We start from the raw sequence: 54,357 nt of genomic DNA on the forward strand, positions 1-54,357 counted from the left end.
GGTGTGGCGGCCTCGATCAGGTGGAAATGCGTTCCGGTGTAGCCCAGGCCCGTGAGCAGCGCCTGTGCAACGGCCATCTGCTTCTTCAGCGCATCGAGGTATTGCGGCGCTTCTTCACCGGTGGAAAGCACCACCACCTGCGCAGCGCCGAAGGCAATGGCGCTGAGCCAAAGGTCGATGCCGGTGCTGGCAACATGCATCAGCGCCACCGGCAGCACATGCGCCGGCACGCCGGCCAGGCCGTCGCGCTTGCCGCGCCCGAGCTGCGCCGCGCGGCCGAGCTGCTCGACGAGCGCCTGCCCGCCCTCTTCGTTGTGCAGCAGCACCGCGGCATCGCGGCCACCGGCTCCGGTGTAAGTGGACAGCAGCGTGCGCAGCTTGCGGCCCTGGTCGGGCGTGCGCGGGTAGGTGTAGCCCAGCGCGCCGGTCGGGCACACGGTGGTGCAGGCGCCGCAGCCCACGCAAAGCTGCGGATTGACGACGATGCGCTGGCGCTCCTTGTCGCTGGAGATGGCATGCGCCGAGCACACTTCGACGCAGGCGTTGCAGCCCACCACCTCGTTGCGGCTGTGCGCGCAGAGCTTCTGCTTGTAGTCGAAGAACTTGGGCTTCTCGAACTCGCCCACCATTTCGCGCAGGCGAAGCAGGGTCGACAAGCCTTCGGCATGCGCGAGCCCACCCGCCAGGTGGAAATAGCCTTGCGGCGGCGCATGCCAGTCGATCAGCGCGTTGACGCCCAGGTCGAGCACCAGGTCGAAATCCGCATCGAGCGCCTCGGGCGCGCGGCTGAAGTTGATGGCGCCAGCCACGGTGCAGGCCTTTTCGCAGTCGCGGTGCGAACCGCATTTCGCCAGGTCGATCTGGTAGTCGAGGCCGATCGCCTGGTCGGGGCAGGCGCTCAAGCAGGCGTTGCAGCGCGTGCACAGGTCGAGGTCGATGGGGTTGTCGCGCGTCCAGCGCAGCGAGAACTTGCCCAGCCAGCCGGTGAGCGAGCCCACGCGCCCCGCCATCACGGGCCAGCGGCGCTCCTGCGCGCCGCCGGTGGCACCCGGGCCGGTGGAAAAGATGGAAACCTGCAGCGAATCCGCCACCAGCGCTGCGGCCTTCTCGGCCTGGTCGAGCGGGCCGACGATGAGCAGGCGGCCCTGGCTCACGTAGCTCACGGTGGAAACGGGCTCGGGTTCGGGCAGACGGGCCAGCGCCAGCAGCGCGGCAATCTTGGGGCTGGCGTTCTTCGCGTCGCGGCTCCAGCCGCCGGTCTCGCGGATGTTCACGAAGCGGATCGGCGAGGTCGCGCCTTCGGTCTGTTCGGCCAGCTCGGTGAACAGCTTGCGCTCCTGCGTGCAAGCGACCACCACGTCGTCGCCCGAACGGATGGCGCGCTGGAAAGCGGGCGCCTCGCGGCGGCACAGGGTGGAGTGAAGGGGCAGCGACTCAGCCAGCGCCGCGCCGAGCGTCTTCGGCTCGAGCGGCATCGTCTGGTTGCAGTCGCAGATCAGCGTTGTGGTCATCGGTCTTCTGGCTTGCGGGCTGCGCGTCGGCAACCTGCTGGCTGGGGAGGGAGTCTCCCGGGTGCTCTGACTGTGCCACGTCCGTGGGCGCAGCGTCTTGCGGGGTTTCCGCTGATTTTCCGGCAGTTTCCTGCGCTTTTCTTTCTTCTTCCTCCTCGTCGTCGAACAGCTTGAGGAACTTGGCGCTCGCCATCTGGCGCAGCACGCTGTCCGGAATCGGCGTCGACTCGGAGTAGTCGTCTATATAAGTGTCCATGCCGTCCATCACGTTGAACTGCGGGTCGGCAAAGAGCTTCTTGAAGGCGGTGTTCTTCACCTCGGGTGCGACGTTCCTGCCGACGAAGGGGCGGAAGTCGGACTCGGGCGTGAGGGCCTGGGCGTCGGCCAGCGTGGGCTGGGGAACTTCGGACGGGTTTTCGGCGGGAAGGGCTGCTGCTGCCTCGGGCGCAGCGGGCACGGGCATGGCGGTTCCAGCGACCGCATCGGCGGGCTTTTCGGCCTCTTGCGCAATAGCGGGGGGCACCTCTTCGCGCGCTTCCTTTTTGCGCCGCGACCACCGGTCGAAGAAATTCTCAGGCATCGCCTGCTCCGCGTCCGCGCTTTTTCTCGGTCGACACGCTGGCCGCGTTGCCGAAGCGGTCGACCAGCGGGCGGAAACTCTCGGGCCGCTTGCGGCGCTTGGGCTCAATCACGTAGTGCGCCTGCACGAAATCGCGCATCCACTCGATCACCTCTTCGGGCGCGGGCACCTGCTCGACCGTTTCCTGCGCATCGAGCCAGCGGCCGGCCTCGTTGTAGCTGAGGCTCACCACCACCGGCCTTGCCAGCGGCTCGTCGGCGATGGTGGGCTCTTCGTCCATGCGCCACAGCACGAACCAGCAGGGTGCGGGTGTGGTGGCATTCAGGTGATAACCCTCGACGTCGTCGCGGAACAGTTCGGTCTTGAAGCCCGGGTGCAGCCAGCGCTGCGCGCTCTCGCTCGCTTCGAGCAGGCGCGGCTCGGTGCCGAAACCGGGCTGGTCAGGGCCGACGCTTTCAAGAATCCAGCGCCAGGATTGCCAACGGCTGTCGACGCGCTCGCGGCGCATCACGACGGCAACGTCAATGGAAGGATTCATCCGCCAATCGTAGCGCCGCGGCATGCCGCTTTCGCGCCGAGGGTCATCCTCGCCGAATGGATCAGGCGCCGGATGTGCCGTGCAGCAACAGGCTGCGGAGTTTTCGGTGCAGCGGCGTGGCCTCCGCGGCCGGCACGCCGCCCACTTCGCGCAGCGCGAAATCGCGGCTTTCGGCGTTGTGCAGGTCGATCTCGCGCACCACCTGGCCGTTGTTGTAGACGAAGGCCACGTCGGCCAGCGCCAGTACGTCCTCGATGTCGTGCGTGATCATCAGCACCGGAATCCCCCACTGGCGGCGAACCTGGGCCAGCTCGTCGCGCAATTCGCTGCGCAGCATGGGGTTGAGCGCGGCAAAGGGCTCGTCGAGCAGCAGCACCTGCGGCTGGCAGGCCAGCGCGCGGGCCAGCGCGACGCGCTGCTGCTGGCCGCCCGAGAGCTTTTGCGGCCGGCTGTCGGCGAGCGCCGCGAGGCCAAAGCCTTCGAGCAGCGACTGCACCATGTCAGCCTCGCGCGGCGGCAGCTTGCGCCGGTGCCATGCGGTCAGGCCGAAAGCCACGTTCTCCCGCACCGACAGGTGTGGAAACAGCGCGTAGTTCTGGAACAGGTAGCCGATGCGCCGCGCCGGCGCCGCCACGTCGATGCCGCGGGCCGAGTCGTAGAGCGTGCGGCCGTCGAGCCGCACATGGCCTTCGGAAGGCCGCAGCAGCCCCGCGATGGCCTGCAGCGTGAGCGTCTTGCCGGCGCCCGAAGGGCCGTACAGCACGGCAAAAGGCACATCGGTCGCGAAGCGCGCCGCCAGGTCGAAGCGGCGCGCGCCGTCGGTGACGGTGAGCTTCAGGTCGACGTCGATCATGGCCTGGTGAACCCGTAGCGCGCGAAGACTTCGCGCCCGGCGTCGCCCGAAAGAAAGGCGATGAAGTCCGCGCTCAATGCCTTCTGCCTGCTGTCGGCCACCACGGCGGCAGGGTAGGTCACGGGCATGTGGCCTGCGGGCGCGAACGCAACCTTGACCTTGTCGCCCGCCGTGGCCGCATCGGTGCGGTAGACGAACCCGGCCTCGACCTCGCCGCGGGCGACGTAGTCGAGCACCTGGCGCACGCTGTCGGCCTGCACGAACTTCGGCTCGAGCACGCTCCAGAGCCCTGCCCCTTCCAGCACCTGCCGCGTGTAGCGGCCGACCGGCACGGTCGCCGTCTTGCCGATTGCGATTTTTCGGACACCCGCGCCGGCAAGGTCCTGCAGCGATTTCACGCCGGCCGCATCCCTGAGCGGCTCGACCAGCACGAGGCTGTTGCCGGCGAAGTTGCGGCGCGTGTCCGCGTCGACGAGCTTCTGCACAGAAGCGCGGTCCATGGTTTCCTGGTCGGCACTCGCGAACACGTCGACCGGCGCGCCCTGCGCGATTTGCTGCAGCAGCACGCCGGAGGCCGCAAAGTTGAAGCGCACCCTGGCGCCCGGCTTCGCGGCTTCGAACCTGGGGCCCAGCTCCTTGAATGCGTCCGTCAGGCTGGCCGCCGCGGACACGGTGATCTGCTGCGCCGCCGCGGCCGGCGGCAGTGCCATGGCCAAAAGAAGAGAAAGAAGGCGGAGCGGGCGCATGTGGTTTTCGGGTTGGAAATGGTCCGCTCAGCGCAGCGAGAAGAACCGGTTCGACAGCACCAGCACGGTGATCGACAACAGCGAGGTCACCGCCACCAGCAGCAATGCCAGGTCGTCGTTGCCGGATTGCGCGGCGTCGTAGATCGCCATCGAGAGCGTCTGGGTCTGCTTGGGAATGGAGCCCGCCACCATGAGCGACGCGCCGAATTCACCCATGGCCCGCGCAAATGCGAGCAGCGTGCCGGCCAGGATGCCCGGCCAGGCCAGCGGCAGCGTGACCCGCACGAACACCGAGAACGGCGACTGGCGCAGCGTGCTGGCCGCCGCTTCGAGCGAGCGGTCCACGCCCGCGAAGGCGGCGCTGGCGGACTTGAGCACCAGCGGCAGCGCCACCACGGCCGACGCGACGACGGCGCCATGCCAGCTGAAGATGATGCTGTAGTCGAAATGCTCGCGCAGCCAGCTGCCGAGCGGGCTGTGCCGCCCCGCCGCCACCAGGATGGCGTAGCCGATGACCGTGGGCGGCAGCACCAGCGGCAGCATGCACACGGCTTCGAGCACCGAGCGGCCCGGGAAACGCTTGCGCGCGAACACCCAGCCGAGCCCCACGCCGGCAACCAGCGCCAGCAGGGTCGCGACCGAGGCCACCTTGAGCGACAGCACCAGTGGAAACCAGTCGGTCGAGGCGATGAGGGCGTTCGTCGTATTCATGAAGATACAACGCAATTGTTGCACGAACGCCCTTTCCCCTCGGCGAGGCCTCAGTGGAAGGTACGGGAAGACGGCGCCGATATCCTTACGGATACAGCGCGCGGGAACGAATCAGGGCGCGAGCAGGCGCGTCAGCGCGCGGACGTCTGCCGCCGTGGCCAGGCGCGCGGCATTCTCGATGGCGCGGTAGTGCTTGACGATTTCCTCACCCACGGGCGTGAGCGCGGTGCCGCCGCCGCGCGAGCCGCCGGCCGCGGTGTTCACGGCCGGGGAACTGAGGGCGTTGTTCATCTCGTCGATGAGCATCCAGGCGCGCCGGTACGACATGCCCAGCTTGCGCGCCGCGGCCGAGATCGAGCCGGTCTCCGCCACGGCTTCCAGCACGTCGATCTTGCCGGGGCCGAAGGCGATGCTGTCGTCCCTGTAGATGCGAAGGCGGAACTGGACTCTGGTTTTCATGCCGGTGATGGTGAGCGGTGCGGGAGAGATGAGCGCAAAGGTTAAACCATGCCCGCACCCACGCCCGCGCCCTCACCGCCGCACCGCGTCAGTCCACCTTCGCCAGCACGCCCGAGCCGGTTCCGTACCCAGCCGCCGCCACCGGCTGGCCGCCGCGCGCAATGCGCACCGCGCAGTACTTGAACTCCGGAATCTTGCCCATTGGGTCGAGCGCGGCGTTAGTCATCAGGTTGGCGGCCGCCTCGTAGTAGGCGAAGGGCACGAACACTGCGCCGTTCGGCGTGCCGTCGTCGCGCCGCACGTGGATAGCCACCTCGCCTCGCCGCGACTGCACCGTAATCACGTCGCCGGCCTGGAGCCCCAGCTTCAGCAGGTCGGCCTGGTTCATCGAGGCGGTCGCCATGGGCTCCAGCGCGTCGAGCACGGTGGCGCGGCGCGTCATGCTGCCGGTGTGCCAATGCTCGAGTTGCCGCCCGGTGATCAGCACGAACGGGTACTCGGCATCGGGCCGCTCGTTGGCCGGAATGATGTCGGCCGGCACCAGCTTCACGCGGCCGTCGGCCGTCGGGAAGTCGTCGATGAACACGGTCGGCTGGCCCGGGTCTTCCTCGCTCAGGCAAGGGTAGGTCACGCTCGAATCGCGCTGCAGCCGCTCCCAGCTGATGCCGCTGATCACCGCATGCATGGCCTGGCGCATTTCCTCGTAGACCGCAGCCACGCCGGACTCTTCACCCTCGTAGTTCCACTGCAGGCCCATGCCCTTGGCGATCTGCTGGATGATCCAGAGATCGGGCCGCGCATCGCCCGGCGGGTTGAGCGCGCGCTTGCCCAGCTGCACCATGCGGTCGGTGTTGCTCACCGTGCCGGTCTTCTCGGGCCAGGCGCTCGCGGGCAGCACCACGTCGGCGAGCCACGCGGTCTCGGTCATGAAGATGTCCTGCACCACCAGGTGCTCCAGGCTCGCGAGCGCATGGCGTGCATGGTTCAGGTCGGGGTCGCTCATGGCGGGGTTCTCGCCCATGATGTACATGCCGCGCACTTTGTGCGGATCGGTGTCGGGCGCGAGCGCCTTGTGCATGATCTCGACCACGGTGTAGCCCGGCGTTGCGTCCAGCGGCGTACCCCAGAAGTTCTCGAACCACGCATGCACCGCCGGGTTGTCGACGCGCTGGTAGTTGGGGAACATCATCGGGATCAGCCCCGCATCGCTCGCACCCTGCACGTTGTTCTGGCCGCGCAGCGGATGCAGGCCCGAGCCCGGCTTGCCGATCTGCCCGGTCACGGTGGCCAGCGCGATGAGGCAGCGTGCGTTGTCGGTGCCATGCACGTGCTGGCTCACGCCCATGCCCCAGAGAATCATCGAGCCCTTGGCGGTGGCGAAGGCGCGCGCCACTTCGCGCAGCGTTTCGGCCGGCACGCCGCAGATGGGTGCCATCGCCTCGGGGCTGTAGCCCTTCACGTTCTCGCGCAGCGCCTCGTAGTTGCTGGCCCGCGTGCGCACGAACTCCTGGTCGACCAAGCCCTCGTCGATCACCGCATGGATGAGCGCGTTGAGCATGGCCACGTCGGTGTCGGCCTTGAACTGCAGCGTGCGCCAGGCATGGCGGCTGATGTCGGTGCGGCGCGGGTCGGCCAGCACGATCTTCGCGCCGCGCTGCGCGGCGTTCTTCATCCAGGTGGCGGCCACCGGGTGGTTGGCCGTGGGGTTGGAGCCGATGACGAAGATCAGCCCCGCATGCTCCACGTCGTTGACCTGGTTGCTCACCGCACCCGAGCCCACGCCTTCGAGCAGCGCGGCCACGCTCGATGCGTGGCACAGGCGCGTGCAGTGGTCGATGTTGTTGCTGCCGAAGCCCGTGCGCACCAGCTTCTGGAACAGGTAGGCCTCTTCATTGCTGCCCTTGGCCGAGCCAAAGCCCGCGAGCGACTTGGCACCGTAGGTGTCGCGCAGGCCCGAGAGCTTGCCGGTGGTGAGCGCGAGCGCTTCTTCCCAGGTGGCCTCGCGGAAACACTCGCTCCAGTCGTCCGGACGCGGCGTATCGCCGAAGTCCTTCGGCGCACCGGCCTTGCGGATCAGCGGCTTGGTCAGGCGCTGCGGGTGGTGCGCGTAGTCGAAGCCGAAGCGGCCCTTCACGCACAGGCGGTTGTGGTTGGCCGGGCCGTCGCGGCCGTCGACGCTGACGATCTTCTCGTCCTTCACGTTGTAGGTCACCAGGCAGCCCACGCCGCAGAACGGGCACACCGAGTCGACCTTGCGATCGACCTCCTGCGAGCCGATGTGGCTCTTGGGCATGAGCGCGCCCGTGGGGCAGGCTTGCACGCATTCGCCGCAGGCCACGCAGGTGCTGTCGCCCATCGGGTCGTCCAGGTCGAACACGATCTTGCTGTCCGCGCCGCGCATGGCATAGCCGATGACGTCGTTGACCTGCTCTTCGCGGCAGGCCCGCACGCAGCGGTTGCACTGGATGCAGGCGTCGAGGTTGACGGCCATCGCCGGGTGCGAGATGTCGGTCTTGGGCTGCTCGCGGCGCAGCGCCTTGAGTTCGGGCCGCACCGCGATGTCGAGCTTTTTTGCCCAGGCGCTGAGCTCGCCGTGCTGCTGGGTGGCGTCGTCGCCGATCCACTTGTAGCCCTGGTCGGGCATGTCGGACAGCAGCATCTCCACCACCATCTTCTGGCTCTTGAGTGCGCGCTCGCTGGTGGCCTTTACTTCCATGCCGGCCGTCACGTTGCGGCAGCAGCTGGGCGCGAGCGTGCGCTCGCCCTTCACCTCGACCACGCAGGCGCGGCAATTGCCGTCGGGGCGGTAGCCGTCCTTGAAGCACAGGTGGGGAATCTCCACGCCGTGGCGCTCGGCCGCCTTGTAGATGGTCTCGCCGTCGAAGGCCTGGATGGGCTGGCCGTCGAGCGTGAATTCGATGGTTTGCGGCATGAGCTCCGCGAGCTTGGACGGGGCGTTCATGCCACCTCCTCCGGAAAATATTGCTGGATGCAGCGAATCGGGTTGGGGGCCGCCTGTCCAAGTCCGCAGATGGATGCGTCGCCCATCACCTGCGCCAGGTCTTCAAGCGTGGTGTTGTCCCACGTGGAGGCCTGCATCAACGCCGCGGCCTTGGCGGTGCCGACGCGGCATGGCGTGCACTGGCCGCAGCTTTCATGCTCGAAGAAGCGCATCACGTTGAGCGCGGCGTCGCGTGCGCGGTCGTGCTGGCTCAGCACCATCACGGCGGCCGAGCCGATGAAGCAGCCGTAGGGCTGCAGCGTGTCGAAGTCGAGCGGAATGTCGTTCATTCGCGCCGGCAGAATGCCGCCCGACGCGCCGCCGGGCAAGTAGGCGTACAGCGAGTGGCCGTCGAGCATGCCGCCGCAATATTCGTCGATGAGTTCCTGCACCGTGATGCCCGCCGGCGCGAGCTTGACGCCCGGGTGCTTCACCCGGCCGCTCACGCTGAAGCTGCGCAGCCCCTTGCGGCCGTTGCGCCCGAAACCGCTGAACCAGGCCGCACCCTTTTCGACGATGTCGCGCACCCAATAGAGGGTTTCGAAGTTGTGCTCCAGCGTCGGACGGCCGAAGAGGCCCACCTGCGCGATGTACGGCGGGCGCATGCGCGGTTCGCCGCGCTTGCCCTCGATGCTTTCGATCATGGCCGACTCTTCACCGCAGATGTAGGCACCCGCGCCGCGCCGCAGTTCGATGCGCGGCAGTGCGCACGGCGGATCGGCCTGCAGCCGGGCCAGCTCCCGCTCCAGTAGCGCGCGGCAGTCGTGGTACTCGTCGCGCAGGTAGATGTAGCACTGCTCGATGCCGACGATCTGCGCCGCCACCACCAGGCCTTCGAGAAAGCGGTGCGGATCGCGCTCGAGATACGTGCGGTCCTTGAAGGTGCCGGGCTCGCCTTCGTCGATGTTCACCGCCATGAGCCGGGGCGCGGGCTGGTCGCGCACGATGCGCCACTTGCGCCCGGCCGGAAAGCCCGCGCCGCCCAGGCCGCGCAGGCCCGAGTCTTCCATCGTCTTGATGATGGCCTCGGCGTCTTCCTCGCCGTTGACCAGCGCTGAAGCGAGGGCATAGCCGCCGTTCGCGCGGTAGGTGGCATAGTCGGTGAATGCCGGCATGCGCTCGATGGCGCCGGGCAGCGGCGAGACGCTTTTCAGCGCGAACTCGGCCGCATCGAAATACGCGACCGTGGCTTCATCGGGGTCGGACTTCAGCGCCTGCAGCACCTTCGCCGTGGTCGCGAGCGGTACGGCCTGCCGGTCGACGACCACCGCGGGCGCCTGTTCGCAGCGGCCGATACAGGGCGCCGCAATCACGCGCACATCGTCGCCGTCGACACCCAGCAGTTCGGGCAGCCGCGCCAGCAGATCCTTGGCACCGGCCAGCTCGCAGGCCAGGCCGTCGCACACGCGCACGGTGAGGCCCGGAGCTTCGTCGCCGCCGCGAACCACCTCGAAGTGGTGATAGAAGGTCGCAACCTCGTACACCTCGGCCATCGGAATGTTCATTTCCTTCGCCAACGCCACCAGGTGGCGGTCGTGCAGGCAGCGGAAAGCGTCGTTCAGCTTGTGCAGGTGCTCGATGAGCAGGTCGCGCCGGTGGCCCTCAGTCGGGGGCGCACCGATGAGCGTGCGCACTTCGAGCAGCGCCGCCTCCTCGGGCTGCCGGCCCTTGAGCTTGCTCTTGCGGCGGATGCGCTCGCGCATTTCGTCGGCTGTGGCTAGCGGCACGATGGTGTGCGTGCGGGCTGTCGCTGTCTCGCGGGTCGTGGCTGGGTGGTTGTTCACTGCCTGGGCCTTTTCTCGATGTCTCGGAACTGCCCCCAATGCTTGAGGGCTGACCGAGTGTGTGGGGCGGCCCTGGGCCCGTCAAATTCGATCGGAGCATCGATCGATTCAATAACTAAATGGTGCGCCGGGCCCGAGTCGGCCGCGCCCGCCGGCCAGTTACTCGCCGAGCGCGCCGCTGTGCAGCCGCACCTGCTCGCGCCAGGCCGGCGTTTGCAGGAAAACCAGGGCGGCATCGAGCGCCCGCGAGGGGCGCACGCCGGTCTGGGTCATGAAGCCGAGCGGCGTCTTGACCTCCGGCCCCACGAGCGGCAGCGCCTCCAGCTCGCGGTAGCTGCGCACGGCCGCGACCATGGCGCCGGGCAGCACGCTGCTCACCGTGCCCGCGAGCACGGCCAAGGCAAGGGTAAGTACCGAGTTGGTCTCGATGGCCGGCGCCACGGCCGTGTCGGCTTCACGCAACGCCTGGTCGATGATGGAGCGGTTGTGCATGTCGGGCGTGAGCAGGCACAGCGGCAGCTTGCCGGCATCGGCCCACGACATCGGCTGGCCGATGCGCAGCCGGTCGGCCGAGGGCCGCTCGGCACGCCTCAAAAGATAGTAGTGCTCCACGCTCTGCGGCCAGGCCGTGAGCTTGATGCCCGGGAGGTGCATGCGCTCGGTGTAGCCGAGCGCCAGGTCGACCGAAAGGCTCTCGAGCCCTGTTTCCAGCTCTTGCGAACTCATCGACAGCACGGCCGGCACGATGCCCGGGTGCAGTTCGTGCAGCATGGCCGCAAAGCGCGACAGCATCGGAATGGCGGTGGGCACCGCCGCCATGCGCAGCCGCCCGCGCGGCTGGCCCTCTTCGCTGCGCAGCTCCTGCAGCAGCACCTCGTTGTCGCGCAGCATGCGCTGCGCCGTGGCCAGCACCCGCTCGCCCTCGTGCGTGAGGCCCACGTACACGCGCCCCCGCTTCACGATGACCACGCCGAACTCGCTTTCGAGCGAGCGCAGCGCGTTGGAGAGCGCCGGTTGCGTGATGTGGCAGGCCTGCGCCGCGCGCCCGAAATGCTTGTGCTCGCTCAGCGCCACCAGATAGCGCATCGAAGCAAGCAGATTCACTTCGCCTGCTCCGGCACGCGTTCACTGAAGCTGGGCGGGCGCACCATGCGTCAGGTGTTCTTGCTGATCGAGATGGTCGGGAACTTCGACGAGAAGTCCTTGGCCTTCTCGGCGATGCCCACGGCCACTTGCCGCGCAACGGCTTTGTAGATGCCGGCCACTTCGCCGTCGGGGTCGGCCACCACGGTGGGCTTGCCGCTGTCGGCCTGCAGCCGGATGTTGATGTCCAGCGGCAGCGCGCCGAGGTATTCCATCTCGTACTGCGCGGCCATCTTCTTGCCGCCTTCGGAGCCGAAGATGTGCTCGACATGGCCGCAGTTCGAGCAGATGTGCACCGCCATGTTCTCCACGATGCCCAGGATGGGCACGCCCACCTTCTCGAACATCTTGATGCCCTTCTTGGCGTCGAGCAGCGCGATGTCCTGCGGCGTGGTGACGATCACGGCGCCGGTCATCGGCACGCGCTGGCTCAGCGTGAGCTGGATGTCGCCGGTGCCGGGCGGCATGTCGACGATCAGGTAGTCGAGGTCTTTCCAGTTGGTCTGGCGCAGCAACTGCTCCAGCGCCTGGGTGGCCATCGGGCCGCGCCAGATCATGGCCTCGTCCTGGTCGACCAGGAAGCCGATCGACATGACCTGCACGCCGTGGTTCTCCAGCGGCTCCATGGTCTTGCCGTCTTCGCTCTCGGGCCGGCCTTCGATGCCCAGCATCATGGGCTGACTCGGGCCGTAGATGTCGGCGTCGAGCAGGCCCACGGCGGCGCCTTCGGCCGCCAGCGCCAGCGCCAGGTTGGCGGCCGTGGTGCTCTTGCCCACGCCGCCCTTGCCCGACGCCACCGCGATGATGTTCTTGACGTTGGGCATCAGCTGCACGCCGCGCTGCACCGCGTGGCTGATGACCTTGGTGACGATGTTGACGGAGACGTTGCTCACGCCCGGCACCGTCTTGGCGGCCGCGACCAGCGCCTTGCGCATGGCCGCATGCTGGCTCTTGGCCGGATAGCCGAGCTCCAGGTCGAACGACACGTCGCCGTCTGATATCTGCAGGTTCTTGAGCGACCGCGTCGCCACGAAATCCTTGCCGGTGTTCGGGTCCTGGACGGCCTTGAGCGCGTCCATGAGCCCTTCTGGGGTGAGTGCCATTGATCTAACTCCTGAATGGCGGGTAGTCTAGTGGCTCGCCCGGCGCCTCCGCGCACTTCGTGCGGCTTCGCCTTCCTGCACCTGGGGGCAACGCCGGCGGCCCGGCAAGGCAAAGTTTCCCGAGAACCCCGGGGCGCAAGCCCCTTTTCAACAGACAACAGCAACAAGAAGATGCCCGAGACACCCCCCGCCACCGGTCTCCTGCTCACCGGCGGCGGCGCCCGGGCCGCCTACCAGGTCGGCGTGCTCGAGGCCATTTCCGAAATTCGGCGAACCGCCGGTTTCGCAGGCCAGCCTAACCCCTTTCCTGTGATCACCGGCACCTCGGCCGGCGCCATCAACGCCGCCGCACTGGCTTGCGGCGCCGACGATTTCGACGGAGTGGTTGCGCACATTGCCCAGGTCTGGCGCAACTTCCGCGCCGGGCAGGTCTACCGCGCCGATTCGCTCTCGGTGCTCGGCAGCGGCACGCGCTGGCGCATGCTGCTCGGGCTGGGGCGCTTTGCCGCCAACTGGATGCGCATCAAGCCTCGCTCCCTGCTCGACAACGCGCCGCTGGCCGATCTGCTGGCGCGCATGGTGCCGCTCGGCCGGCTGCCGCAGCTCATGCAGGAAGGCCACCTGCGTGCACTGGCAGTGACCGCGTCGAGCTACAGCTCGGGCGAGCACGTCACCTTCTTCGAAGCCGCCACCCCGATGGAACCCTGGGTGCGTTCGCAGCGGCTTTCCGTGCGCGACCGCATCAGCCATGCGCACCTGCTGGCCTCGTCGGCCATTCCCTTCGTGTTTCCGGCCACGGCGCTGCCGATGCAGGGACATACCGAGTATTTCGGCGACGGCTCGATGCGGCAGTCGGCACCCATTGCGGCGGCAATTCACCTGGGCGCCCAGCGCATCCTGGTGATTGGCGCGGGCCGCATGCACGAGCCGCGCGAAACCGACGCGCCCAACACCTACAGCGGCTATCCCACCATGGCGCAGATCGCGGGCCATGCGCTGTCGAGCATCTTTCTGGATGCGCTGGCGGTGGACATCGAGCGGCTGCGGCGCATCAACCACACGCTCGGCCTCATTCCCGAAGAAGCCCGCAAGTCGAGCTCGCTGCGGCCTTTGGACCTGCTGGTGATTTCTCCGTCGGAGCGGCTCGACGTGATTGCTGCGCGCCATGTCGACGCGCTGCCCGGCGCGGTGCGGCACCTGCTCGGTGGCTCGAAAGTCGCGGCCGACGTGAAGGGCGGCGCGCTTGCGAGCTACCTGCTGTTCGAGTCGGGCTACACGCGCGAGCTGATGGCGCTCGGGCGGGCCGACGCGATGCGGCAGAAGGATGAAGTGCTGCGGTTCTTCGGGTGGAACGCCGCCGCCTGAGGCAGGTCAGCGCCCGCCGCCGTTCGCGGAAAGACCCGCCAAAAGCAGGTCCAGGCTCGCATGGAATTCGCTGTCGGCCGTGCTGCCTAAGGCGGCATTCGCAATGTCGATCAGGTGCGCGAAACGGTCCTGTGGCAAGGCCCTGAAGCGCGCGATGGTGAGCTCCGCCGATTCCGTGGCCTGCAGCGCCAGCGGGCCCGCCAGCTCGGCTTGCGCAAGCCCCGTGATCAGCGCCGACACCGCGCGGAACGCAATAAGCAACCCCTCCCCCGAGCGCCCGCTGCGGGCCAACGCGCGCAGCATCGCCTCGGTCACCTCGAACACCGCCGGCGACCGGCTTCGGCGCGTGAGGATCAGCGGAATGGCATGCGGATGCGCCCGCACAGCCTGCCACAACGCCGTGGCAATCGCCCGGACCTCGTCCTGCCATTGCGCATAGCTGACAAGCGGCCAGCGCGCCTCGCCGATCACCGCTTCCACCACCAGCAGATCGATGTCCTCGCGCTGCGACACGTAGTTGTAGAGCGTCATGGCGCCGGTGCCGAGCTCGGCGGCAAGCGCACGCATGGAAAGCCCTGCGAGCCCTTCCCTGTCGACAAGGGCCAATGCGGCGGCCTGGAGCTGCGAATGCGTGAATTTGGCGGGTCGTCCCATGGAGGCGGATGTTGACGCAGTTTGAAAGAGGCGAGTATATTTGAATACGTACATTGTACGTTTAAGGAATTTCAAATTAAACTCGCACCCGGGGATGTGGCCCCCCTCATTGCCGCAAGCACCATCCATGGCAAACCGGTCGAAATTCCGGACCCGACGTCGCGCTACGTGCACCTGCAGTTCCGCCGGTTCGCGGGCTGCCCCGTGTGCAACTTCCATCTGCTCACCATGGGCAGGCGCCAGGCGGAAATTGCCGCCGCTGGAATTCGCCAGGTTGTCTTCTTTCATTCGTCGCGCGAAGAAATGCTCAAGTACCAGGCGCAGCTGCCGTTCGACTGCGTTGCGGACGCTGGCAAGAAGCACTTCAAGGCGTTCGGGGTCGAGACGTCCGTGCGGGCGCTGCTGAGCCCCCGCGTCTTCTGGAGCGGGCTGCGGTGGGTCCTCGCGGCCAGGCGCTTCTACACAAAGGCCGAGAACGGCATCTTCGGCCTGCCTGCGGACTTTCTGGTGGATGCGGAAGGCCGCGTCGTGGACTGCAAGTACGGCGCGCATGCGGACGACCATTGGGAGGTCGACGAATTGCTGCAGCTGGCCAGCAAGGAGCAGCAGCCTGCTCGGGCGGCGCCGGTCATGGCGCCTGCATTGCCCGTCTAGCCGCCCACCGCCCGCACGATCGCTTCTTCTACAGGGCAGCGCGCCTGCGGCGGCGCATCGAGATTGAACGGTTGTGCCGGCAGCAGCGGCGGCTGGGCCATGAAGCGTGGCTGCGTGCCGCGGTGCGGCTGGGCCGAATGCACCAGGAACGGATGGCACAGGTACACGGTGCCCGCCGCCCCCGTCGCCAGCACCTCGGGCCGCGAGGCGGACTCGGCAAAGCCGTTGCGCGCCAGTTCACCGAGCGACAGGCCATCTTCGCCCGCCGGCGCCAGCACGCGGGCGATGTCGGCATGCGAACCGGCTCGAATGCGCGTGGGCGCGTCGTCCTCGCCCACATCCGAAAACAGGAAGAGCATCAGCAGCGCCCGCCCCTTGGAGCGAAGGTTCGCGCGCCATGACATGAAGTCCGGGTTCTCCAACCCGAAGCTCACGTCGATGTGCCAGCCGGCGTCGCCCGGATCTTCGGCAGAAGGAAAGCGCACGGGAAAGGTGCCCATGCTGCGGCACGGCTGCCACCGGCCGGGGCCGACGAGCAGGTTGAAGGCCTCGTGCAGGAGCGGTGTATTGGCGGCCTCGACGAAAGGCCTCTGCGGGTACATGCCGAGCCTGACAACAGGCTTGGTCCAGGTCGAAGGATCGTCCGGATTGCATCCGGTATCCCGCCAGAGAATCGTGCGGGCCTCTTCTGCGAGTTCGCGTGAAAAGGCGTTGTCGATGCGCAGGAATCCGTCGCGGATGAAGGCTACGGAGCGCGGGTCGTCCGTCGAATGAGTTGGATGCCCTGGCACTTGAGTCAATTGAGTCAATTGAGTCCGAAGAGAACGATGATGCCCGTGACGAACCAGTTCGCGGTCGTCGCACGGGCCGCACTTTCCTTCGAGATCGGCACCAGCTTTGCACGCTTCCATGCCCACAGGTTGCAAGCAATGGCGAGCACCAGTCCACTGAAGAAGAACGGGGAAGAATGCAGGCCGAGCGCCCCGATCAGCGACACCACGAGAATCACGACGCCCGCGGCCCAAATGCCGCTCGAAGTGCTTGCCAGCACATGGCTGAAAGCGCCGCAGGCCTCGCAAGTGGCGGGGCCGCCGCGGCTCGACCAACGCTTGGCCAACTCGCCAATTCCCGGCTCGCGGCAACTCGGGCATGTATGTTTCATGTGCTGCGCAAGATACCGCAGTTCAGGTGCAACGCACAACCGGCTGCTGCTGGCGGCGCACCCGCTACCCCGCCTCGGAGATCCCGAGTTCGGAACACACCCGCCCCACCAGTGCCTTCAGCGACGCAAGCTCGGCTTCGAGCCGCGCCACGTTGGCCTTGAGCGCAGCAACCTCGCCGAGCGATGCGTCGTGCGACGCGTAGGCACCATCGGCCGAAGCGCCGCCAGGTCCGGCGACCTCTTCCGCCGGCGCACCGCTCAGCAGATGCGCCCAGCGGCTTTCGCGCGCACCGGGCAGGCGCGCGAGCTTGACGACCAGCGCGCCGGCCGGACGTTCAGCGAGTTCGTCGAGAAAGCCCTCGACCGACGAGATGTCGGCAAAGCTGTGCATGCGGTCGCAGGCAATGCGCAGCTCGCCGGCCGTTTGCGGGCCGCGCAGCATCAGCACGGTGAGCAAGATGACCGACTGCGAGGGAATGCGCAGCACGCGGTCGATGTTGTGCTCGTAGCGAAAGGCGCGGCCGCCGCTGGTTTCCGCCACCAGGCTGTAGCCCTTCAGGCTGTCGATGGCGGCCTGCACCTGTGCCTCGCTCAGGTCGAGCACGGGGTTGCGGCTGGTCTTCTGGTTGCAGCCCGATACCAGCGAATTGAGCGTGAGCGGATAGCTGTCGGGCACGGTGCGCTGCTTTTCGGCCAGCACGCCGAGCACGCGGGTTTCGACAAGCGAAAGAATGGGTAAGGCCTGGGTCATGACTCGGAAATTCTGAATGAAAACATTGGCGGCAAAGGCCGGCTCAGGGTGCGGTCACGCCGAGTATCGGACCCAGCTCCCTCGTGAGATCGCTGCGCCGCAAGGCAAGCGAGTACAGCGCCGAAACGGTGCCGTCGAGGTAGAGCGCATCGCGGCAATGCAGCACGTCGCGAAAGTAGAGGGCGAACTCGTAGAAGTTCACCGGCTGCTCGCTGATCACGAAAATTGCCGTGTGGCCCGATACGCCCACGCCGTTGCGGATCTTGCGCGAGTCCGAATGTGGAATGAAGGCCGGATGCACCACGCCATGGCGCAGCAGCAGGGGGCCCGATTGGGTCGCCAGCCGAACACCGCTCTTCGAAAGCGCCGGATATTCCGACGATTCGACCACGCGCGGCCCGGCATCGGACACCAGGAAAACGCCGTTCGGCTTGAGAAAGAAGTTGCCCGCGCCCCCCGACAGGTTGAGCGGCGAAATCTCGCGTCCCTCCTGCACCAGCAGGCCGACCGGCGAAAAGTCGGCGTGGTACATGCCGGCATTCATCGCGAACAGCAGTTGCCGGTTGCGCCCCGCTAGCCAGGCTTCGAGGCGTTCGAGGCTCTTGAACTCGACGCCCGTGTCGTCGCGCAGGAACAGCTCGAGCCGTTCCGTGCGCAGGTCGACCCTGACGACGGTGTAGCGCGGCGGATCTTCCACGGCGGCTGCCGCGCTGGCCATGCCGGCGGCGCTGGCCACGCCGGCCGCGCAGAGCGCCAGCAGGAGCAGCAGCTTTCTCATGAAGTAATGGAAAGCCGCCTCCGCCTCAGCCGTTCTGGATGCGGCTGACCAGCGCCTTAGTGAACCCCGCCGTGTTGGCGGTGCCGCCGAGGTCGCCGGTGCGCACCTTGTCGATGTTGAGCGTGTCGTCGATGGCCTTGCGCAGGCGCGTGGCCAGGTCGGGCAGCTTGACGTGCTCGAGCATCAGCGCGGCGGCCAGCAGCAGCGCGGTCGGATTGGCAATGCCCTTGCCGGCGATGTCGGGGGCGGAGCCGTGCACGGCCTCGAAGATCGCGGCATCGGCGCCGATGTTGGCCCCCGGTGCCATGCCCAGGCCGCCGACCAGACCGGCCACCAGGTCGGAGAGGATGTCCCCGAACAGGTTGGTGGTCACCAGCATGTCGAACTGCCACGGGTTCAGCACCAGCTTCATGGCGCAGGCGTCGACGATGATCGAGTCGAGCTCGAACTTGCCCTTGTACTTTCTCTCGTACAGGTCGAGGCCCGTCTCCAGGAAGAGGCCGGTCAGCACCTTCATGATGTTGGCCTTGTGGACCAGCGTGACCTTCTTGCGGCCCGTGGCAATGGCGGTCTCGAAGGCGTATTCGAGCAGGCGAAGGCAGCCCTGGCGCGTGTTGATGCCGGTGGCCATGCCCACGGCGTGCGGGTCTCCGTCGATGCGCACATAGTGCTCGTGGCCGATGTAGAGGCCTTCGAGGTTTTCGCGCACGACCATCAGGTCGATCTTGTCGAAGCGGCCGCCCGGAACGATGGTGCGGGCGGGGCGCAGGTTGGCGTACAGCTGGAATTCTTCGCGCAGGCGCACGTTCGACGAGCGGTAGCCGCCGCCCGACGGGGTTTCGAGCGGGCCCTTGAGCGCCAGGCGGGTGCGGCGGATGCTGTCCAGCGTGGCCTGGGGCAGCGGATCGCCCGAGGCCTTGACGCCGCCGAGGCCGGCAATCTGGCGGTCCCACTCGAACGGGGCCTTCAGCGCATCGAAAGCCGCCAGCGTGGCGTCGACGATTTCGGGGCCGATGCCATCGCCGGGAATCAGGGTTGCGGGAATGGGGCTGGTCATCGGAAAACTCGCTTTCTGTGTATCTATCTTGTATATCTCTTCGCCATATCAGGAGGGAGCGTTGGCGAAATGCGCGGCATGGAGCATACGTCGCGCCGGAGACACCCCGCCGGCTTTCGGGTCACTCGGGGTCCGGCAGCTCGTATTTGCGGCGCGGCGGCGAAGCCATAATCCCGGCAATCGGGCGGTGAGATCGGCGGCATTGGGCAGGGTGCGGTGCAGCCACCTAAAATGCCCGGTTCCCGGAAGCGGCCGCTGGCCGCCTCCGAAGCCAGTCAGCCACTCCCCGAAAGCGCCCTCCCCGATGTCCGCCCCGCGCAAGCTCTTCGTTACCACCGCCCTGCCGTATGCCAACGGCAAGTTCCATATCGGCCACATGATGGAATACATCCAGGCCGACATCTGGGTGCGGAACCAGCGAATGAATGGCGCCGAGGTCAACTTCGTCTGCGCCGACGACGCGCATGGCGCGGCCATCACCATTGCGGCCGACAAGGCCGGCGTGACGCCGCAGGCCTTCGTGGCCGAGATCGCCGCAGGCCGCAAGCCCTACCTGGACGGCTACTACATCTCGTTCGACAACTGGCACTCGACCGACGCGCCCGAGAACCACCAGCTCGCGCAGGACATCTACCGCGACCTGCGCGCCAATGGTTTCATCAGCACCAAAAGCGTCGAGCAGTTCTACGACCCGGCCAAGGGCATGTTCCTGGCCGACCGATTCATCAAGGGCGAGTGCCCGAACTGCCACGCAAAGGACCAGTACGGCGACAACTGCGAGGTGTGCGGCGCCGTGTACGCGCCCACCGAGCTGATCAACCCGTACTCGGCCCTGTCGGGCGCCAAGCCGGAACTGCGCAGTTCCGAGCACTTCTTCTTCAAGCTCTCGGACCCGCGCTGCGAGGCCTACCTGAAGGACTGGACCGCGGCCCCCGGCCATGTGCAACCCGAGGTGCAGAACAAGATCCGCGAGTGGCTCTACAAGGACGACGAAGGCAAGGGCGGCCTGGGCGATTGGGACATCAGCCGCGATGCGCCCTACTTCGGCATCGAGATTCCCGATGCGCCGGGCAAGTACTTCTACGTGTGGCTCGACGCGCCCGTGGGCTACCTTGCCTCGCTGAAGAACCTGCTCGACAAGCGCTGCATCGAACTCGGCGGCGACGGCATCTCGTACACCGAGTACATGGCCGACCCCGACCTGGAGCAGGTGCACTTCATCGGCAAGGACATCATCACCTTCCACACCCTCTTCTGGCCCGCGATGCTGCATTTCAGCGGCCGCAAGGCGCCCGATGCGGTGTACGTGCACGGCCACCTGACGGTGAGCGGCGAAAAGATGAGCAAGAGCCGCGGCACCGGCATCGACCCGCTCAAGTACCTCTCGATCGGCCTCGACCCCGAATGGCTGCGCTACTACATCGCGGCCAAGCTCAACGGCCGCAACGAAGACATCGACTTCAACCCCGAAGACTTCGTGGCGCGCGTCAACAGCGACTTGGTCGGCAAGTACATCAACATTGCGAGCCGCGCGGCGGGCTTCATCGGCAAGCGCTTCGGCGGCAAGCTGGGCGCGATTTCGGCGGACGGCGACGCGCTGCTGTTTGCGCTGCGCGATGCGGCGCCGCAACTGCATTCGCTGTACGACGGCCGCGATTACGCCCGCGCGCTGCGCGAAGTGATGGCGCTCGCCGACAAGGTGAACGAGTACGTCGACCAGAACAAGCCCTGGGAACTGGCCAAGAAAGAAGGCCAGGAGGCGCGCCTGCACGACGTGTGCACGGTGTGCATCGAGGCTTTCCGCCTGCTCACGCTGTACCTGAAGCCGGTGCTGCCGGCGCTTGCCGTCAACGTCGAGGCCTTCCTCAAGATTGCGCCGCTGACCTGGGCCGATGCCGCGCAGGCGCTGCCCGTCGGCCATGCCATCGGCGAATACAAGCACCTGATGCAGCGCGCCGACGCGAAGATGGTCGACCAGCTGTTCGATGCGCCTGAGCCGGTAGCGGCAGCGGCCGTGGAAGCCGCGGCCGGTACGCTGCCCGGCGGCGAGGCCATTGCGCCCACCATCACCATCGATGACTTCGCGAAGATCGACCTGCGCATTGCGAAAATCGTGGCCTGCGAGAAGGTCGAGGGCTCGACCAAGCTGCTGCGCCTGACGCTCGATACGGGCGAAGAAAAAACGCGCAACGTGTTCAGCGGCATCGCCTCGGCCTACCAGCCCGAGCAGCTCGTGGGCAAGCTCACGGTGCTGGTTGCCAACCTGGCGCCGCGCAAGATGAAGTTCGGCATCAGCGAAGGCATGGTGCTGGCCGCCAGCCATGCCGACGAAAAAACCAACCCCGGCATCCATGTGCTCGAACCCTGGCCCGGCGCCACGCCCGGCATGCGGGTTCGCTGATTTGCTAGAGGACCGCACCATGCTGAAGCGCACCATCCTTCTGCTGTCATTCGCGGCCATGCAGAGCGGCTGCGCGGTGGTGACCGTGGCAGGTACCGCCGTGAGCGTGGGTGCCAGCGCGGTGGGCCTGGCAGCGGATGCGGCCATCGGCACCGCGCGCATCACCGGCAAGGCCGTGGGTGCGGCGGCCGACGCGGTGATTCCCGACAGCGACTGAACCGGGCGGCCGGCCATGCCGGCATGGGGTACACAATGGGTGCCCCATGCATTCACCGCTGAACATCACCCGCTTTCGCCCACGCCTGCTGGACGCCATGGCGGGCTACGACCGGGGTCGCTTCTTCAAGGACCTGGGCGCCGGGGCCACCGTCGGCATCGTGGCGCTGCCGCTGGCCATGGCCTTTGCCATCGCCTCCGGGCTCAAGCCCGAAGCGGGCATCTGGACGGCGATCATCGCGGGCTTCCTGATCTCGCTCCTGGGCGGCTCGGCGGTGCAGATCGGCGGGCCGGCTGGCGCCTTCATCGTGATCGTCTACGGCATCGTCGAACGCTACGGCCTTGCCAACCTGCTGATATCGACCGCCTGCGCCGGGGTGCTGCTGTTCGCGGCGGGGCTGTTCGGGCTCGGCCGGCTGGTGCGCTTCGTGCCGCTGTCGATCGTGGTCGGGTTCACCAACGGCATTGCGGTGCTCATTCTCCTGTCGCAGCTCAAGGACCTGCTCGGGCTCACGGTGGAGAAGATGCCGGCCGACGTGTTCTCGCAGCTGCACGCGATGGCGCTGCAGATCGGCACCTTCAACCCCTACGCTTTCGCACTGGGGCTGGCCTGCGTGGTCGGCCTGATGGTCTGGCCGCTCCTGCTGCAAGGTGAATCGAAGGTGGGCCATGCGGTGCAGCGGCTCGCGGGGCGCATTGCGCGAACGCGCGCGGTGCAGGTGGGCGCGCGCATGCCGGGGCCCATCGTGGCGCTGGTCACGCTCACGCTGGTGTCATGGGGCTTCGACCTGCCGGTGGAAACCATCGGCACGCGCTTCGGCGGCATTCCCGAAGGTTTGCCGACGTTCGCGCTGCCCGATTTCTCGTGGGAAACGGTCAAGCAGCTGGTCACGCCCACGCTGACCATCGCGCTGCTGGGCGCCATCGAGTCGCTGCTGTGCGCCCGGGTGGCCGACCAGATCAGCGGACAGCCGCGCCATGACCCGAACCAGGAACTGATGGCGCAAGGCATTGCCAACCTGGTGACGCCGTTCTTCGGCGGCATGCCGGCCACCGGCACCATCGCGCGCACCGTGACCAACATCCGCTCGGGCGGCAACTCGCCCGTCGCAGGCATCGTGCATGCGGTCACGCTGATGGTGGTGGTGCTGCTGGCAGCGCCACTCGCGCGCCATGTGCCGCTTGCGGTGCTGGCGGGCATTCTGGTGTTCGTGGGCCTGAACATGGGCGAATGGCGCGAGTTCACGCCCGGCCAGCTGCGGCACTTCAGCCGCCATTACCGGCTGCTGATGCTCGGCACCTTCTTTCTCACGGTCGTTTTCGACCTGACGGTGGCGGTGCAGGTGGGCATCGTGCTGGCTTGTGCGCTTTTCATCCGCCGCATGAGCGGGCTTTTCAGCGTCGAGCTGGTCACGATGCAGCCGCCGGTGCTTACCTACCGGCTGTATGGTGCGCTGTTCTTCGGGGCTGCGGCCAAGCTGGACGAAGCCGTGAATGCGGCCGAGAGCGCGCCGCGCGGCATGACGGTGGTGCTCGACGCCACGCACCTCATCTACCTGGACGCGACGGGCGTCGACGCGCTGCGCCAGCTGCACCGCGCGGTGCTGGCGCGCGACGGGCTGCTGAGGCTGGAATCGCTGCAGCCGCAGCCGCTCGAGGTGATCGTGCGCTCGGGGTTTGCCGAGGAGCTGACGAGCGGCCGGCCGCACGACGCGGAGGGCTAGGGCCCCCCGTTCAGGCCTCAGTTCGCCTCGGTACTCCGGTCGGGCGAAGAGCCGCTGCGCACCACGCGCTGGTCGTCGTTGAGCGTGGCGGTAAACACCATGGGCGAACTGGGCGGCTGCACCCAGCGCCATTCCCATTCGGTTTCGCGCTTGAGCGCGTAGGGCGTGACCTTGGCGGGCTTGCCGAGCATCTTGCGCAGGTCTTCCATCATCATGCCCGGCTGCACCCTGGCAAAGTTCTCGGGCGTGAGCACCTGGCGCAGCGCGCTCATCTTGCCGTCGGCGCCGATGGTGATCATGTAGTTTTTCTGGCCCTGCGGCTGGCGGTTGTACTCGAGCACGCGGCCGTTGGGCACGTCCCAGATGTTCTCGGGCTCGCCGAACCGGGCGCGCACATCGGCCTCGGTCGAGACGCCCTCCTCCAGTTCGTCGATGCGCTGCGGGTCGCATCCCGCAAGCCCCATAACCACCGCCAGCAAGGCCGCTGCCGTGCCGATCCGCCACTGTTGTCGTCGCTTCATGCCATCCCCGGTAAAATTCGCGCTACAAAGGTCCAGTCTATGTCCATCTTCCGCCGCCCCCACTACACCTCCGAGATCACCAGCTTCATCGAGGAAATGAAAGAAAAGAAGCCGACGCTGGAAGCCGAACAGCGCGCCGGCCGGGCCCTGCTGTGGGACAAGCACCTCGACCGCAGCCTGCTCGAGGAATACAGCGAAGCCCGCGTGCCGCAGCAGCCGTACGTCTACCAGACCCAAAGCAAGTAATGGTGCCCAGCCGGCATCCATCGTTGGCCGTCATCGCGCCTGCAGCTATTGAAATGATAGCAAGCGCCCGATGAAGGACAACGAGGACAACGACACGCTCGTGGCCAGCATGCCCGAGGTGGTCGACCAGGTCGCGCTCGCCAGGCTCTATGGCGAGCCGTTGTTCGCGATGCCGAAGGACCTGTACATCCCGCCCGAGGCGCTGCAGGTTTTTTTGGAGGCCTTCGAAGGCCCGCTGGACTTGCTGCTCTACCTCATCAGGAAGCAGAACTTCAACATTCTCGACATTCCGATGGCGGGGCTCACGCGGCAATACCTGAGCTACGTCGACGAGATTCGCCAGACCAACCTGGAGCTCGCGGCCGAGTACCTCCTGATGGCCGCGATGCTGATCGAGATCAAGTCGCGCATGCTGCTGCCGCCCAAGAAGGTGGCCGACGGCGAAGAGGCCGAAGACCCGCGCGCGGAGCTGGTGCGCCGCCTGCTCGAATACGAGCAGACCAAGCTGCAGGCCGCCGCCATCAGCGCCATGCCGACCTACGGGCGCGACTTCTGGAAGGGGCAGGTCTACATCGAGCAGTCGCTCAAGCCCCGTTTCCCCGACGTGAACGTGGTCGAGCTGCGCGACGCGTGGGCCGACATCATGAAGCGCGCCAAGCTCATCCAGCACCACAAGATTTCGCGCGAAGAGCTCAACGTGCGCGAGCACATGAGCATCGTGCTGCGGCACCTGCAGGGGCAGCGCTTCGTCGAGTTCGAAAAGCTGTTCGACGTGTCGCGCGGAGCGCCGGTGCTGATCGTCACCTTCATCGCGATGCTCGAGCTTGCGAAGGAAACGCTGATCGACATCACGCAGGCCGAAGCCTTCGCGCCCATTTACGTGCGGCTGGCGTACTCGCCGGCCTGAGCTTGCCGGCACTTGCCCCTGTGAATTCCGCCGTGCGCGACTTCGACGTCCTCATCGTCGGCAGCGGCCTCGCAGGCCTCTCGGCGGCGCTGCACCTGGCGCCGACGCACCGCGTGGCGGTACTGACCAAGCGCGCACTGAACGACGGCTCCAGCGCCTGGGCGCAGGGCGGCATTGCGGCCGTGCTGGCCGCGGGCGACAGCTTCGATGCGCATGTGGAAGACACGCTGGTGGCCGGCGCCGGGCTCTGCGACCCCGAGGCCACGCGCTTCGTCGTTGAGCATGCGCCCGAGGCCATCGACTGGCTGCGCGAACTTGGCGTGCCGTTTTCCGCAGAAGCCGACGGCGGGCTGCACCTGACGCGCGAAGGCGGCCACAGCCAGCGCCGCATCGTGCATGTGACGGACGCCACCGGCGCGGCCGTGCAGCAGACGCTGATCGAGCGCGTGCGCCGCACGCCGAGCATCACCCTCTTCGAGCACCACACGCTGGTCGACCTGATCACCGGGCCCAAGCTGGGGCTGGCCGACCCGGCTTGCCTGGGCCTGTACGCGCTGGACGACGAGACCGACGAGGTGCTGAGCTTTCGCGCGCCGCACACCATCCTGGCGACGGGCGGTGCGGGCAAGGTCTACCTGTACACGACCAATCCGGATACGGCCACGGGCGACGGCATTGCCGCGGCCTGGCGCGCGGGCTGCCGGGTTTCGAACATGGAGTTCATCCAGTTCCACCCCACGTGCCTGTACCACCCGCATGCGAAGTCCTTCCTGATCAGCGAAGCGGTGCGCGGCGAAGGCGGGCTGCTGAAGCTGCCCGAATCGGCGGGAGGCACCCGCTTCATGCCCCAGCACGACGAGCGCGCCGAACTCGCGCCGCGCGACGTGGTGGCGCGCGCCATCGACTTCGAGATGAAGAAGCACGGCCTGGACTGCGTGTACCTGGACATCTCGCACCAGAGCCCGGCGTTTCTGAACGAGCACTTTCCCAACATCCTCGCGCGCTGCGCGGAGCTGGGCATCGACATCACGCAGGAGCCCATTCCCGTGGTGCCGGCCGCCCATTACACATGCGGCGGCGTGCTGAGCGACCTGGCCGGCCGCACCGATGTGCCGGGCCTCTACGCCATCGGCGAGACCGCCTGCACGGGCTTGCATGGCGCGAATCGCCTGGCGAGCAACTCGCTGGTCGAGTGCATGGTGTTCGCGCGTGCCGCGGCCGGCGCCATTGCGGCGGCTCCGGGGCGCAGCAGCGTCGATCTGCCGCAGTGGGACGACAGCCGCGTGACCGATGCCGACGAAGCCGTGGTCATTTCCCACAACTGGGAAGAGCTTCGGCGCTTCATGTGGGACTACGTGGGCATCGTGCGCACCAACAAGCGGCTGGAGCGCGCGAGCCACCGCATTGCGCTGCTGCAGGCCGAGATTCACGAGTTCTACGCCCACTTCCACGTCACGCGCGACCTGCTGGAACTGCGCAACCTGGTGCAGGTGGCCGAACTCATCGTTCGCTCGGCGCAGGCCCGGCATGAAAGCCGCGGGCTGCATTTCAGCCGGGACTATCCTTCGCTTGCCGAGCCCTCCGCGCCGACGGTATTGACGCCGCCGGGGCGCTGACCGCCCCACCCGCTTTCAGGTTCTTACTCACTCAAGGATGCCCGGCCACCGACGCCCGCAGGGAGAAACCCAACCATGTCAACCATGTCGAACACCAAAGCAACCCCTTCGTCCGAGACGCCGGCGGCCGCCACGCCCTACGGCACGCTGCCCCCGGCCTCGCCACCCGCATCGCGCAAGCCCGTGAGCCTGCCGCGCCTGGCCGACATGCATGCGCGCGGCGAGAAGATCTCGATGCTCACCGCCTACGACGCCACCTTCGCGGCCATGGCCGACGCGGCGGGCGTCGATTGCCTGCTCGTAGGCGATTCGCTCGGCATGGTCTGCCAAGGACTGAACAGCACCGTGGGCGTGAGCCTGGACACCATGCTCTATCACACAGACAGTGTCTCGCGCGGCCTGCGCCGGGTGCAGGGCACGGCCTGGCTGATTGCCGACTTGCCCTTCGGCAGCTACCAGGAATCGCGCGAACAGGCCTTGCGCAGCGCCACCGTGCTGATGCAGGCGGGCGCACACATGGTCAAGCTCGAAGGCGGCGGCTGGACCACGGAGACGGTGCGCTTTCTGGTCGAGCGCGGCATTCCCGTTTGCGCCCACCTGGGCCTGACGCCGCAGACCGTGCATGCGCTGGGCGGCTACCGCGTTCAGGGCAAGGGCGATGCGGCCGGCGCGCTGCTGAAGCAGCATGCGCACGCATTGCAGGAGGCCGGCGCCACGATGCTGGTGCTCGAGATGGTGCCGGCCGCGCTGGCCGCCGAGCTCACGAATGAACTGAAGCACTGCGCCACCATCGGCATCGGCGCGGGCAAGGGCACTGCCGGCCAGGTGCTGGTGTTGCACGACATGCTGGGCATCAACCTCGGCAAGATGCCGAAGTTCGCGCGCAACTTCATGGCCGATTCCTCGAGCATCGCGCAGGCCCTCGAAGCCTATGTGCGCGCGGTGAAGGACGGCAGCTTTCCCGACGATCAATTGCACGCCTGGTAAGGAGCACAGACCATGTACATCGCACACACCATCGCCGAGCTGCGCGAGCACCTTTCGGCTTTCAAGCGCCCGGCCTTCGTGCCCACCATGGGCAACCTGCACGACGGCCACCTGGCGCTGATCGAACAGGCCAGGCCACTGGGCGACGTGACGGTGGCGAGCATCTTCGTCAACCGGCTGCAATTCCTGCCGCATGAAGATTTCGACACCTATCCGCGCACCTGGGACAGCGACTGCGAGAAGCTGCGCGCCGCCGGCTGCAACGTGCTGTTCGCGCCGGACGAAAAAGCGCTCTACCCCGAGCCGCAGACCTGCAAGGTGCACCCGGACCCGGCGCTGGCCGACATCCTCGAGGGCCACTTCCGCCCCGGCTTCTTCATCGGCGTGTGCACGGTGGTGATGAAGCTCTTCCAGTGCGTGCAGCCGCGCGTGGCCGTGTTCGGCAAGAAGGACTACCAGCAGCTCATGATGATCCGCCACATGGTGCGGCAGTTCGCGCTGCCCATCGAGATCGTCGGGAGCGAAACCTTCCGCGCCGACGACGGCCTGGCGCTGTCGTCGCGCAACGGCTACCTGAGCGAAACCGAGCGCGCGGAGGCCGTGCAGCTCTCGAAGGCGCTGAAGGCCATGGCCGCGGCCGTGCAAGCCGGCGAGCGCGATTTGGCCGCAATCGAAGCGCGGGCAATGCAGACGCTCACAGAACGCGGCTGGCAACCGGACTATCTTGTGCTGAGGCGGCGCACCGACCTGCAGGCGCCCACTTTCGGGCTGGCCGGCGAGCCACTCGTGGCGCTGGCCGCGGCGCGGTTGGGCGCTACGCGGCTGATCGACAACCTCGAGATCGAGAACCTGGCTTCTTCATGACCTACAGCGTCAAGGAAATCTTCTACACCCTGCAGGGCGAAGGCGGACAGGCGGGCATGCCGGCCGTGTTCTGCCGCTTTGCGGGCTGCAACCTGTGGACGGGCCGCGAGGAAGATCGCGATACGGCCGTCTGCCGTTTCTGCGACACCGACTTCGTGGGCACCGACGGCACGCTGGGCGGCAAGTTCAAGACCGCCGACCTGCTGGCCGACACCATTGCAGCGCAATGGCCGGCCGGCGATGCCGAGCACCGCCTGGTGGTGCTCACCGGCGGCGAGCCGCTGCTGCAGGTCGACGCAGCACTGGTCGACGCGCTGCATGCGCGGCGCTTTCGCATTGCCGTGGAAAGCAACGGCACGGTCGCCGCACCCGAAGGCATCGACTGGCTCTGCATCAGCCCCAAGGCCGGCGCACCGTGGGTGCAGCAGCGCGGGCAGGAACTGAAGCTGGTGTGGCCGCAGACCGAATTCGACCTTGACACCATGGCGCGCACGGGTGAGTTCACGCATCGCTTTTTGCAGCCGATGGACGGGCCCGACCGCGTGGCCAACACCGAACTGTGCATTGCCGAGTGCATGCGCCAGCCCGCCTGGCGCCTCAGCGTGCAGACCCACAAGATCACCGGCATCCGCTGAGCGCGGAGAGACTTTTCAGATGCGATTCATCATCAGCCAACGCTTTTTCTTCGATGCCGCCCACACGCTGAAGCGCGACATCGAGGTGGAAGGCAGCCGCCGTATTCACGGCCATACGTACCACGCCGAAGTGTGGCTTGCGGGCCAGCGCGATCCGGTCACGGGCATGGTGGTCGACCTGGGGCTGCTGCGCCGCCGGCTGGATGACGTGCGCGAGCTGCTGGACCATCACCTGCTGGACGACGTGGAGGGGCTGCATCCGCCGACGCTGGAGAACCTGTGCCTGTTCATTGCGGGCGCGCTGCCGGACTTTCGAGCTTCGCTCGCGCGGGTGCGCGTGTGGAGGGAGGCGCTGGGGGACAGCTGCACGCTGGAGTTCTAGGGTTTTGCTCCCTCCCCTTCCGGGGGAGGGTTGGGGTGGGGGCAAGCGGCCTTCACATCGCCGTCGGCCCGTTCGACGCCGCGAGCCCCCATCCCAGCCTTCCCCCAGAGGGGGGAGGAGCAATGCGGGTCAGGCGGCGCCGATGCCTGCAATCAGGCTTCCGGCCGCCTGACCATTCTTCAGGCCCGCAGTAAACGCCAGCATCCGATCAATCGGCACCCGCGCCCGCAGCCCCAGCGCCGGATCAACCTGAATTTCACCCGCCCCCGTTTCCAGCGCATTCGCCAGCTCCACCAACCCGTTCATCGCCATCCAAGGGCAATGCGCACAGCTCTTGCAGGTGCCGCCGTTGCCGGCCGTGGGCGCCTCGATAAAAGTCTTGCCCGGATTCAGCGTGCGCAGCTTGTGCAGCATGCCGCTGTCGGTGGCAACGATGAATTCCTTCGCGTCCATGCGCTGCGCCGCATTCAGGATCGCCGAGGTCGAACCGACCGCATCGGCCAGTGCGATCACGTCGCCCGGCGACTCCGGATGCACCAGCACCTTCGCCGACGGGTGCTCTTTCATGAGCAGGTCGAGCTCCAGCGCCTTGAACTCGTCATGCACGATGCAGGCGCCGTTCCAGCTGACCATGTCGGCGCCGGTCTGGCGCTGGATGTAGTCGCCCAGGTGGCGGTCGGGGCCCCAGAGAATCTTGCGGCCTTGGGCATGCAGTGCGCTCACCACGTCGAGCGCGCAGCTGGAGGTGACGAGCCAATCGGCGCGCGCCTTTACGGCCGCGCTGGTGTTGGCGTAGACGACCACGGTGCGGTCGGGATGCTGGTCGCAGAACGCGCTGAACTCATCGACCGGGCAGCCGAGATCGAGCGAGCAATTCGCATCCAGGTCGGGCATGAGCACGCGCTTCTCGGGCGAGAGAATCTTGGCGGTCTCGCCCATGAAACGCACGCCCGACACCACCAGCGTCTGCGCCGCATGGTCGCGGCCAAAGCGCGCCATCTCGAGCGAATCGCTCACGATGCCGCCGGTTTCCTCAGCCAGGTCCTGCAGGTCAGGGTGCACGTAAAAGTGCGACACCATCACCGCATTGCGCTCGCGCAACAGGCGGCGAATGCGCTCCTTCAGGGCGATGCGCTCATCGGGCGAAGGTTCGGGCGGCACGCGCGCCCAGGCGTGGCGGGTGTCGCAGGCCGAGCCGGCTTCGGCCACCGGTTGTTCGTAGTCGACATCGATGACGAAAGAAGAAGCCATGGCCGCCGCCCTCAGCTTTCCTGGAAGCGCATCGAAAAATCGATGGCCTTCACGTCCTTGGTGAGCGCACCGACCGAGATGCGGTCCACGCCGGTTTCAGCCAAGGTGCGAAGGCCTTCGAGTGTCACGCCGCCGGATATTTCGAGCACGGCCTTGCGGCCATCGCCGGCTTCGTCGTTGATGCGAACGGCCTCGCGCAGCGTCGGCAGGTCCATGTTGTCGAGCAGCACCATGCGCGCGCCGGCATCCAATGCCTCGCGCAACTGCGCCAGCGTTTCGACCTCGACCTCGACAAAGGCCCCGCGATCCGCCACCGGCGCCACGGCACGCAGCGCCGCGGCAACGCCGCCGGCCGCCGCAATGTGGTTTTCCTTGATGAGCACCGCGTCGTAAAGACCGATGCGGTGGTTCACGCCGCCGCCGGTGCGCACCGCGTACTTCTGCGCCAGGCGCAGGCCCGGCAGGGTCTTGCGGGTGTCGACGATGCTTGTGCGCGTACCGCGAACGGCGTCGGCATAAAGCGCGGTCTTGGTGGCGACTGCACTCAGCAGCTGAAGAAAGTTGAGCGCGGTGCGCTCGGCCGTCAGCAACACGCGGGCCGAGCCTTCGATCTCGAGCACCGTCTGGTCGGCCGCGCAGCGCTCGCCCTCGCTGCACAGCCAGTTGATGCGGGCCTGCGGATCCAGTTGCCGCACCGTGGCTTCGACCCAGGGCGCGCCGCACAGCACGGCCGATTCGCGCGCCAGCACGCGGGCATGGGCCCTGCGGCCGGGGTCGACCAGCGACGCGGTCAGGTCACCGTCGGCCACGTCTTCCTGCAAGGCGCGTGCTGCGTCGGCCTGGGCCAGCGCGGCCAAGGCCGGCGCCGAAAAATCAAAGCGAGGGCTCATGGCTCTTTTTTGTCTCTTCAGTCTTGTCAGGGTGAACCGCGGGACCCGTGCGCCCGGACGGTTTCCGGCACCGGATCACGGCCGGTGAGCGAGGCGACGGCTTCCCGCGGGCTCACCCGGCCGTCAAGCAGCGCAACCACGCCTTCGGCGATGGGCATTTCCACGCCCAGGCCGCGCGCGCGCTGCACCACGGTGCGCGCGCAATACACGCCTTCGGCCACATGGCCGAGCGAGGCCACCGCTTGCGCCAGGGTCTGCCCTTGCGCCAGCAGCAGGCCCACCTTGCGATTGCGCGACAGGTCGCCGGTCGAGGTCAGCACCAGGTCGCCCAGGCCCGAAAGGCCCATGAAAGTCTCGGCCCGCGCGCCGAGCGCCAGCCCGAAGCGGGTCATTTCGGCCAGGCCGCGCGTGATGAGCGCGGCGCGCGCATTCAGCCCGAGCGCCAGGCCATCGCACAGCCCGGTGGCAATGGCCAGCACGTTCTTGACCGCGCCGCCCACCTCGACGCCGACGATGTCGTCGTTGGCATAGACGCGCAGGGCCGGGCCGTGAAAGGCATCGACCAGCGCGTCGCGCACTGCGGCGTGCGGGCTCGCGGCCACCAGTGCGGTGGGACGGCCTTCGGCCACTTCTTGCGCAAAGCTCGGACCGCTGAGCACGCCTGCTATCAAATCTGGAGCAACCTGCACCCAGATCTCGTGGGCGAGCAGGCCGAAGGAAGTGGGGGAAGAAGCGTCGAGCGCCGGCTCCACGCCCTTGCAGAGCCACGCAACGGGCACGGTGCAGCCACGCAGCGCGATAAGCTGTTCACGCAGGGCCGCCATGGGCGTGGCCACGATGACGAGGTCGGCGCCGGCATACGCCTGGCCGATGTCCCCCGCCCGCACCGCGAGCGAAGCCGGCAAAGCCAGCCCCGGCAGGTAGCGGGTGTTTTCGCGCGCCTTCGAAATGGCATTGGCCTGGGCGGCGTCGCGCGCCCAGAGCGTGACCTCGTGGCCGACGGCGGTGTTGAGGGCCGCATTGACGGCCACCGCCGTGCCCCAGGCACCGGCGCCATGAACGCAGATCTTCATCGGCGTTGGCGGCGTTGTGCCGGTTTACTGTGCGAGGGTCGGGGCGGGCTGGCCGGCGGCCTGCGCCTGCTGCTGCTCGTACATGGCCTGGAAGTTGATTTCCGCCAGGTGCACGGGCGGGAAACCGCCGCGCTGGATCACGTCGGCCACGTTGCCGCGCAGGTACGGGTAGACGATCTGCGGGCAGGCAATACCGAGGATCGGACCCATCTGGTCTTCGGGCAGGTTGCGGATCTCGAAGATGCCGGCCTGCTTGGCTTCGACCAGGAACACGGTCTTGTCCTGGATCTTGGTCTGCACCGTGGCCGACACGGTGATTTCGAAGATGCCTTCAGCCACGGGCTGGGCATCCACGCCAAGCTGGATGTCGACGGTGGGCTGCTCTTGTTCGAGCAGAATGCCGGGCGAATTGGGCTGTTCGAGCGACAGGTCCTTGAGGTAGACGCGCTGGATCTGGAAAATGGGATCTTGGGCTTGCTGGTCGGCCATGGCTGAACTTTCGAGTATCAAAACAATGCCCGCCGGGGAGAGGTTCCCGCAGCGGGCTGCAGATGAATGAGCAGACGATTATCGCCCGACGCCCGGACCGCTTCCGTGACGCCCGGCTGCTTTGTGTTTCAGGCGCCCTGCAGGAGCGGAACCAGGCCGCCGCGGCTGTCGAGCGCCATCAGGTCGTCGCAGCCGCCCACGTGGGTGTCGCCGATGAAAATCTGCGGCACCGTGCGGCGCTGGGTGATTTCCATCATGGTGCTGCGGGCCTCGGGATCGGTGTCGATGCGAATTTCTTCGATCTCGTCGACGCCCTTGGACTTGAGGATCTGCTTCGCACGAACACAGTACGGGCAGAACGCGGTGGTGTACATCTTGACGGCTTGCATACGCTGTACCTTGGGAAGACTTAGGCTTTTTCAACCGGCAGGTTAGCCTCTTTCCACGCCTTGAGACCGCCGGAGACGGCTTGGGCCTGCTCGTAACCGAGTTTCTTGGCCATGGCCACGGCGCGCTGGGCGCGGGCTCCGGTGGCGCACACCAAGAGCAGCGGCACGTTCTTGTTCTTGACCGCGCCGGTCAGCTTTTCTTCCAGCAGGTTCAGCGGCACGTTCTTGGCGCCGATCATGTGGCCGGTAGCGAACTCTTCGGGTTCGCGCACGTCCACCAGCACCGCGCGTTCGCGGTTGATGAGGTGCACCGCGCCCTGGGCCGTGAGGGTGCCGCCGCCGGCGCCGCCGCGAATCAGCGGCCAGGCCAGCATGCCACCCGAGCTGAGTGCAATCAGGATCAGCATCCAGTTCGCGGTGACGAATTCGATCAATTTCACGGGGGTTCCTTGGATGGCAAACCCGGGATTTTAGAATGCTGGTTTTCCCAAGCGCTGCCAAAGGCCTCCCACATGCACAAACTGGTACTGATCCGCCACGGCGAATCGACCTGGAATCTCGAAAACCGCTTCACCGGCTGGACCGACGTCGACCTGACCGAAACCGGCATCGAGCAGGCCAAGCAGGCCGGCCGGCTGCTCAAGGCCGAGGGCTACGACTTCGACGTGGCCTACACCAGCGTGCTCAAGCGCGCCACCCGCACGCTCTGGCACACCCTGGACGAACTCGACCGCACCTGGCTACCGGTGGTGCACTCGTGGCGCCTGAACGAGCGCCACTACGGCGCCCTGCAGGGCCTGAACAAGGCCGAAACCGCCAAGAAATACGGTGACGAGCAGGTGCTGGTCTGGCGCCGCAGCTACGGCACCCCGCCGCCGGCCCTGGAAGCCGACGATCCGCGCAGCGAACGCAGCGACGTGCGCTACGCCAAGCTTTCGCCCGAGCAGATTCCGCTCACCGAGTGCCTGAAGGACACCGTCGCGCGCGTGCTGCCTTTCTGGAACGAATCGATGGCGCCGGCCATCCGCACCGGGCGCCGCCTGGTGGTGGCCGCGCACGGCAATTCGATTCGCGCGCTGGTCAAGTACCTCGACGGCATTTCGGACGACGCGATCGTCGGCCTGAATATTCCCAACGGCATTCCGCTGGTCTACGAGCTCGACGACGACCTGAAGCCCCTGCGGCACTACTACCTGGGCGACGCCGCGGCCGCCGAAAAGGCCGCCGCGGCGGTCGCCTCGCAAGGCAAGGGCTGAAGAATTAAAACCCCTCGGCGGCGCTCCCCCGTGGAACCCCGGCAGGCAATTTGCTTCCAAGCTGTGTATATTGGTTCGACAGCCGACAAGGACAATCACTCATGATGGGCCACAAATTGAAGATTACCGGCTGGGTCGCCGCCGGCGCCGTTGCCGGCGTCTTGACCACCGTCTCGTTGCAGACGGTCGCACGCGGCTCGCTCGCGCCGCTCCCGCTCGAGGAATTGCAGCAACTCGCCGCCGTTTTCGGCATGGTCAAGAGCGACTATGTCGAACCCGTCGATGAGAAGAAGCTCATTTCCGACGCCATTTCCGGCATGGTTGCCGGCCTGGACCCGCATTCCCAGTACTTCGACAAGAAGTCCTTCAAGGAATTCAGGGAAGGCACGACCGGCCGCTTCGTCGGCGTGGGCATCGAAATCTCGCAGGAAGACGGCCTCATCAAGGTGGTGTCGCCCATCGAGGGCTCCCCGGCCTTCCGCGCGGGCCTGAAGCCGAACGACCTGATCACCAAGATCGACGACACGGCCGTACGCGGCCTGTCGCTCAACGAGGCCGTCAAGCGCATGCGCGGCGAGGCCAACACCAAGGTGCTGCTGACCATCTTCCGCAAGGACGAAAGCCGCACCTTCCCGGTAACGATCACGCGCGAGGAAATCCGTACCCAGTCGGTGCGCGGCAAGCTCGTGGAGCCGGGCTACGGCTGGATCCGCCTGTCGCAGTTCCAGGAACGCACGGTGGACGACTTCGTGAAGAAGGTCGAGGAAATCTACAAGGAAGACCCCAACCTGAAGGGCCTGGTGCTCGACCTGCGCAACGACCCGGGCGGCCTGCTCGACGCAGCGGTGGCCATCTCGGCGGCCTTCCTGCCCGAGAACGTGACCGTGGTTTCCACCGACGGCCAGCTGGCCGAAAGCAAGTCGGTCTACAAGGCGGCGCCCGAGTTCTACCAGCGCCGTTCGGGCAGCGACCCGCTGCGCAACCTGCCCGCGGCCCTCAAGACCGTGCCGCTGGTGGTGCTGGTGAACGAAGGCTCGGCCTCGGCCAGCGAAATCGTCGCCGGCGCATTGCAAGACCACAAGCGCGCCACCATCATGGGCAGCCAGACCTTCGGCAAGGGCTCGGTGCAGACGGTGCGCCCCCTGGGACCGGACACGGGCCTGAAGATCACCACGGCGCGCTACTACACGCCGAGCGGCACCTCGATCCAGGCCAAGGGCATCGTGCCCAACGTGCTGATCGACGAGAGCGCCGAGGGCAGCCCCTTCGCCGCCCTGCGCATGCGCGAGGCCGACCTCGAAAAGCACCTGGCCAGCGGCCAGGGCCCCGAAACGAAGGACCCGGAACGCGAAAAGGCACGTGACGAGGCCCGCAAGCGCCTCGAGGAAGAAGCCAAGAAGCCGCCGCAGGACCGCAAGGTGCCCGAGTTCGGCACCGACAAGGACTTTCCGCTGATGCAGGCGCTCAACCGCCTCAAGGGCCAGCCGGTGCTGGTCAGCAAGACGCAGGTCATCGTCGACAACAAGGAAGAGAAAAAAGAGAACTGATCGGGAGCTCGGCGCTTTCAGATCCGGAAATACCGCGGAACCGGCGCTGCCGGGCCGCGGTATTTTTTCGTTTGGCACAAGCCGGGGTGAGCCACCATGAATGACGACGACCTGCTGCGCTATTCGCGCCATATCCTGCTCGAAGAATTCGGCATCGACGGCCAGGCGCGCGTCAGCGCCGGCCGCGCGCTGGTCATCGGCGCGGGCGGCCTGGGCTCGCCGGTGGCGCTGTACCTTGCCGCGGCGGGTGTCGGGCACGTCACGCTGGTGGACGACGACGAGGTCGACCTGACCAATCTCCAGCGCCAGGTGGCCCACACCCATGCGCGGGTGGGCAGCCTGAAGGTCGAATCGGCCGCGCAGGCCATGCGCGACATCAATCCCGGCATGTCCATCGAAACGCACGCCGCACGCGCCGACGAGGCGCTGCTGTTGCGCCTGGTCGAGGCGGCGGACGTGGTGATCGACTGCTGCGACAACTTTGCGACGCGGCAGGCGGTGAACCGCGCCTGCGTGGCGCACGGCAAGCCGCTGGTGGCGGGCGCCGCCATCCGTTTCGACGGCCAGTTGAGCGTCTACGACACGCGCGACGAGGCGTCTCCCTGCTACGCGTGCATTTTTCCGCCCGATGCGGCCTTCGAGGAAACGCTCTGCGCGGTGCTCGGCGTGTTCGGTCCCGTGGTGGGCACCATCGGCACGCTGCAGGCGAACGAGGCGCTGAAGCTGCTCGCGGGCATCGGTCCTTCGCTGGCGGGCAAGCTGTTGATGTTCGACGGACGCCGCACGGCATTCGACACGCTGCAGATTGCGCGCGACCCGCATTGCAGCGTGTGCGCGCATCGCGCGGGCGCCGCCTGACGGCAGCCACATTCCTTCGGCACCCTTCTCGTCTCTTCCGGGTCTCAGCGCTGCTTTGCGCCCTTCGCCTTGGCCGCTCCGGCGGCTGCGCCGGAGCCGGGCTTGTTGGCCTGCGACAGCACGCCCTTGCAGTCCGCGTCTTCGCCCGGCCCGGTCTCGATGGTCGCCGCCAGCGCCAGCAGCGGATTGAGCGCGCCCAGCACCAAAGCGGCCAGGCCACGCTCCGCCAGCGGAACCACCTGAACCCCGCCGGAAGGCGAACCGAAGGTGCCGCCGATGACCAGCGGCGTGCGCAGCGAGAGGAAGCTCGCGTCCTTGGGCTCGGGCCGCACCACGAAGTCGAGCTTCTCTGTCGCCAGGTTGGCTTGGCCGGTGGCATAGAAAACGGTGTCGGCCGTGTCGAGCACCACGCTGCGGCTGGTCATGAGGCCCTTGTTGACGTCGAACGCCATCGCGGCGCAGCGCAGCTCGACGTTCTGATCGCCGCGCAGCAGGAACTTGATGATCTCGGCGCCGTCCAGGCCCATGAACTCGAGCAGCAAATTGCTGAAGCGGCCCCGTCCGGTCAGGGCCGCCACGTCGCCCGAGGCGCCGCCGAGCCAGCTGGCCACCGAATTGCCCCGCCCCGAAAGGTTGATCCGGCCATCGAGCCGGCTGAAGCTGCTGCGCATGGTCTCGATCTTCGGCACCACGCGATTGAGCTGCATGTTGCGCAGGTCGAGCGAGGCGCGAATGTCTGCCGGGTTCTGCGTGGCGTCGATGCGGATGGCGCCGGCCAGCTTGCCGCCGGCCACGCCCAAGTCGAGCGGGTCGAGAGCGAGCACGCCGTCGGTCAGCTTGACCTGCACGCTGCCGCGGTCGAGCGGCACGTCGCGCACGTTGCGGATGCGATCGGCGGTGTATTTCACGTCGGCGTTCATTGCGCGCAGGCGGTCGAAGTCGAGCGTGGCGGTGGGCAGCACCTTGTCGCCCGCCGCCCGCTTGGCCTGCTTGATGGTGGGCGGCGGCGCCACGCCTTCGACCGCCTTGGCCGAGCGCTCGGTGGGCGGCAAGCCGATGAGGGGGCCCAGGTCGTCCATGTCCATCAGGCGCGAGCGCAACTCGCCCGCGAGGCGCGGCAGCTTTCCGGCCTGGTCGAAACGCATGTCGCCCGCAATGTCGGAAAGGCCGAGCCTGCCCTTGAGCCCTGCCACTTCCCACAGCTTGGCGCGCTTGCGCAGGTCGCCGCTCAGCGCATAGGGCGAGGTCTCAGGCAGCGCGATGCCAAGCAGCGGAAACAGGGCACCGAGCGTCTGGCCCTTGAGTTCGAACTTCGCGTCGATGCCGTCGAGATCGGCGAAGTCGGTCACCGTGCCTTCGGCCTTGAAGCGGGTCTGCCCCGCCGCGGCATCGATCTCCATCGGAAACGGTTCCTGGCCGGCCGACTTGAGTTGCAGCACGTTGCCGGTGCGCCCCTCGGCCGTGAGCGGCTGGCCCTTGTAGCGGCCCTTGATGCGGTAGCTGAGCGGCAGCGTGCCGCGGCCCGTGTCGTAGCTCACGTCGGCGTGCAGATCGACGCCCAGGTGCGTGGCCAGGAAATCGATCGTGCCGTTGTCGACCTGCATCAGGCCGATGACGGGGACGGTTCCAGGATCTGAGGTGTCCTTGCCGAGCGCCCATGTGCGGCGCCCGTCGGGCTCCATCTGGAGCCCCAGCGTCGGCGAGAACAGTGCCAGGCGCGGAATCACGATCTTCTGCGTGAGCAGAGGCCACAGCCGTATGTCGAACTCGGCGCGCTCGGCCTTGACCAGGTAGGGATCGCGGGCCCATGGAGGGTTGGCAAACTCGATGCCGTCGAACTTCACGGTGGCGCCGCGCAGGCCCACGCCCACATCGAGCCGCCGGGTGATCTCGAACTTGCGCCCGGTTTTTTCGCTGACGTAGCGGTTGATCGGCTCGCGCAATGTGTCCCACGGAAAGAACGCGACCACCACCGCCAGCGCGGCCAACAGCAGCACGAAAGCCGCAAGCAGCTTGAGCCAGAGTGGCCGGTTGCGAAGGACGTTCGTTGCCATGGTGTCTGGATATACCTGCCCCTCGACGGCCCGGGTCGGCAATGAACCGCAAAAACCGTGCGGCATTGCCTACGGAAGGGCGCGGCGAGCCCGACTCGTCAGAACCCGCCTACAACACCCGTCCTCCGAACCCTGCATGATGCGTGGCGGCGACGCCTCAATCTTCGATGCGCAGGCAATCGCCAGCAGGGGCGGTCGCGAAGACACCTGCCAACAGAGGAAGCGCGGTTCGGCATGGATACCAGATTGCAGACATACATCGTCGAAGACAACCTCACGATCCGTGAAAACCTCATCGGTACCCTGGAAGAACTCACCTGCACGACGGTCGTCGGCTTTGCCGAAACCGAAGCGCACGCGCGCCAATGGCTGCAGGACCACAGCGACGAGTGGGACCTTGCGGTGGTCGATCTTTTTCTCAAGCAGGGAAGCGGCCTGGGCGTGCTCCAGGCCTGCACGTCGCGCCGGCCGAACCAGAAGGTGGTGGTGCTCAGCAACTACGCAACGCCCGACATCCGGCGGCGCTGCGCCGAATTCGGAGTGGATGCTGTGTTCGACAAGTCAAACGAGATCGACGCGCTGGTCGACTTCTGCATCCTGGAGGCGGTGGCTCATCGCCCCGCCACCGGCACAAAATGAAAAAGAGGCCGAAGAAGCCGCAACGGACCTCTTCGCCTCCTTCTTCAGCCGCCAGCCGGTTCTTTTCTCAATCGATCAGCTTGTTCTTCAGCGCGTAGTACGTGAGGTCGCTGTTGGAGGACAGGTTCATCTTCTCCATGAGGCGCGTGCGGTAGGTGCTGACGGTCTTGACCGACAGCGACAGCGTCTTGGCGATGTCGCCCGCGGTCTCGCCCTTGGCAAGCTTCAGGAACACCTGGAATTCGCGCTCCGAGAGCTGCTCGTGCGGCGCGGCGTCGTCCTTGCGGTCGAGCTGGCGGGCAAGCAGTTCCGCCACGGCTGGCGTGATGTAGCGGCGGCCCAGCGAGATGGTGCGGATCGCGTTGACGATCTCCATCGGATCGCACTCCTTGTTGAGATACCCGCTCGCGCCCTGGCGGATGAGGTTCATCGCGTAGTGCTCTTCAGGGTAGCCGCTGAGGATGAGAATGCCCACGTCCGGCGCCTTGGCGCGGATCATGGCAAGCGCGTCGATACCGCTTTGCCCGGGCATCGAAAGGTCCATCACCAGCACGTCGAGTTCGGTGGTGCGCACCAGCTCGATGGCCTCGCGCCCGCTGGCAGCCTCGCCGGCCACGCGCAAGTCGACGTGTTCGGAGAAGAACTGCCGCAGGCCCGAACGCACGATAGCGTGGTCGTCCACAATTCCAATTTTGATCATCTGTTACTTTCTTCGTTGTGTCGCGGCCCAGGAGGCCGCAACATGCCGATCCCCTGGTTGTTATCAATTATTCACGAACTTGTGCTGAAAGCACCTTTGAAAGTTTCATGCACTGGCTAGCTCCTCCAAAAATGGCCGTGAGCCTACTGCTCGCGGCACTGGCTGCGCTGGCCCTCGTCGGTATCAACGAGGCCGGCTACCGCCAGTCGACCCAGGCTCTGGCGAACATCGACGAGGCGCAAAGGGTACGCGCCACGGTCAACCTGATCCTGCAGAGCATGCTCGATGCCGAAACCGGACAGCGAGGCTACCTCCTGACCGGCGAAACCAGCTACCGGCAACCCTACGACATGGCCGTCAAGCAGGTCGATGGATACCTTGCCACACTGCGCCAACTTTACGCCGAACGGCCGGCAGAGCGTACCCAATTGGCGGAGCTCTCCAAGCACGTGCTGCGCAAGATAGCCGAAATGGACATGAGCGTGCGCCTGCGGCAGGACGGCAAGGAGGATGCCTGGAAGTTCGTCATCACCACGGACGTGGGGCGCGAGGAAATGGACGCCATCCGCAAGAGTGCCCACGACCTGGTGGCGGCCAGCAACAAGACCCTGCAGGAAAGCCAGGTGCAGGTGATGAAGTCGCTGCGGCTTGCGCGCATCGGCACCGCCATCGTGGCGCTCGCCGCCCTCATCGCGTTCTTCCTGTACCTGCGGCAGACGCATGCGCTGCGCTCCATCGGCGAGCGCCAGCAGGAAACGCTGCAGCGCGAGCGCAACGCACTCGAAGACGAGGTGCGCGAACGCACGGCCTCGCTGGCCGAACTGGCCACCCACCTGCAGGACGTGCGTGAAACCGAGCGCGGCTATCTCGCGCGCGAGCTGCACGACGAGCTCGGCTCGCTGCTGACCGCGGCCAAGCTGGACGTCGCCCGCCTCAAGTCGAGGCTGCTGGAGGCGCCCGACGCCACGCAACGGCTGCAGCATTTGACCGAGCTGCTGAACAGCGGCATTGCGCTGAAGCGCCGCATCATCGAGGACCTACGGCCGTCGTCGCTGTCGAACCTCGGGCTGGTGGCATCGCTGGAAATTCTCGGGCGCGAATTCGCCGAGCGCTCGGGCATCCAGGTGCAGATGGCGCTGGAGCCCGTGACCATGGACGAGTCGCGCCAGCTCACCATCTACCGCATGGTGCAGGAGAGCCTCACCAACATCGGCAAGTACGCCGAAGCCAGCGAGGCGACGATCGTGCTGAAGAACTATGAGAACCACGTGATCGTGGAAGTTGCCGACAACGGCAAGGGCTTCGACCCGCAACGCCTCCACCCTTCGACGCATGGCCTCGCGGGCATGCGGCACCGGGTGGAAGCCGCACGCGGCAAGCTCACCATCTCTTCCACGCCGGGCCGCGGCACGCGCCTGAGTGCGATGTTGCCGGTGGTCAAGCCGCGCTGAGGCACGGCCGGTTGCGCGACCGGCGCGGCCGCAGGTGCGCATGAACGGCCTGCCGGCAAAGGGGAACTCGGTCGTCTCCTACGTTCCCCGCGCCCAGCCGCTGACAGGGCCTTGCAGGGGCGCCACTTAAGGTTGCTCCTGTGCCGTTCATTTCATCTTTTGAACGCGCAGTCCCACAACAACGAGCGAAGTCTCGAAGGAGTCCACATGTTGCATTACACGGTGGTGTTTCTGGTCATTGCGCTGATTGCCGCTGTGTTCGGCTTCGGCGGCATTGCCGCCAGCGCGGTAGGAATCGCAAAGATCCTTTTCGTGATCTTCGCCGTACTTGCCATTGCCAGTTTCCTGGCCGGCTTGCTACGACGCAAGTAGCGTAGTTACGATCAACAGGCTCCCGCAATTCATCTCCCCGGAAAGGAAATTCTCATGAACACGACGACCAAGACTCCCTCGCAACTCGCCGATGACGCACGCCAGACCGCCAACGAGGCTGTCGAGTCGACCCGCGCCTACGCACAGAACGCGGTGAATGCGGCCGGCGAGAAGGTTCGCGAGCTGCGCCGCGACGCAGAACCGGCGGTAGAACAGCTGGCAGCACGCGTGCAGCAGGCGGTGCAGCGCGGCCTGGACGCAGCCTCGACCACCAGCGCTCGCGCACAGCGCCGCCTGGAGCAGGCAGCTGACGTCACCGGCCGCTACATCTCCGACCAGCCCGTGCGCTCGGTGCTGATTGCCGCCGCAGCCGGTGCAGCCATCACCGCGCTCATCGTGCTGGCCAGCCGCAGCCGCCGGGACGAATACTGATCCGCTGACGCCCCGTTCCACCGATTCCGCGCACCATGCTTCATCCGATTTTTTCCACGGTGCTCGGGCATCCGGAACTCATCGCCGAACACGCCGCCAACTACGCCGCTCTCGTGAGGCAAGAGGCCTCCGAGGCGGGACGCGGGCTCGTCGCCCGCATTGTTGCGGGCGTGGTCGCGGCCGCGAGCGCCATGCTGGCGCTCGGGCTCATCGGGGTTGCGGTGTTGATGGGCGTGCTGCATGGCAGCTTCCATTGGGTGCTGGTGGCGGTGCCGGGCGTTGCGCTGGTGATTGCCGGCATTTGCGCCTGGGTGGCAAGCCGTCCGTTCCCGGGCTACGCGTTCGACGATCTTCGCGCCCAGGTCGACGCAGACCTGCAGGCGTTGCATGAAGCAGGAGCCCGCCATGACCGGCACTGACCGCAGTTCACTCACGCCGCAGGAGCGCCTTGCGCTTTCGCGCCGTGCACTCGTGCGGCATCTGAACGGCGAAGACGACGAGCCGCGCGACAGCCGCTACGGCAGGCGGTACGCGGCGCAGGAAGATCATCCGGAGATGTACGCCGCAGACGGCGCGCAGCAAGAGGCGCCGCCTCGCAGCAGCCGCCATCGGTGGACGTCGATGGCGCGCAGCATGACCGAGCGCTGGTGGCGCCGGCACCCCGCCCATGCGGTGGGCCAGCTCGCACGCCCCTTGCTCGAGCACTATGCGCGCAAGGAGCCGGCCAAGCTCATGGCCATTGCGGCCGCCACGGGCGCCGCCATCGTGCTGATCAAGCCATGGCGCCTGCTCTCGTTTACGGCGGTGCTGGCGGCGGTGCTCAAGACATCCGATGTGGCAGACGTCGTCAACACGTTGATGCATCAGAAAAACACCAGCCCACGAAAGGACCCTCCATGAATGCGAACTCCCCGGGTACCAACCCGGCAAGGCACGAGCACCTGGTGCTCGACGAAAAAGCCATCGAGGCGGCGGCCAACAGCCTCGACGAAGGCGCGGTCACGCCGAGCTACGGCCCCTGGCGCGACGATGTCGTGAAGCTGCTGAACGATGCGCTGGCCACCGAACTGGTGTGCGTGCTGCGCTATAAGCGCCACTATTTCACTGCCAGCGGCGTGTCGTCGCCTGCCATCGCAGAAGAATTCCTGGTGCACGCCAACGAAGAGTCGGCCCACGCCGACCGCATTGCGGAACGCATCGTGCAACTGGGCGGCGAGCCCGACTTTGCGCCCACCCACCTGCTCGAACGCAGCCACGCCGGCTACGACGAATCGACCGACCTGCAGGCGATGGTGCGCGCCAACCTCGTGGCCGAGCGCATTGCGGTGGAAACGTACCGGCAGATGATCGCGCTGATCGGCGACAAGGACCCGACCACCCGGCGCATGCTGGAAGACATTCTTTCCGACGAGGAAGAGCACGCGGACGAGCTCAAGGACTGGCTCGGCCACTGATCTTCACGGGCCCTCGCGAGGGCTCTGCAACAAAAAAAGCCCGGACGAGCCGGGCTTTTTTGTTTGGGACGAGGCAGAGCGCGTTCAGCTCTTCACTTCAAGCTGGTTGTTCACCGAGGTCACGCCCTGCACGCCCTTGGCGATTTCCTCGGCGCGTGCCTTTGCGGCGGCGGTGGGCGCGGGGCCCTTCAGGCTCACGGCGCCGGCCTTGGTGTCCACGTCGATCTTGATCGCGCTCAGGTCCGGGTCTTTGGCCAGGCCCGCGGCGACCGATGCGGTAATGGCGGCATCGTCCACCGTCGCGCTCGCGGCCGTACCGGCTCTCTTTGCGGCATCCGTCATGTTGGCCATGCCGTCCTTCACCTCGGCAGTGGTGCCGGAGGCATCGATCTTGGCCTTGGCGTCCTTGACGGCCTCGCCTGTCTTGGCCGCGGCAGTCTCCGCCGCCTTCTCGGTCTTTGCAATGGCGCTGTCGAGCTTCTCGCCCGCGGTGCGGTTGTCCGAGGCGTCGCAAGCGGCGAGCGTCAGTGCCGCGCCCGCCATCAGCAGCACGGCGAGCCATGTGCGTGGCGACGGCATGGCGAGGGTCTGAACAGTTCTTTTCATTGGAATCCTCCGTTTCGCTCTGAAGAGCGGGTGACGCGCGCGGGTTGCGCGCAGGGGGTCCGGACGAGACCGGACCGCCTTCCCAATCTAGCTTTCAGGGCGAAGACGCGGGAGTCGTGGCCGGCGCGAAACCCTGTAGGACAAGAAGGCTCAGGCCGTGACGATCCAACCCTCGATCGGATCGAAGTTCTCCGGCAAGCCGAAACCCGGCCCAGGCGTGGATACGCGTTGCGCGCTCCACGCGGCCTGAACAAGGCAAAGCACCGCATCGAGGTGATCGCCGCGCGCATCTCCCAACAATTCGGTGCGTTGCGCCCTGCTGAGCGCCAGCCGCAGGCCCAGGCGCGTGGTGCCCGCCTGGAGCGCGGCGAGCAGGCTCGTGCGTGCCGCCAGTCGCTCGGGCGTCTGCTTGGCCGCCTCGTCGCTCTTGTAGCTGCGGCGGCCGATCAGCTCGCGGGCCAGCAGCCCGGGGTAGGCCTCGAGCGCGACACGGTCTTTGTTGCTGCCGATGTGCAGCCCCGGAAGGCTCGCGCCGGCAGCCAGGAGCGGCGGCACGCCCGCATGGAGCATGAAAGCCACCGGCGGGTTGACCCATTTCATCGACGTGCTCGAACCGGCGGGCGCATCGGTGGCGCGGTGCGCAAACTTGCCGCCGACCGGGCGCGCCGCACAGAAGGCGGCAAAGGTGGCGCGAATCTCCGCGCGGCTCAGGCCCGCATAGTGGGCCATGAGCGCGTTCCATTCCAGCGGCCACCGCAGGTGCTCGACCAGTTCGCGCGGCAGGCCGAACGGAAAATCGAAGCCGCCGATCCACACCGGCTCGCTGCGCAGCCACTCGGCCCAGGCGTCGAGCGTGGTGAAGCGCTGGAGACCGGTCAGCACCAGTTCGCCCGCCCCGCTGGTGCGTCCGGCGGCGACGACGATCGGCTTGCGCGACGTGGGTGCGCAAGAAAAATCGCATCCGAACAGCAGCGGCGAATTCATCTCACCCCAGCGCGAGTGCCACCACCCCGGCGGCAATGAAAGCGGCACCCAGCAGCCGCAGCAAGCGGTCGCCTTCGCGCAGCAGGTGGCCGCCGATCAACGCGGCGAAAAGCATCGAGACTTCGCGCGCCGGCGCAACATGGGAAATGGGCGCCTGCTGCACCGCATAGAGCACCAGCACATACGAAACGGGGCTGATCACCGCCACCAGCAGTGCGTACTTCCACTGCGCGCGCCACATCCGCGCCGTTTCGGCGCGGTCGTGCAGCCCGGCGGGCAGCAGCAGGCCCACGCGCACCAGGTTGCCGAAGTAGTCGAGCAGGATCGGGGACATCGCCAGGAATTTCACCGCATAGCTGTCGGCCACTGTGTAGGCCGCGATGAAGGCCCCCGTCAGCACGCCGTAGCGAACGCCCTTGTGAACCCGCGCGCGCTGGACCGGGTCATGCTTCTTGCGCCAAAGGCCCGGGCCGCCGGCCACCAGGAAGACGCCCAGCACCACGCCCGCAATGCCCGCGACGCCGACGAGGCTGATGCGCTCGCCAAGGAACACGATGGCGACCAGCGACGACAGCAGCGGTCCCGAACCGCGCGCCAGCGGATAGACCACGGTGAGATCGGACTTGCGGTAGCCGCGCAGCAGAATGACGTAGTAGATGACGTGCAGCACGCCGCTCAGCGCGACGAAGCCCCACTCCTTCAAGCCCCAGGTCGGCACCACGCTCCAGCCCATCGTGATGCCCACGGGGGCCCACACAACAGCCATGAAGACGCCGCTTTGCAACGCGAAGCGTGCGTCGCCGTTCGCCTTTTTGGCGGCGATGTTCCAGCTGGCGTGAATGATCCCGGCAAGCAGGATCAATGCGAAGGCGGAGAGCGGCACCCCGGGTTATGCGAGGCCGGGAGAACGCGGAGTGCCTGGCGCGGGCACCACTGGCCTCAGTGGCGGCCGACGATGGCCGCGGTGGCCATCAGTTCCTCGAGCAGCGCCAGCGAGACCTTGCCCGACACCGCATACGGATTCAGTTCGGGCTTTTCCGAGTACTTGAGCAGCGTCGAGGCGTTGAGCTTGGAGAGGTTGACCTGCCCCATGGTCCAGCCGCCGAAGCGGCGCTCGGAAATTTCTTCGTAGTGCAGCAGCACCACGTCCTTGTGGCGCGCATCGCGTTGGATGTGGCCGTAGAGCTCGCTCACGGCCATGCGCCCGCCTTCGATGGCCTGCAGGAAGGTGCCCGCACCGTAGCAAAGAATGCCCGTGATGCCGCAAGACGGGTTGTGCGTGCGCGATTGCGCAAGGATGGCGTCGATGGCCTCGGGGCTGGTATCGACGGCGCGGCTGGCGTAGAGAAGTCGGACCAGCATGTTCAGCTCCTCCTCGGCAGCAGCGAAAGAAATTCGCGGCGCAGGCTCGGGTCTTTCAGGAACACACCGCGCATCACGGAATTGATCATCTTGCTGTCCATTTCCTTCACGCCGCGCCAGGCCATGCAGAAGTGCTCGGCTTCCATGACGAGCGCCAGGCCGTCGGGCTGGGTTTTTTCCTGGATGAGGTCGGCCAGCTGCACCACCGCCTCTTCCTGGATCTGGGGCCGGCCCATGACCCATTCCGCAAGGCGCGCGTACTTCGACAGGCCGATCACGTTGGTGTGCTCGTTGGGCATGATGCCGATCCACAGCTTGCCGATGATCGGGCAGAAGTGGTGCGAGCAGGCGCTGCGCACGGTGATCGGGCCGACGATCATCAGCTCGTTCAGGTGCTCGGCATTGGGAAACTCGGTGAGCGAAGGCGGCGCCACGTAGCGGCCCCTGAACACTTCGTTGAGGTACATCTTGGCCACGCGGCGCGCTGTGTTGCCGGTGTTGTGGTCGTTCTCGAGGTCGATCACCAAGCTTTCGAGCACGCCCTTCATCTTCACTTCGACTTCGTCGAGCAGCGACTCGAGCTCGCCGGGTTCGATGAACTCGGCAATGTTGTCGTTGGCGTTGAAGCGCTTGCGCGCGGCAGTCAGGCGTTCGCGGATCTTCACCGAGACGGGGGTGCCCTCGTCGTCGTTGTTTCCGTCAGGGCGCGGTTCCACGTCGGTTTTCCTCAGCATCCGCGCATGGTATCAGCGAACGCATTTTGCAGGCCCGGCAGGGAGAAGCCAGCAAAAGCGCGCCTCATGCCAGCACAAAATCGGCCACCAGCGGCAGGTGGTCAGACATTCGCGCCCAGATCGGCCCGCGCGGCACCGAGCAGGCCACCGGCTCCAGGTGCCGCCCATAGACGAAGTCGAGCTGCGCCACGGGCAGGCGCGAGGGATAGGTGAGCGTTCGCGACCCGCGCAGGTCGCTGGTGTCGCGCAGGCCCATGGCGTTCATGGCGTAGCGCATGCGCGCGCCCCAGTCGTTGAAGTCGCCCGCAACGACCACCGCCTCGCCGGCCGGCACTTCGCGCTCGATGAACTCCCGCAGCCGGGCAACCTGCCGCACGCGGCTGCCCTTGATGAGCCCCAGGTGCACGACGATGGCATGCACGGGTCGGCCCTCCACCTCGATGACGACATGCAGCAGCCCGCGCTGCTCGAAGCGGTGGTCGGAAATGTCCTGATGGCCGGTGCGGATCACCGGCCAGCGGGTCAGCAGGGCATTGCCGTGCTCGCCGTGGCGCGTGATGGCATTGGTTTCATAAACCGCGGTGTAGCCCTCGGGCGCCAGGAAGTCGGCCTGGGGAAGCTCTGGCCAGCGCTCGAAGCGAAGCGCAGCCTGCCGGTTCATCTTTCGCACCTCCTGCAGGCAGACGATGTCGGCGTCGAGCTGCTCGATGGCATGGCCCAGGTTGTGGATCTCCAGCCGCCGTGCCGGCCCGATGCCTTGCACACCCTTGTGGATGTTGTAGGTCGCGACCCGAAGGGTGTGTGCCGGCAGGTTCATCGGGCAAATTCTGGCAGCAACAGAATGGCTTCGGCATTCGACGGAGAAAAGCACGCGTCGGCCGCCTCGCGGTAGGGCAGCCATTTCCAGTCGGTGTGCTCGCGCAGCGCCAGGGTGGGCACCAGGCGCTCGGGCACGCACAGGCCGAACAGGTGTTCGGTGTTGTGCGTCACGCCCGGTTCATAGCGTGCGCGCCAGCCCGGGTAGATTTCGTAGACGTTGCTCAGCTGCCAATCGACCAGCCGCGCGGCCAAGGGCGTGCCCTCGCCGCATTGGATGCCGGTTTCCTCGGCCACCTCGCGCGCCGCGGTGAGCATGAGCGGCTCGTCGGCCAAGTCCTTGCTGCCGGTGACCGATTGCCAGAAGTCATTGGCATCGGCACGCCGGATCAGCAGCACGTCGAGTGCCGGCGTATGAATGACGACCAGCACCGACTCCGGAATCTTCCAGGGCCGGGTGCTCGTCGTCATGGGCGCATCAGGCGGTTTGGGGCGTGTTGCGCAGCTTGATGTGCAGCTCGCGCAACTGCTTCTCGTCGACCGGGCTCGGCGCCTGCGTGAGCAGGTCTTGCGCGCGCTGGGTCTTGGGGAAGGCGATCACGTCGCGGATCGACTCGGCACCGGTCATCAGCATGACCAGGCGGTCGAGGCCGATGGCGATGCCGCCATGCGGCGGGGCGCCGTATTGCAGGGCGTCGAGCAGGAAGCCGAACTTGAGCTGGGCGTCCTCGGCGCTGATCTTGAGCGCGCGGAACACCTTGCTCTGCACTTCCTCGCGGTGGATACGCACCGAGCCGCCGCCCATCTCGATACCGTTGAGCACCATGTCGTAGGCCTTGGCAATGCACTTCTCGGGGGCCGTGTCCATGAGGTCTTCATGGCCGTCCTTCGGCGCGGTGAACGGGTGGTGCACGGCGCTCCAGCGCTGGCCTTCCTCGTCAAACTCGAACATCGGGAAGTCGACCACCCACAGGGGCGCCCAGCGGTCGTCGAACAGGCCGGCCTTCTTGCCGAAGGCGCTGTGGCCGATCTTCACGCGCAGCGCGCCGATGGCGTCGTTGACGATCTTTTCCTTGTCGGCGCCGAAGAACAGGATGTCGCCGTTGCGGGCGCCCGTCCGGGCGATGATCTCGGCCAGCGAGGCGTCGTCGAGGTTCTTGACGATCGGGCTCTGCAGACCTTCGCGGCCGGCGGCTGCGTCGTTCACCTTGATGTAGGCCAAGCCCTTGGCGCCGTAGATCTTGACGAACTCCTGGTACGCGTCGATCTCGCCGCGCGACAGGCCGCCTTCGGCTCCGCCGCCCGGCACGCGCAGCGCAACCACACGGCCGCCCTGCATGGTGGCGGCGTTGGAGAACACCTTGAACTCGACGCGCTTCATGAGCTCAGTGAGTTCGGTGAACTCGAGCTTCACGCGCAGGTCGGGCTTGTCGGAGCCGTACTTGAACATGGCGTCCGCGTACGTCATGGTCGGGAACACCGGCAGGTCGATGCCCGCGGCATTGCGGAACACGTTGCGGATCATGCCCTCGAACATCTCGCGGATTTCTTCTTCGGCGAGGAACGAGGTCTCGATGTCGATCTGCGTGAATTCGGGCTGGCGGTCTGCGCGCAGGTCTTCGTCGCGGAAGCACTTCACGATCTGGTAGTAACGGTCGTAGCCGGCCACCATCAAGAGCTGCTTGAAGAGCTGGGGCGACTGCGGCAGCGCAAAGAAGCTGCCGTCGTGCACGCGGCTGGGCACTAGGTAGTCGCGCGCGCCTTCGGGCGTGGACTTGCCGAGCATCGGGGTTTCAATGTCGATGAAGCCGTTGGCGTCGAGGAACTTGCGCGTTTCCATCGTCACCTTGTAGCGCAGCATCATGTTGCGCTGCATGGCCGGGCGGCGCAGGTCGAGCACGCGGTGCGTGAGGCGCGTGGTTTCCGACAGGTTGTCGTCGTCCAGCAGGAACGGGGGCGTGACCGAGGGGTTGAGCACCTTGAGCTCATGGCACAGCACTTCGATCTTGCCGCTCTTGAGCTGGTCGTTGGTGGTGCCCTCGGGGCGCGCGCGCACCAGGCCGGTGATCTGCACGCAGAACTCGTTGCGCAGGTTCTCGGCCACGGCGAAGGTGGAGGCGCGGTCGGGGTCGCACACCACCTGCACGTAGCCTTCGCGGTCACGCACGTCGACGAAGATCACGCCGCCATGGTCGCGGCGGCGGTTGACCCAGCCGCACAGGGTGACGGTTTGGCCCATCAGGGCTTCGGTCACAAGACCGCAATAGTGAGTACGCATGGCCATATCTTGATTTCCAGCGCCGCGAAGGCGCGTTTCTTACTTGTTCGCGAGGGTCGAGGGGCCGCCGGGAACGACCACGCCCATCGAGACGATGTATTTGAGCGCTTCGTCCACGCTCATCTTGAGTTCGATGCAATCGCTGCGCTTGAGCATCACGAAATAACCGCCCGTCGGGTTGGGCGTTGTGGGTACATAGACGCTGAGGTAGTCGCCGCCGCCCAGGTGCTCGACCACGTCGCTACCCGGCGCGCCGGTCACGAAGGCGATGGTCCACACACCCTCTCGGGGCCACTGCACCAGTACCGCGGTGCGAAAGGCGTTGCCGTTCTCGGAAAACAGCGTGTCGGACACCTGCTTGACGCTGGAGTAGATCGAGCGCACCACGGGAATGCGCCGCACCACCGCATCGCCCCATCCGAGCAGGCGTTTGCCCACGAAGTTGCTTGCAATGGCGCCTACGCCCAGCAAGATGGCCAGCGTGAGCAGCACGCCGAGCCCGCGCACGTTGTTTTCGTGCAGCCATGTCTGCCAGACCACCGGCAGCACCCAGAGGGTCTGGTCCAGCGTGTCGATGATCCACTTCAGCACCGCCAGGGTGATGAACAGCGGAACGATGACCAGCAAGCCGGAAAACAGCCATTTGCGCAGGGCGAGCATGGTGTGTTGTTCTCGGTCGCTCGTCAGTCGCTCTTGGCCGCGGCAGCTGACGCCGGCGCAGGGCTGGAGGCAGGGGCGGGTGCAGGCGCGGGGCTGGAAGCGTCCGCGCTCTTGGAGGCCGGCGCGGCAGCGCTGTCGCCATTGGTCGCGGGTGCAGCGGTGGCGGCTTCGGCCTTCTTGCCGCCGCCATCGCGGAAGTCGGTCACGTACCAGCCGGAACCCTTGAGCTGGAAACCGGCGGCGGTGACCTGCTTTTCGAAGGCACTCGCGCCGCATGCCGGACACACCGTGAGCGGCGCATCGGACATTTTTTGCAGGGCGTCCTTGGCAAAGCCGCAGGCGCTGCACTTGTAGGCGTAAATGGGCATGGAATTGAGTAAAAAAGCGGCGCAAAAACCGAGCAGAGGCCGCTCGCAAAGCCCTCGATTATAAGGGTGCCCCTGCAGGCATGAACCCGCATGGCCCGGCCAGTGCACCCGTGGAACCGGCTCTGCCGGGCCGCCGGGTGCGCCCCCCAGTGGGGGGAGGCGCCAAAGGCGCTTCGGGGGGCGTTCCTAGGCTGCGAGCATCCGGTGCGGCGTGCGGGTGTTGGTCACCCACTGCGGCGCCAGCGATCCGGCCACCATGCCGCCGAACGAGGCGAGCACGCCGGCCAGCTGGGCCGGAAACTCGGCGCTCCAGGGCATCGACAGGAACAGCAGCCAGGTGCCGATGCCGAACAGGATCGAAGCGAGCGCCCCCTGCGTGGTGGCGCGGCGCCAGTAAAGCCCGCACACCAGCGGCACGAAGGCGCCGACCAGCGGCACCTGGTAGGCGCCCGACACCAGTTCGTAGATGGGCGTGCCCTGCATGCGGATGGCATAGGCCAGCACGGCCGCGCTGAAGACCAGCACCGTGATGCGCATGGTCATGAGGTTCTGGCGGTCGGTGCCCGCGGGCCGGAACTGGCGCCAGATGTTCTCGGTGAAGGTAACGCTCGGCGCCAGCAGCGTGGCCGAGGCGGTCGACTTGATGGCCGACAACAGCGCGCCGAAGAAGAGCACCTGCATCACGAACGGCATCTTCTCGAGCACCAGGGTCGGCAGCACCTTCTGCGGATCGTCCTTGAGCAGCGCGGCGGTCTGCTCCGGCATGATCAGCAGCGCGCTGGCCACCAGGAACATCGGCACGAAGGCGAACAGGATGTATGCCACGCCGCCGATGACCGGCCCGCGCGTCGCGGCCTTGACGCCGTTGGCCGACATGACGCGCTGGAACACGTCCTGCTGCGGAATGGAGCCGAGCATCATCGTGATGGCCGCGGCAAGGAAGAACACCATGTCGTGCCAGTTGGGCTCGGGCCAGAACTTGAAGAGGTCCTTGCTGACCGCGAAGGCCACCACCTTGTCGGCGCCGCCGGCCATGTTGCCGGCGAACACCGCAATGATGGCAAGCCCCGCGACGAGGATGATCATCTGGATGAAGTCGGTCACCGCCACCGACCACATGCCGCCGAAGAGGGTGTAGGCCAGGATGGAAACCACCCCGATCACCATGCCCACCGGAATGCTGATGGCGCCGGCGGAAAGCACGTTGAACACCAGCCCGAGCGCCGTGACCTGCGCCGACACCCAGCCCAGGTAGCTCAGCATGATGATGAGCGAGCAGGCCACCTCCACGCCGCGGCCGTAGCGCTCGCGGTAGTAGTCGCTGATGGTCAGCAGGGTCATGCGGTAGAGCTTGCCCGCGAAGAACAGCCCGACCAGGATGAGGCAGGTGCCCGCGCCGAACGGATCTTCGACCACGCCGTTCAGCCCGCTTTCGATGAACTTGGCCGGAATGCCGAGCACCGTTTCGGAGCCGAACCAGGTGGCGAAGGTGGTCGTCACGATCATGAAGAGCGGCAGGTGCCGCCCCGCAATGGCGAAGTCGGTGGTGTTCTTCACCCGCTTGGCGGCGTAGAGGCCGATCGCAATGGTGACCAGCAGATAAACGACAACCAGCGTCAGCAACACGGGGACTCTCCTCTAGAACAACTTCACGCGCACCAGCAACTGCATGGCGAGCAATCCCAATACAAATCCTATGCCACCGTAGATGATGGTCTGCAGCAACCGGTTGGTGCGCTTTTGCGCGGCCAGCAGTTCGAGCAGCTCGCGGCGGTTGTCGGCCGGCCGATTTTCAAGGAAATCGTGCAGCAGCCGCGGCAGTTGCGGCAGCAGTTTTGCGTAGCGCGGCGCCTCGGCCTTGAGCTGCTGGAACAGCTTCCTGGGGCCGATCTGATCGACCATCCACTTTTCGAGGAATGGCTTGGCGGTGTGCCAGAGGTCGAGCTCCGGGTCGAGTTGGCGGCCCAGGCCCTCGATGTTGAGCAGGGTCTTCTGCAGCAGTACCAGTTGCGGCTGGATCTCGACGTGAAAGCGCCGCGAGGTCTGGAACAGCCGCATCAGCACCATGCCGAGCGAGATTTCCTTCAAGGGCCGGTCGAAATACGGCTCGCACACGGTGCGGATTGCCGCCTCCAGCTCGTCGATGCGGGTGCCTTCGGGCACCCAGCCGCTTTCCAGGTGCAGCTCGGCTACGCGCTTGTAGTCGCGCCGGAAGAAGGCCACGAAGTTCTGCGCCAGGTATTCCTTGTCCGACTCCGTGAGCGTGCCGATGATCCCGAAATCAAGCGAGATGTAGCGCCCGAAGGTCTCCGGCGCGAGGCTCACCTGGATGTTGCCCGGGTGCA

60 protein-coding genes (2 of these 60 cut by a window edge) are annotated in these 54,357 nt (G+C 66.6%); 22 read left to right on the top strand and 38 right to left on the bottom strand.

What is annotated here, in order from left to right:
• From V9L20_RS14535 to apbC, 11 genes are all read right to left on the bottom strand, one after another.
• Positions 1-1,511, bottom strand: partial view of a 4Fe-4S dicluster domain-containing protein gene (locus V9L20_RS14535; RefSeq protein ID WP_337297138.1) — the 5' portion only. It extends 628 nt beyond the left edge of the window; the window shows 1,511 of its 2,139 coding nt (coding positions 1-1,511); the start codon lies at positions 1,509-1,511; its stop codon lies beyond the left edge, outside the window.
• Entirely contained in the window at positions 1,435-2,091 is a 657-nt protein-coding gene (locus V9L20_RS14540) for a DUF3306 domain-containing protein (protein ID WP_337297139.1), read from the bottom strand. Before V9L20_RS14540 ends, V9L20_RS14535 begins: the two co-directional genes overlap by 77 nt.
• A complete protein-coding gene (locus tag V9L20_RS14545; RefSeq protein WP_337297140.1) occupies positions 2,084-2,653 on the bottom strand; it encodes a DUF3305 domain-containing protein in 570 nt (189 codons plus the stop codon). The genes V9L20_RS14540 and V9L20_RS14545 overlap by 8 nt, the downstream gene beginning before the upstream one ends.
• 37 nt (positions 2,654-2,690) lie before the next feature.
• A complete protein-coding gene (locus V9L20_RS14550; protein WP_337297141.1) occupies positions 2,691-3,482 on the bottom strand; it encodes an ABC transporter ATP-binding protein in 792 nt (263 codons plus the stop codon).
• On the bottom strand, positions 3,479-4,228 hold the full coding sequence (modA, locus tag V9L20_RS14555; RefSeq protein ID WP_337297142.1) for a molybdate ABC transporter substrate-binding protein: 750 nt from the start codon (positions 4,226-4,228) through the stop codon (positions 3,479-3,481). Before modA ends, V9L20_RS14550 begins: the two co-directional genes overlap by 4 nt.
• Positions 4,229-4,255: 27 nt before the next feature.
• Complete coding sequence (modB, locus tag V9L20_RS14560; RefSeq protein ID WP_337297143.1) at positions 4,256-4,939, bottom strand: molybdate ABC transporter permease subunit; 684 nt, start codon at positions 4,937-4,939, stop codon at positions 4,256-4,258.
• A 111-nt stretch (positions 4,940-5,050) separates the two neighbouring features.
• The gene (locus V9L20_RS14565) at positions 5,051-5,398 is read right to left on the bottom strand and encodes a winged helix-turn-helix domain-containing protein (RefSeq protein ID WP_157615313.1); all 348 of its coding nucleotides are present in this window, start codon (positions 5,396-5,398) and stop codon (positions 5,051-5,053) included.
• An 88-nt stretch (positions 5,399-5,486) separates the two neighbouring features.
• A complete protein-coding gene (fdhF, locus tag V9L20_RS14570) occupies positions 5,487-8,360 on the bottom strand; it encodes a formate dehydrogenase subunit alpha (protein WP_337297144.1) in 2,874 nt (957 codons plus the stop codon).
• Positions 8,357-10,102 (bottom strand): NAD(P)H-dependent oxidoreductase subunit E, encoded by a 1,746-nt coding sequence (locus V9L20_RS14575; RefSeq protein ID WP_337297212.1) that lies wholly within the window; start codon positions 10,100-10,102, stop codon positions 8,357-8,359. Before V9L20_RS14575 ends, fdhF begins: the two co-directional genes overlap by 4 nt.
• A 240-nt stretch (positions 10,103-10,342) precedes the next feature.
• Positions 10,343-11,287 (bottom strand): LysR substrate-binding domain-containing protein, encoded by a 945-nt coding sequence (locus V9L20_RS14580; protein ID WP_157615319.1) that lies wholly within the window; start codon positions 11,285-11,287, stop codon positions 10,343-10,345.
• A 50-nt stretch (positions 11,288-11,337) separates the two neighbouring features.
• Positions 11,338-12,429 (bottom strand): iron-sulfur cluster carrier protein ApbC, encoded by a 1,092-nt coding sequence (gene apbC, locus V9L20_RS14585; RefSeq protein WP_337297145.1) that lies wholly within the window; start codon positions 12,427-12,429, stop codon positions 11,338-11,340.
• Between the two features lie 171 nt (positions 12,430-12,600).
• Between apbC and V9L20_RS14590 the strand changes: the two genes are divergently transcribed.
• The gene (locus V9L20_RS14590; protein WP_337297146.1) at positions 12,601-13,794 is read left to right on the top strand and encodes a patatin-like phospholipase family protein; all 1,194 of its coding nucleotides are present in this window, start codon (positions 12,601-12,603) and stop codon (positions 13,792-13,794) included.
• Between the two features lie 6 nt (positions 13,795-13,800).
• Here the strand turns inward: V9L20_RS14590 and V9L20_RS14595 are convergent, their stop codons facing one another.
• The gene (locus tag V9L20_RS14595; protein WP_337297147.1) at positions 13,801-14,448 is read right to left on the bottom strand and encodes a TetR/AcrR family transcriptional regulator; all 648 of its coding nucleotides are present in this window, start codon (positions 14,446-14,448) and stop codon (positions 13,801-13,803) included.
• Between the two features lie 96 nt (positions 14,449-14,544).
• On the opposite strand from V9L20_RS14595, the gene V9L20_RS14600 reads away from it, so the two are divergent.
• On the top strand, positions 14,545-15,102 hold the full coding sequence (locus V9L20_RS14600; RefSeq protein ID WP_337297148.1) for a redoxin domain-containing protein: 558 nt from the start codon (positions 14,545-14,547) through the stop codon (positions 15,100-15,102).
• On the opposite strand, the gene V9L20_RS14605 is transcribed toward V9L20_RS14600, so the two are convergent.
• The 5 genes from V9L20_RS14605 to V9L20_RS14625 all read right to left on the bottom strand — a co-directional run bounded on the left by V9L20_RS14605 (position 15,099) and on the right by V9L20_RS14625 (position 18,850).
• A complete protein-coding gene (locus V9L20_RS14605; RefSeq protein WP_337297213.1) occupies positions 15,099-15,893 on the bottom strand; it encodes a phytanoyl-CoA dioxygenase family protein in 795 nt (264 codons plus the stop codon). The two genes, V9L20_RS14600 and V9L20_RS14605, sit on opposite strands and share 4 nt — an antisense overlap.
• A gap of 14 nt (positions 15,894-15,907) precedes the next feature.
• Positions 15,908-16,219 (bottom strand): hypothetical protein, encoded by a 312-nt coding sequence (locus V9L20_RS14610; protein WP_337297149.1) that lies wholly within the window; start codon positions 16,217-16,219, stop codon positions 15,908-15,910.
• 109 nt (positions 16,220-16,328) lie between these two features.
• Positions 16,329-17,015: a YceH family protein gene (locus V9L20_RS14615; protein WP_337297150.1), complete on the bottom strand. Its 687-nt coding sequence runs from the start codon at positions 17,013-17,015 to the stop codon at positions 16,329-16,331.
• Between the two features lie 43 nt (positions 17,016-17,058).
• The gene (locus V9L20_RS14620) at positions 17,059-17,793 is read right to left on the bottom strand and encodes a phosphodiester glycosidase family protein (RefSeq protein ID WP_258502015.1); all 735 of its coding nucleotides are present in this window, start codon (positions 17,791-17,793) and stop codon (positions 17,059-17,061) included.
• 25 nt (positions 17,794-17,818) lie between these two features.
• The gene (locus tag V9L20_RS14625) at positions 17,819-18,850 is read right to left on the bottom strand and encodes an isocitrate/isopropylmalate dehydrogenase family protein (protein ID WP_258502016.1); all 1,032 of its coding nucleotides are present in this window, start codon (positions 18,848-18,850) and stop codon (positions 17,819-17,821) included.
• A 304-nt stretch (positions 18,851-19,154) separates the two neighbouring features.
• On the opposite strand from V9L20_RS14625, the gene metG reads away from it, so the two are divergent.
• Genes metG through V9L20_RS14640 form a run of 3 tightly spaced genes read left to right on the top strand, consistent with a single transcriptional unit; the run spans position 19,155 to position 23,191 of the window.
• On the top strand, positions 19,155-21,251 hold the full coding sequence (metG, locus tag V9L20_RS14630) for a methionine--tRNA ligase (RefSeq protein WP_337297151.1): 2,097 nt from the start codon (positions 19,155-19,157) through the stop codon (positions 21,249-21,251).
• Positions 21,252-21,270: 19 nt separating this feature from the next.
• A complete protein-coding gene (locus V9L20_RS14635; RefSeq protein WP_337297152.1) occupies positions 21,271-21,468 on the top strand; it encodes a hypothetical protein in 198 nt (65 codons plus the stop codon).
• Between the two features lie 46 nt (positions 21,469-21,514).
• Complete coding sequence (locus tag V9L20_RS14640; protein ID WP_337297153.1) at positions 21,515-23,191, top strand: SulP family inorganic anion transporter; 1,677 nt, start codon at positions 21,515-21,517, stop codon at positions 23,189-23,191.
• Positions 23,192-23,208: 17 nt separating this feature from the next.
• Here V9L20_RS14640 and V9L20_RS14645 read toward each other — a convergent pair whose 3' ends face one another.
• Positions 23,209-23,712, bottom strand: a complete 504-nt coding sequence (locus tag V9L20_RS14645; protein WP_258502021.1) for an outer membrane protein assembly factor BamE — start codon at positions 23,710-23,712, stop codon at positions 23,209-23,211.
• A gap of 39 nt (positions 23,713-23,751) precedes the next feature.
• On the opposite strand from V9L20_RS14645, the gene V9L20_RS14650 reads away from it, so the two are divergent.
• The 7 genes from V9L20_RS14650 (at position 23,752) to V9L20_RS14680 (ending at position 29,349) form a co-directional block, all read left to right on the top strand.
• Positions 23,752-23,958, top strand: coding sequence for a DUF3460 family protein (locus V9L20_RS14650; RefSeq protein ID WP_126748409.1), 207 nt, complete (start codon positions 23,752-23,754; stop codon positions 23,956-23,958).
• 70 nt (positions 23,959-24,028) lie between these two features.
• Positions 24,029-24,865 carry a segregation and condensation protein A gene (locus V9L20_RS14655; RefSeq protein WP_337297154.1) on the top strand — a complete coding sequence of 279 codons (837 nt, stop codon included), beginning with the start codon at positions 24,029-24,031 and terminating at the stop codon, positions 24,863-24,865.
• 32 nt (positions 24,866-24,897) lie between these two features.
• Positions 24,898-26,481 (top strand): L-aspartate oxidase, encoded by a 1,584-nt coding sequence (nadB, locus tag V9L20_RS14660; RefSeq protein ID WP_337297155.1) that lies wholly within the window; start codon positions 24,898-24,900, stop codon positions 26,479-26,481.
• An 84-nt stretch (positions 26,482-26,565) separates the two neighbouring features.
• On the top strand, positions 26,566-27,468 hold the full coding sequence (panB, locus tag V9L20_RS14665) for a 3-methyl-2-oxobutanoate hydroxymethyltransferase (RefSeq protein WP_337297156.1): 903 nt from the start codon (positions 26,566-26,568) through the stop codon (positions 27,466-27,468).
• A gap of 12 nt (positions 27,469-27,480) precedes the next feature.
• Positions 27,481-28,332, top strand: coding sequence for a pantoate--beta-alanine ligase (panC, locus tag V9L20_RS14670; RefSeq protein WP_337297157.1), 852 nt, complete (start codon positions 27,481-27,483; stop codon positions 28,330-28,332).
• Positions 28,329-28,967 (top strand): 7-carboxy-7-deazaguanine synthase, encoded by a 639-nt coding sequence (queE, locus tag V9L20_RS14675; protein WP_337297158.1) that lies wholly within the window; start codon positions 28,329-28,331, stop codon positions 28,965-28,967. Before panC ends, queE begins: the two co-directional genes overlap by 4 nt.
• Before the next feature lie 19 nt (positions 28,968-28,986).
• Positions 28,987-29,349 (top strand): 6-carboxytetrahydropterin synthase, encoded by a 363-nt coding sequence (locus V9L20_RS14680; protein ID WP_337297159.1) that lies wholly within the window; start codon positions 28,987-28,989, stop codon positions 29,347-29,349.
• Between the two features lie 129 nt (positions 29,350-29,478).
• Here V9L20_RS14680 and nadA read toward each other — a convergent pair whose 3' ends face one another.
• The 6 genes from nadA to V9L20_RS14710 form a co-directional block, all read right to left on the bottom strand.
• Positions 29,479-30,600: a quinolinate synthase NadA gene (gene nadA / locus V9L20_RS14685; protein WP_337297160.1), complete on the bottom strand. Its 1,122-nt coding sequence runs from the start codon at positions 30,598-30,600 to the stop codon at positions 29,479-29,481.
• An 11-nt stretch (positions 30,601-30,611) separates the two neighbouring features.
• Complete coding sequence (gene nadC, locus V9L20_RS14690) at positions 30,612-31,490, bottom strand: carboxylating nicotinate-nucleotide diphosphorylase (RefSeq protein WP_337297161.1); 879 nt, start codon at positions 31,488-31,490, stop codon at positions 30,612-30,614.
• Positions 31,491-31,516: 26 nt separating this feature from the next.
• Positions 31,517-32,563, bottom strand: a complete 1,047-nt coding sequence (locus tag V9L20_RS14695) for an NAD(P)H-dependent glycerol-3-phosphate dehydrogenase (protein WP_337297162.1) — start codon at positions 32,561-32,563, stop codon at positions 31,517-31,519.
• 24 nt (positions 32,564-32,587) lie between these two features.
• The gene (gene secB / locus V9L20_RS14700; RefSeq protein ID WP_126748400.1) at positions 32,588-33,052 is read right to left on the bottom strand and encodes a protein-export chaperone SecB; all 465 of its coding nucleotides are present in this window, start codon (positions 33,050-33,052) and stop codon (positions 32,588-32,590) included.
• A gap of 128 nt (positions 33,053-33,180) precedes the next feature.
• Positions 33,181-33,441, bottom strand: coding sequence for a glutaredoxin 3 (grxC, locus tag V9L20_RS14705; protein ID WP_337297163.1), 261 nt, complete (start codon positions 33,439-33,441; stop codon positions 33,181-33,183).
• A gap of 20 nt (positions 33,442-33,461) precedes the next feature.
• The gene (locus V9L20_RS14710) at positions 33,462-33,881 is read right to left on the bottom strand and encodes a rhodanese-like domain-containing protein (RefSeq protein ID WP_337297164.1); all 420 of its coding nucleotides are present in this window, start codon (positions 33,879-33,881) and stop codon (positions 33,462-33,464) included.
• A gap of 72 nt (positions 33,882-33,953) precedes the next feature.
• Here V9L20_RS14710 and gpmA point away from each other — a divergent pair, with 72 nt between their 5' ends.
• The 3 genes from gpmA to V9L20_RS14725 all read left to right on the top strand — a co-directional run bounded on the left by gpmA (position 33,954) and on the right by V9L20_RS14725 (position 37,102).
• Positions 33,954-34,697, top strand: coding sequence for a 2,3-diphosphoglycerate-dependent phosphoglycerate mutase (gene gpmA, locus V9L20_RS14715; RefSeq protein WP_126748397.1), 744 nt, complete (start codon positions 33,954-33,956; stop codon positions 34,695-34,697).
• A gap of 104 nt (positions 34,698-34,801) precedes the next feature.
• On the top strand, positions 34,802-36,244 hold the full coding sequence (locus V9L20_RS14720; protein WP_258508102.1) for a S41 family peptidase: 1,443 nt from the start codon (positions 34,802-34,804) through the stop codon (positions 36,242-36,244).
• A gap of 96 nt (positions 36,245-36,340) precedes the next feature.
• Complete coding sequence (locus V9L20_RS14725; RefSeq protein WP_337297165.1) at positions 36,341-37,102, top strand: HesA/MoeB/ThiF family protein; 762 nt, start codon at positions 36,341-36,343, stop codon at positions 37,100-37,102.
• A gap of 44 nt (positions 37,103-37,146) precedes the next feature.
• On the opposite strand, the gene V9L20_RS14730 is transcribed toward V9L20_RS14725, so the two are convergent.
• Positions 37,147-39,156: an AsmA family protein gene (locus V9L20_RS14730; protein ID WP_337297166.1), complete on the bottom strand. Its 2,010-nt coding sequence runs from the start codon at positions 39,154-39,156 to the stop codon at positions 37,147-37,149.
• A gap of 234 nt (positions 39,157-39,390) precedes the next feature.
• Between V9L20_RS14730 and V9L20_RS14735 the strand changes: the two genes are divergently transcribed.
• Positions 39,391-39,795 (top strand): response regulator, encoded by a 405-nt coding sequence (locus V9L20_RS14735; RefSeq protein ID WP_258502037.1) that lies wholly within the window; start codon positions 39,391-39,393, stop codon positions 39,793-39,795.
• Positions 39,796-39,862: 67 nt separating this feature from the next.
• Here V9L20_RS14735 and V9L20_RS14740 read toward each other — a convergent pair whose 3' ends face one another.
• Complete coding sequence (locus V9L20_RS14740; RefSeq protein ID WP_015866882.1) at positions 39,863-40,495, bottom strand: response regulator; 633 nt, start codon at positions 40,493-40,495, stop codon at positions 39,863-39,865.
• A 131-nt stretch (positions 40,496-40,626) separates the two neighbouring features.
• On the opposite strand from V9L20_RS14740, the gene V9L20_RS14745 reads away from it, so the two are divergent.
• From V9L20_RS14745 to V9L20_RS14770, 6 genes are all read left to right on the top strand, one after another.
• On the top strand, positions 40,627-41,946 hold the full coding sequence (locus V9L20_RS14745; protein WP_337297167.1) for a CHASE3 domain-containing protein: 1,320 nt from the start codon (positions 40,627-40,629) through the stop codon (positions 41,944-41,946).
• Between the two features lie 207 nt (positions 41,947-42,153).
• Positions 42,154-42,318, top strand: coding sequence for a DUF1328 domain-containing protein (locus tag V9L20_RS14750; RefSeq protein ID WP_157615369.1), 165 nt, complete (start codon positions 42,154-42,156; stop codon positions 42,316-42,318).
• A gap of 54 nt (positions 42,319-42,372) precedes the next feature.
• Positions 42,373-42,750 carry a hypothetical protein gene (locus tag V9L20_RS14755; RefSeq protein WP_258502042.1) on the top strand — a complete coding sequence of 126 codons (378 nt, stop codon included), beginning with the start codon at positions 42,373-42,375 and terminating at the stop codon, positions 42,748-42,750.
• A gap of 35 nt (positions 42,751-42,785) precedes the next feature.
• Entirely contained in the window at positions 42,786-43,169 is a 384-nt protein-coding gene (locus V9L20_RS14760; protein ID WP_258502049.1) for a phage holin family protein, read from the top strand.
• Positions 43,156-43,650 carry a hypothetical protein gene (locus V9L20_RS14765; protein ID WP_337297168.1) on the top strand — a complete coding sequence of 165 codons (495 nt, stop codon included), beginning with the start codon at positions 43,156-43,158 and terminating at the stop codon, positions 43,648-43,650. The genes V9L20_RS14760 and V9L20_RS14765 overlap by 14 nt, the downstream gene beginning before the upstream one ends.
• Positions 43,647-44,204, top strand: coding sequence for a ferritin-like domain-containing protein (locus tag V9L20_RS14770; protein WP_258502051.1), 558 nt, complete (start codon positions 43,647-43,649; stop codon positions 44,202-44,204). The genes V9L20_RS14765 and V9L20_RS14770 overlap by 4 nt, the downstream gene beginning before the upstream one ends.
• A gap of 84 nt (positions 44,205-44,288) precedes the next feature.
• On the opposite strand, the gene V9L20_RS14775 is transcribed toward V9L20_RS14770, so the two are convergent.
• From V9L20_RS14775 to ubiB, 12 genes are all read right to left on the bottom strand, one after another.
• Entirely contained in the window at positions 44,289-44,810 is a 522-nt protein-coding gene (locus V9L20_RS14775; protein ID WP_337297169.1) for a BON domain-containing protein, read from the bottom strand.
• A gap of 150 nt (positions 44,811-44,960) precedes the next feature.
• Positions 44,961-45,794 (bottom strand): DUF429 domain-containing protein, encoded by an 834-nt coding sequence (locus tag V9L20_RS14780; RefSeq protein WP_337297170.1) that lies wholly within the window; start codon positions 45,792-45,794, stop codon positions 44,961-44,963.
• Position 45,795: 1 nt separating this feature from the next.
• A complete protein-coding gene (locus V9L20_RS14785) occupies positions 45,796-46,677 on the bottom strand; it encodes a DMT family transporter (RefSeq protein WP_337297171.1) in 882 nt (293 codons plus the stop codon).
• Between the two features lie 56 nt (positions 46,678-46,733).
• Positions 46,734-47,156, bottom strand: coding sequence for a BLUF domain-containing protein (locus tag V9L20_RS14790; protein ID WP_126748385.1), 423 nt, complete (start codon positions 47,154-47,156; stop codon positions 46,734-46,736).
• Positions 47,157-47,158: 2 nt separating this feature from the next.
• Complete coding sequence (folE, locus tag V9L20_RS14795) at positions 47,159-47,890, bottom strand: GTP cyclohydrolase I (RefSeq protein ID WP_258502055.1); 732 nt, start codon at positions 47,888-47,890, stop codon at positions 47,159-47,161.
• Positions 47,891-47,954: 64 nt separating this feature from the next.
• Positions 47,955-48,707 carry an endonuclease/exonuclease/phosphatase family protein gene (locus V9L20_RS14800; protein ID WP_258502056.1) on the bottom strand — a complete coding sequence of 251 codons (753 nt, stop codon included), beginning with the start codon at positions 48,705-48,707 and terminating at the stop codon, positions 47,955-47,957.
• Positions 48,704-49,177 (bottom strand): dihydroneopterin triphosphate diphosphatase, encoded by a 474-nt coding sequence (gene nudB / locus V9L20_RS14805; protein ID WP_337297172.1) that lies wholly within the window; start codon positions 49,175-49,177, stop codon positions 48,704-48,706. Before nudB ends, V9L20_RS14800 begins: the two co-directional genes overlap by 4 nt.
• A gap of 7 nt (positions 49,178-49,184) precedes the next feature.
• Positions 49,185-50,990: an aspartate--tRNA ligase gene (gene aspS, locus V9L20_RS14810; protein ID WP_258502059.1), complete on the bottom strand. Its 1,806-nt coding sequence runs from the start codon at positions 50,988-50,990 to the stop codon at positions 49,185-49,187.
• A gap of 33 nt (positions 50,991-51,023) precedes the next feature.
• Complete coding sequence (locus V9L20_RS14815; RefSeq protein WP_258502061.1) at positions 51,024-51,644, bottom strand: DUF502 domain-containing protein; 621 nt, start codon at positions 51,642-51,644, stop codon at positions 51,024-51,026.
• A 23-nt stretch (positions 51,645-51,667) separates the two neighbouring features.
• On the bottom strand, positions 51,668-52,012 hold the full coding sequence (locus V9L20_RS14820) for an FmdB family zinc ribbon protein (protein ID WP_337297173.1): 345 nt from the start codon (positions 52,010-52,012) through the stop codon (positions 51,668-51,670).
• A 186-nt stretch (positions 52,013-52,198) separates the two neighbouring features.
• The gene (locus tag V9L20_RS14825; RefSeq protein ID WP_337297174.1) at positions 52,199-53,638 is read right to left on the bottom strand and encodes a sodium:solute symporter family protein; all 1,440 of its coding nucleotides are present in this window, start codon (positions 53,636-53,638) and stop codon (positions 52,199-52,201) included.
• A gap of 12 nt (positions 53,639-53,650) precedes the next feature.
• Positions 53,651-54,357 carry the final stretch of a ubiquinone biosynthesis regulatory protein kinase UbiB gene (gene ubiB / locus V9L20_RS14830; RefSeq protein ID WP_258502063.1) on the bottom strand. It continues 859 nt past the right edge of the window, so only the last 707 of its 1,566 coding nucleotides appear in the window; the start codon falls outside the window, past its right edge — the gene reads right to left on this strand; its stop codon occupies positions 53,651-53,653.

Source organism: Variovorax sp. CCNWLW225, from assembly GCF_037204045.1.
Classification (GTDB): Bacteria; Pseudomonadota; Gammaproteobacteria; order Burkholderiales; family Burkholderiaceae_C; genus Variovorax.

What these genes read in the sequence shown, in the direction of transcription:
- V9L20_RS14680 (WP_337297159.1), top strand. Translation starts at nt 28,987, where the DNA reads ATGCGATTCATCATCAGCCAACGCTTTTTCTTCGATGCCGCCCACACG.
- V9L20_RS14640 (WP_337297153.1), top strand. Translation starts at nt 21,515, where the DNA reads ATGCATTCACCGCTGAACATCACCCGCTTTCGCCCACGCCTGCTGGAC.
- V9L20_RS14745 (WP_337297167.1), top strand. Translation starts at nt 40,627, where the DNA reads ATGGCCGTGAGCCTACTGCTCGCGGCACTGGCTGCGCTGGCCCTCGTC.
- V9L20_RS14765 (WP_337297168.1), top strand. Translation starts at nt 43,156, where the DNA reads ATGACCGGCACTGACCGCAGTTCACTCACGCCGCAGGAGCGCCTTGCG.
- nudB (WP_337297172.1), bottom strand. Translation starts at nt 49,177, where the DNA reads ATGACGACGAGCACCCGGCCCTGGAAGATTCCGGAGTCGGTGCTGGTC.
- V9L20_RS14590 (WP_337297146.1), top strand. Translation starts at nt 12,601, where the DNA reads ATGCCCGAGACACCCCCCGCCACCGGTCTCCTGCTCACCGGCGGCGGC.
- V9L20_RS14760 (WP_258502049.1), top strand. Translation starts at nt 42,786, where the DNA reads ATGCTTCATCCGATTTTTTCCACGGTGCTCGGGCATCCGGAACTCATC.
- V9L20_RS14725 (WP_337297165.1), top strand. Translation starts at nt 36,341, where the DNA reads ATGAATGACGACGACCTGCTGCGCTATTCGCGCCATATCCTGCTCGAA.
- V9L20_RS14635 (WP_337297152.1), top strand. Translation starts at nt 21,271, where the DNA reads ATGCTGAAGCGCACCATCCTTCTGCTGTCATTCGCGGCCATGCAGAGC.
- V9L20_RS14775 (WP_337297169.1), bottom strand. Translation starts at nt 44,810, where the DNA reads ATGAAAAGAACTGTTCAGACCCTCGCCATGCCGTCGCCACGCACATGG.
- V9L20_RS14735 (WP_258502037.1), top strand. Translation starts at nt 39,391, where the DNA reads ATGGATACCAGATTGCAGACATACATCGTCGAAGACAACCTCACGATC.
- V9L20_RS14720 (WP_258508102.1), top strand. Translation starts at nt 34,802, where the DNA reads ATGGGCCACAAATTGAAGATTACCGGCTGGGTCGCCGCCGGCGCCGTT.
- panB (WP_337297156.1), top strand. Translation starts at nt 26,566, where the DNA reads ATGTCGAACACCAAAGCAACCCCTTCGTCCGAGACGCCGGCGGCCGCC.
- V9L20_RS14615 (WP_337297150.1), bottom strand. Translation starts at nt 17,015, where the DNA reads ATGACCCAGGCCTTACCCATTCTTTCGCTTGTCGAAACCCGCGTGCTC.
- V9L20_RS14820 (WP_337297173.1), bottom strand. Translation starts at nt 52,012, where the DNA reads ATGCCCATTTACGCCTACAAGTGCAGCGCCTGCGGCTTTGCCAAGGAC.
- V9L20_RS14655 (WP_337297154.1), top strand. Translation starts at nt 24,029, where the DNA reads ATGAAGGACAACGAGGACAACGACACGCTCGTGGCCAGCATGCCCGAG.
- V9L20_RS14545 (WP_337297140.1), bottom strand. Translation starts at nt 2,653, where the DNA reads ATGCCGCGGCGCTACGATTGGCGGATGAATCCTTCCATTGACGTTGCC.
- V9L20_RS14740 (WP_015866882.1), bottom strand. Translation starts at nt 40,495, where the DNA reads ATGATCAAAATTGGAATTGTGGACGACCACGCTATCGTGCGTTCGGGC.
- V9L20_RS14645 (WP_258502021.1), bottom strand. Translation starts at nt 23,712, where the DNA reads ATGAAGCGACGACAACAGTGGCGGATCGGCACGGCAGCGGCCTTGCTG.
- modB (WP_337297143.1), bottom strand. Translation starts at nt 4,939, where the DNA reads ATGAATACGACGAACGCCCTCATCGCCTCGACCGACTGGTTTCCACTG.
- V9L20_RS14800 (WP_258502056.1), bottom strand. Translation starts at nt 48,707, where the DNA reads ATGAACCTGCCGGCACACACCCTTCGGGTCGCGACCTACAACATCCAC.
- V9L20_RS14575 (WP_337297212.1), bottom strand. Translation starts at nt 10,102, where the DNA reads ATGCGCGAGCGCATCCGCCGCAAGAGCAAGCTCAAGGGCCGGCAGCCC.
- V9L20_RS14620 (WP_258502015.1), bottom strand. Translation starts at nt 17,793, where the DNA reads ATGAGAAAGCTGCTGCTCCTGCTGGCGCTCTGCGCGGCCGGCGTGGCC.
- nadC (WP_337297161.1), bottom strand. Translation starts at nt 31,490, where the DNA reads ATGAGCCCTCGCTTTGATTTTTCGGCGCCGGCCTTGGCCGCGCTGGCC.
- nadA (WP_337297160.1), bottom strand. Translation starts at nt 30,600, where the DNA reads ATGGCTTCTTCTTTCGTCATCGATGTCGACTACGAACAACCGGTGGCC.
- panC (WP_337297157.1), top strand. Translation starts at nt 27,481, where the DNA reads ATGTACATCGCACACACCATCGCCGAGCTGCGCGAGCACCTTTCGGCT.
- metG (WP_337297151.1), top strand. Translation starts at nt 19,155, where the DNA reads ATGTCCGCCCCGCGCAAGCTCTTCGTTACCACCGCCCTGCCGTATGCC.
- V9L20_RS14770 (WP_258502051.1), top strand. Translation starts at nt 43,647, where the DNA reads ATGAATGCGAACTCCCCGGGTACCAACCCGGCAAGGCACGAGCACCTG.
- V9L20_RS14790 (WP_126748385.1), bottom strand. Translation starts at nt 47,156, where the DNA reads ATGCTGGTCCGACTTCTCTACGCCAGCCGCGCCGTCGATACCAGCCCC.
- queE (WP_337297158.1), top strand. Translation starts at nt 28,329, where the DNA reads ATGACCTACAGCGTCAAGGAAATCTTCTACACCCTGCAGGGCGAAGGC.
- V9L20_RS14650 (WP_126748409.1), top strand. Translation starts at nt 23,752, where the DNA reads ATGTCCATCTTCCGCCGCCCCCACTACACCTCCGAGATCACCAGCTTC.
- V9L20_RS14595 (WP_337297147.1), bottom strand. Translation starts at nt 14,448, where the DNA reads ATGGGACGACCCGCCAAATTCACGCATTCGCAGCTCCAGGCCGCCGCA.
- fdhF (WP_337297144.1), bottom strand. Translation starts at nt 8,360, where the DNA reads ATGAACGCCCCGTCCAAGCTCGCGGAGCTCATGCCGCAAACCATCGAA.
- V9L20_RS14780 (WP_337297170.1), bottom strand. Translation starts at nt 45,794, where the DNA reads ATGAATTCGCCGCTGCTGTTCGGATGCGATTTTTCTTGCGCACCCACG.
- V9L20_RS14755 (WP_258502042.1), top strand. Translation starts at nt 42,373, where the DNA reads ATGAACACGACGACCAAGACTCCCTCGCAACTCGCCGATGACGCACGC.
- V9L20_RS14750 (WP_157615369.1), top strand. Translation starts at nt 42,154, where the DNA reads ATGTTGCATTACACGGTGGTGTTTCTGGTCATTGCGCTGATTGCCGCT.
- V9L20_RS14565 (WP_157615313.1), bottom strand. Translation starts at nt 5,398, where the DNA reads ATGAAAACCAGAGTCCAGTTCCGCCTTCGCATCTACAGGGACGACAGC.
- apbC (WP_337297145.1), bottom strand. Translation starts at nt 12,429, where the DNA reads ATGGCACTCACCCCAGAAGGGCTCATGGACGCGCTCAAGGCCGTCCAG.
- modA (WP_337297142.1), bottom strand. Translation starts at nt 4,228, where the DNA reads ATGCGCCCGCTCCGCCTTCTTTCTCTTCTTTTGGCCATGGCACTGCCG.
- aspS (WP_258502059.1), bottom strand. Translation starts at nt 50,990, where the DNA reads ATGGCCATGCGTACTCACTATTGCGGTCTTGTGACCGAAGCCCTGATG.
- secB (WP_126748400.1), bottom strand. Translation starts at nt 33,052, where the DNA reads ATGGCCGACCAGCAAGCCCAAGATCCCATTTTCCAGATCCAGCGCGTC.
- V9L20_RS14550 (WP_337297141.1), bottom strand. Translation starts at nt 3,482, where the DNA reads ATGATCGACGTCGACCTGAAGCTCACCGTCACCGACGGCGCGCGCCGC.
- V9L20_RS14730 (WP_337297166.1), bottom strand. Translation starts at nt 39,156, where the DNA reads ATGGCAACGAACGTCCTTCGCAACCGGCCACTCTGGCTCAAGCTGCTT.
- grxC (WP_337297163.1), bottom strand. Translation starts at nt 33,441, where the DNA reads ATGCAAGCCGTCAAGATGTACACCACCGCGTTCTGCCCGTACTGTGTT.
- folE (WP_258502055.1), bottom strand. Translation starts at nt 47,890, where the DNA reads ATGCTGAGGAAAACCGACGTGGAACCGCGCCCTGACGGAAACAACGAC.
- gpmA (WP_126748397.1), top strand. Translation starts at nt 33,954, where the DNA reads ATGCACAAACTGGTACTGATCCGCCACGGCGAATCGACCTGGAATCTC.
- V9L20_RS14695 (WP_337297162.1), bottom strand. Translation starts at nt 32,563, where the DNA reads ATGAAGATCTGCGTTCATGGCGCCGGTGCCTGGGGCACGGCGGTGGCC.
- V9L20_RS14540 (WP_337297139.1), bottom strand. Translation starts at nt 2,091, where the DNA reads ATGCCTGAGAATTTCTTCGACCGGTGGTCGCGGCGCAAAAAGGAAGCG.
- V9L20_RS14815 (WP_258502061.1), bottom strand. Translation starts at nt 51,644, where the DNA reads ATGCTCGCCCTGCGCAAATGGCTGTTTTCCGGCTTGCTGGTCATCGTT.
- V9L20_RS14625 (WP_258502016.1), bottom strand. Translation starts at nt 18,850, where the DNA reads ATGACCAGCCCCATTCCCGCAACCCTGATTCCCGGCGATGGCATCGGC.